The organism is Mesorhizobium sp. WSM2240, from assembly GCF_040438645.1.
Classification (GTDB): Bacteria; Pseudomonadota; Alphaproteobacteria; order Rhizobiales; family Rhizobiaceae; genus Allomesorhizobium.
Genome location: NZ_CP159253.1, coordinates 5,107,956 through 5,164,327 on the forward strand (window position 1 = coordinate 5,107,956; position 56,372 = coordinate 5,164,327).

The 56,372-nt window shown below is 64.5% G+C and carries 52 protein-coding genes and 2 pseudogenes (2 of these 54 cut by a window edge); 37 read left to right on the forward strand and 17 right to left on the reverse strand.

Annotated elements, in window-relative coordinates; translation table 11 throughout:
* From tsaE to trxA, 5 genes are all read left to right on the forward strand, one after another.
* Positions 1-471, forward strand: the 3' end of a protein-coding gene (tsaE, locus tag ABVK50_RS25430; RefSeq protein ID WP_353643936.1) for a tRNA (adenosine(37)-N6)-threonylcarbamoyltransferase complex ATPase subunit type 1 TsaE. It extends 1,038 nt beyond the left edge of the window; 471 of the gene's 1,509 nt are visible here — the last part of the coding sequence; its start codon lies off the left edge, out of view; the stop codon is at positions 469-471.
* Positions 468-1,196, forward strand: coding sequence for a nucleotidyltransferase family protein (locus ABVK50_RS25435; protein ID WP_353643935.1), 729 nt, complete (start codon positions 468-470; stop codon positions 1,194-1,196). The genes tsaE and ABVK50_RS25435 overlap by 4 nt, the downstream gene beginning before the upstream one ends.
* Positions 1,193-4,327: a double-strand break repair protein AddB gene (gene addB, locus ABVK50_RS25440; protein WP_353643934.1), complete on the forward strand. Its 3,135-nt coding sequence runs from the start codon at positions 1,193-1,195 to the stop codon at positions 4,325-4,327. The genes ABVK50_RS25435 and addB overlap by 4 nt, the downstream gene beginning before the upstream one ends.
* Positions 4,324-7,842 carry a double-strand break repair helicase AddA gene (gene addA, locus ABVK50_RS25445; RefSeq protein ID WP_353643933.1) on the forward strand — a complete coding sequence of 1,173 codons (3,519 nt, stop codon included), beginning with the start codon at positions 4,324-4,326 and terminating at the stop codon, positions 7,840-7,842. Before addB ends, addA begins: the two co-directional genes overlap by 4 nt.
* Before the next feature lie 74 nt (positions 7,843-7,916).
* On the forward strand, positions 7,917-8,240 hold the full coding sequence (trxA, locus tag ABVK50_RS25450; protein WP_353643932.1) for a thioredoxin: 324 nt from the start codon (positions 7,917-7,919) through the stop codon (positions 8,238-8,240).
* Between the two features lie 55 nt (positions 8,241-8,295).
* Here the strand turns inward: trxA and ABVK50_RS25455 are convergent, their stop codons facing one another.
* The 6 genes and pseudogenes from ABVK50_RS25455 to ABVK50_RS25480 form a co-directional block, all read right to left on the reverse strand.
* Complete coding sequence (locus ABVK50_RS25455; RefSeq protein WP_353643931.1) at positions 8,296-9,627, reverse strand: folylpolyglutamate synthase/dihydrofolate synthase family protein; 1,332 nt, start codon at positions 9,625-9,627, stop codon at positions 8,296-8,298.
* Between the two features lie 63 nt (positions 9,628-9,690).
* Positions 9,691-10,614, reverse strand: a complete 924-nt coding sequence (gene accD / locus ABVK50_RS25460; protein ID WP_353643930.1) for an acetyl-CoA carboxylase, carboxyltransferase subunit beta — start codon at positions 10,612-10,614, stop codon at positions 9,691-9,693.
* A gap of 36 nt (positions 10,615-10,650) precedes the next feature.
* A complete protein-coding gene (gene trpA, locus ABVK50_RS25465) occupies positions 10,651-11,490 on the reverse strand; it encodes a tryptophan synthase subunit alpha (RefSeq protein WP_353643929.1) in 840 nt (279 codons plus the stop codon).
* A 2-nt stretch (positions 11,491-11,492) separates the two neighbouring features.
* Complete coding sequence (gene trpB / locus ABVK50_RS25470) at positions 11,493-12,743, reverse strand: tryptophan synthase subunit beta (RefSeq protein ID WP_353643928.1); 1,251 nt, start codon at positions 12,741-12,743, stop codon at positions 11,493-11,495.
* Positions 12,744-12,851: 108 nt separating this feature from the next.
* Positions 12,852-13,511, reverse strand: coding sequence for a phosphoribosylanthranilate isomerase (locus ABVK50_RS25475; RefSeq protein WP_353645816.1), 660 nt, complete (start codon positions 13,509-13,511; stop codon positions 12,852-12,854).
* Positions 13,512-13,592: 81 nt separating this feature from the next.
* Positions 13,593-14,023: pseudogene (locus ABVK50_RS25480) on the reverse strand (type II toxin-antitoxin system VapC family toxin).
* 119 nt (positions 14,024-14,142) lie between these two features.
* Between ABVK50_RS25480 and ABVK50_RS25485 the strand changes: the two are divergent.
* Positions 14,143-14,310, forward strand: a complete 168-nt coding sequence (locus tag ABVK50_RS25485) for a hypothetical protein (protein ID WP_353646979.1) — start codon at positions 14,143-14,145, stop codon at positions 14,308-14,310.
* A gap of 388 nt (positions 14,311-14,698) precedes the next feature.
* On the opposite strand, the gene ABVK50_RS25490 is transcribed toward ABVK50_RS25485, so the two are convergent.
* From ABVK50_RS25490 to ABVK50_RS25500, 3 genes are all read right to left on the reverse strand, one after another.
* The gene (locus ABVK50_RS25490) at positions 14,699-15,457 is read right to left on the reverse strand and encodes a M48 family metallopeptidase (RefSeq protein WP_353643926.1); all 759 of its coding nucleotides are present in this window, start codon (positions 15,455-15,457) and stop codon (positions 14,699-14,701) included.
* Positions 15,458-15,630: 173 nt separating this feature from the next.
* Positions 15,631-16,098: a DUF2852 domain-containing protein gene (locus ABVK50_RS25495; protein ID WP_353643925.1), complete on the reverse strand. Its 468-nt coding sequence runs from the start codon at positions 16,096-16,098 to the stop codon at positions 15,631-15,633.
* A 147-nt stretch (positions 16,099-16,245) separates the two neighbouring features.
* A complete protein-coding gene (locus ABVK50_RS25500) occupies positions 16,246-17,259 on the reverse strand; it encodes a 1-aminocyclopropane-1-carboxylate deaminase (protein WP_353643924.1) in 1,014 nt (337 codons plus the stop codon).
* Positions 17,260-17,375: 116 nt separating this feature from the next.
* Between ABVK50_RS25500 and ABVK50_RS25505 the strand changes: the two genes are divergently transcribed.
* Positions 17,376-17,882, forward strand: coding sequence for an Lrp/AsnC ligand binding domain-containing protein (locus ABVK50_RS25505; protein ID WP_353643923.1), 507 nt, complete (start codon positions 17,376-17,378; stop codon positions 17,880-17,882).
* Between the two features lie 14 nt (positions 17,883-17,896).
* Here ABVK50_RS25505 and ABVK50_RS25510 read toward each other — a convergent pair whose 3' ends face one another.
* A complete protein-coding gene (locus ABVK50_RS25510; RefSeq protein WP_353643922.1) occupies positions 17,897-18,670 on the reverse strand; it encodes an alpha/beta hydrolase in 774 nt (257 codons plus the stop codon).
* A 207-nt stretch (positions 18,671-18,877) separates the two neighbouring features.
* Here ABVK50_RS25510 and infC point away from each other — a divergent pair, with 207 nt between their 5' ends.
* The 9 genes and pseudogenes from infC to ABVK50_RS25555 all read left to right on the forward strand — a co-directional run bounded on the left by infC (position 18,878) and on the right by ABVK50_RS25555 (position 26,638).
* Positions 18,878-19,414 (forward strand): translation initiation factor IF-3, encoded by a 537-nt coding sequence (gene infC / locus ABVK50_RS25515; protein WP_353645815.1) that lies wholly within the window; start codon positions 18,878-18,880, stop codon positions 19,412-19,414.
* Positions 19,415-19,545: 131 nt separating this feature from the next.
* Positions 19,546-20,166, forward strand: coding sequence for an isoprenylcysteine carboxylmethyltransferase family protein (locus ABVK50_RS25520; protein WP_353643921.1), 621 nt, complete (start codon positions 19,546-19,548; stop codon positions 20,164-20,166).
* Between the two features lie 172 nt (positions 20,167-20,338).
* Positions 20,339-20,542 carry a 50S ribosomal protein L35 gene (gene rpmI / locus ABVK50_RS25525; protein ID WP_091915627.1) on the forward strand — a complete coding sequence of 68 codons (204 nt, stop codon included), beginning with the start codon at positions 20,339-20,341 and terminating at the stop codon, positions 20,540-20,542.
* A 32-nt stretch (positions 20,543-20,574) separates the two neighbouring features.
* A complete protein-coding gene (gene rplT, locus ABVK50_RS25530) occupies positions 20,575-20,976 on the forward strand; it encodes a 50S ribosomal protein L20 (protein WP_353643920.1) in 402 nt (133 codons plus the stop codon).
* A gap of 177 nt (positions 20,977-21,153) precedes the next feature.
* Positions 21,154-22,206 carry a phenylalanine--tRNA ligase subunit alpha gene (pheS, locus tag ABVK50_RS25535; protein ID WP_353645814.1) on the forward strand — a complete coding sequence of 351 codons (1,053 nt, stop codon included), beginning with the start codon at positions 21,154-21,156 and terminating at the stop codon, positions 22,204-22,206.
* Complete coding sequence (locus tag ABVK50_RS25540) at positions 22,203-22,625, forward strand: GFA family protein (RefSeq protein WP_353643919.1); 423 nt, start codon at positions 22,203-22,205, stop codon at positions 22,623-22,625. Before pheS ends, ABVK50_RS25540 begins: the two co-directional genes overlap by 4 nt.
* Complete coding sequence (pheT, locus tag ABVK50_RS25545) at positions 22,622-25,039, forward strand: phenylalanine--tRNA ligase subunit beta (RefSeq protein ID WP_353643918.1); 2,418 nt, start codon at positions 22,622-22,624, stop codon at positions 25,037-25,039. Before ABVK50_RS25540 ends, pheT begins: the two co-directional genes overlap by 4 nt.
* Before the next feature lie 78 nt (positions 25,040-25,117).
* Entirely contained in the window at positions 25,118-25,720 is a 603-nt protein-coding gene (locus ABVK50_RS25550; protein WP_353643917.1) for a nucleotidyltransferase family protein, read from the forward strand.
* A gap of 73 nt (positions 25,721-25,793) precedes the next feature.
* Positions 25,794-26,638: pseudogene (locus ABVK50_RS25555) on the forward strand (aldo/keto reductase).
* Between the two features lie 66 nt (positions 26,639-26,704).
* Here ABVK50_RS25555 and ABVK50_RS25560 read toward each other — a convergent pair.
* The gene (locus ABVK50_RS25560; protein ID WP_353643916.1) at positions 26,705-27,700 is read right to left on the reverse strand and encodes an aldo/keto reductase; all 996 of its coding nucleotides are present in this window, start codon (positions 27,698-27,700) and stop codon (positions 26,705-26,707) included.
* An 88-nt stretch (positions 27,701-27,788) separates the two neighbouring features.
* Here ABVK50_RS25560 and ABVK50_RS25565 point away from each other — a divergent pair, with 88 nt between their 5' ends.
* The 12 genes from ABVK50_RS25565 (at position 27,789) to ABVK50_RS25620 (ending at position 38,897) form a co-directional block, all read left to right on the forward strand.
* The gene (locus tag ABVK50_RS25565) at positions 27,789-28,775 is read left to right on the forward strand and encodes a Gfo/Idh/MocA family oxidoreductase (RefSeq protein ID WP_353643915.1); all 987 of its coding nucleotides are present in this window, start codon (positions 27,789-27,791) and stop codon (positions 28,773-28,775) included.
* 205 nt (positions 28,776-28,980) lie between these two features.
* A complete protein-coding gene (locus tag ABVK50_RS25570; protein WP_353643914.1) occupies positions 28,981-29,466 on the forward strand; it encodes a MarR family transcriptional regulator in 486 nt (161 codons plus the stop codon).
* Entirely contained in the window at positions 29,463-30,143 is a 681-nt protein-coding gene (locus tag ABVK50_RS25575; RefSeq protein ID WP_353643913.1) for a GNAT family N-acetyltransferase, read from the forward strand. The genes ABVK50_RS25570 and ABVK50_RS25575 overlap by 4 nt, the downstream gene beginning before the upstream one ends.
* Before the next feature lie 230 nt (positions 30,144-30,373).
* Positions 30,374-32,290 (forward strand): molecular chaperone DnaK, encoded by a 1,917-nt coding sequence (gene dnaK, locus ABVK50_RS25580; protein ID WP_353643912.1) that lies wholly within the window; start codon positions 30,374-30,376, stop codon positions 32,288-32,290.
* A 199-nt stretch (positions 32,291-32,489) separates the two neighbouring features.
* On the forward strand, positions 32,490-33,617 hold the full coding sequence (dnaJ, locus tag ABVK50_RS25585; protein ID WP_353643911.1) for a molecular chaperone DnaJ: 1,128 nt from the start codon (positions 32,490-32,492) through the stop codon (positions 33,615-33,617).
* Between the two features lie 97 nt (positions 33,618-33,714).
* A complete protein-coding gene (gene pmtA / locus ABVK50_RS25590; RefSeq protein ID WP_353643910.1) occupies positions 33,715-34,323 on the forward strand; it encodes a phospholipid N-methyltransferase PmtA in 609 nt (202 codons plus the stop codon).
* A gap of 103 nt (positions 34,324-34,426) precedes the next feature.
* Positions 34,427-35,017: an NAD(P)H-dependent oxidoreductase gene (locus ABVK50_RS25595; RefSeq protein ID WP_353643909.1), complete on the forward strand. Its 591-nt coding sequence runs from the start codon at positions 34,427-34,429 to the stop codon at positions 35,015-35,017.
* Positions 35,014-35,604 (forward strand): histidine phosphatase family protein, encoded by a 591-nt coding sequence (locus tag ABVK50_RS25600; RefSeq protein ID WP_353643908.1) that lies wholly within the window; start codon positions 35,014-35,016, stop codon positions 35,602-35,604. The genes ABVK50_RS25595 and ABVK50_RS25600 overlap by 4 nt, the downstream gene beginning before the upstream one ends.
* Positions 35,601-36,320, forward strand: a complete 720-nt coding sequence (pyrF, locus tag ABVK50_RS25605) for an orotidine-5'-phosphate decarboxylase (RefSeq protein ID WP_353643907.1) — start codon at positions 35,601-35,603, stop codon at positions 36,318-36,320. Before ABVK50_RS25600 ends, pyrF begins: the two co-directional genes overlap by 4 nt.
* A gap of 18 nt (positions 36,321-36,338) precedes the next feature.
* Positions 36,339-36,626, forward strand: coding sequence for a DUF1330 domain-containing protein (locus ABVK50_RS25610; RefSeq protein ID WP_353643905.1), 288 nt, complete (start codon positions 36,339-36,341; stop codon positions 36,624-36,626).
* 215 nt (positions 36,627-36,841) lie between these two features.
* Positions 36,842-38,119 carry a polyhydroxyalkanoate depolymerase gene (locus tag ABVK50_RS25615; RefSeq protein WP_353643904.1) on the forward strand — a complete coding sequence of 426 codons (1,278 nt, stop codon included), beginning with the start codon at positions 36,842-36,844 and terminating at the stop codon, positions 38,117-38,119.
* Positions 38,120-38,276: 157 nt separating this feature from the next.
* Positions 38,277-38,897 carry a transglutaminase-like cysteine peptidase gene (locus ABVK50_RS25620; RefSeq protein ID WP_353643903.1) on the forward strand — a complete coding sequence of 207 codons (621 nt, stop codon included), beginning with the start codon at positions 38,277-38,279 and terminating at the stop codon, positions 38,895-38,897.
* Positions 38,898-39,277: 380 nt separating this feature from the next.
* Here ABVK50_RS25620 and ABVK50_RS25625 read toward each other — a convergent pair whose 3' ends face one another.
* Together ABVK50_RS25625 and gshB are read right to left on the reverse strand one after the other, a co-directional pair.
* Entirely contained in the window at positions 39,278-40,810 is a 1,533-nt protein-coding gene (locus tag ABVK50_RS25625) for a YifB family Mg chelatase-like AAA ATPase (protein WP_353643902.1), read from the reverse strand.
* A gap of 231 nt (positions 40,811-41,041) precedes the next feature.
* Entirely contained in the window at positions 41,042-41,983 is a 942-nt protein-coding gene (gene gshB / locus ABVK50_RS25630; protein ID WP_353643901.1) for a glutathione synthase, read from the reverse strand.
* Between the two features lie 241 nt (positions 41,984-42,224).
* Here gshB and ABVK50_RS25635 point away from each other — a divergent pair, with 241 nt between their 5' ends.
* From ABVK50_RS25635 to ABVK50_RS25675, 9 genes are all read left to right on the forward strand, one after another.
* A complete protein-coding gene (locus tag ABVK50_RS25635; RefSeq protein ID WP_353643900.1) occupies positions 42,225-43,454 on the forward strand; it encodes a glycosyltransferase family 2 protein in 1,230 nt (409 codons plus the stop codon).
* On the forward strand, positions 43,451-43,858 hold the full coding sequence (locus tag ABVK50_RS25640) for a GtrA family protein (RefSeq protein WP_353643899.1): 408 nt from the start codon (positions 43,451-43,453) through the stop codon (positions 43,856-43,858). Before ABVK50_RS25635 ends, ABVK50_RS25640 begins: the two co-directional genes overlap by 4 nt.
* An 83-nt stretch (positions 43,859-43,941) precedes the next feature.
* On the forward strand, positions 43,942-45,744 hold the full coding sequence (locus ABVK50_RS25645) for a GtrA family protein (protein WP_353643898.1): 1,803 nt from the start codon (positions 43,942-43,944) through the stop codon (positions 45,742-45,744).
* 122 nt (positions 45,745-45,866) lie between these two features.
* On the forward strand, positions 45,867-47,213 hold the full coding sequence (locus ABVK50_RS25650) for an EAL domain-containing protein (protein WP_353643897.1): 1,347 nt from the start codon (positions 45,867-45,869) through the stop codon (positions 47,211-47,213).
* 83 nt (positions 47,214-47,296) lie between these two features.
* Complete coding sequence (locus tag ABVK50_RS25655) at positions 47,297-48,064, forward strand: SDR family oxidoreductase (protein ID WP_353643896.1); 768 nt, start codon at positions 47,297-47,299, stop codon at positions 48,062-48,064.
* Entirely contained in the window at positions 48,061-49,002 is a 942-nt protein-coding gene (locus ABVK50_RS25660) for a 2-dehydro-3-deoxygalactonokinase (RefSeq protein ID WP_353643895.1), read from the forward strand. Before ABVK50_RS25655 ends, ABVK50_RS25660 begins: the two co-directional genes overlap by 4 nt.
* The gene (locus tag ABVK50_RS25665; RefSeq protein ID WP_353643894.1) at positions 48,999-49,646 is read left to right on the forward strand and encodes a 2-dehydro-3-deoxy-6-phosphogalactonate aldolase; all 648 of its coding nucleotides are present in this window, start codon (positions 48,999-49,001) and stop codon (positions 49,644-49,646) included. The genes ABVK50_RS25660 and ABVK50_RS25665 overlap by 4 nt, the downstream gene beginning before the upstream one ends.
* The gene (locus ABVK50_RS25670; protein WP_353643893.1) at positions 49,639-50,517 is read left to right on the forward strand and encodes an SMP-30/gluconolactonase/LRE family protein; all 879 of its coding nucleotides are present in this window, start codon (positions 49,639-49,641) and stop codon (positions 50,515-50,517) included. Before ABVK50_RS25665 ends, ABVK50_RS25670 begins: the two co-directional genes overlap by 8 nt.
* A 5-nt stretch (positions 50,518-50,522) precedes the next feature.
* Positions 50,523-51,575, forward strand: coding sequence for a D-alanine:D-lactate ligase-like protein (locus ABVK50_RS25675; protein ID WP_353643892.1), 1,053 nt, complete (start codon positions 50,523-50,525; stop codon positions 51,573-51,575).
* Positions 51,576-51,838: 263 nt separating this feature from the next.
* On the opposite strand, the gene ABVK50_RS25680 is transcribed toward ABVK50_RS25675, so the two are convergent.
* From ABVK50_RS25680 to mutS, 4 genes are all read right to left on the reverse strand, one after another.
* Positions 51,839-52,198: a septal ring lytic transglycosylase RlpA family protein gene (locus tag ABVK50_RS25680; protein ID WP_353643891.1), complete on the reverse strand. Its 360-nt coding sequence runs from the start codon at positions 52,196-52,198 to the stop codon at positions 51,839-51,841.
* Between the two features lie 247 nt (positions 52,199-52,445).
* Positions 52,446-52,892 (reverse strand): GNAT family N-acetyltransferase, encoded by a 447-nt coding sequence (locus ABVK50_RS25685; RefSeq protein ID WP_353643890.1) that lies wholly within the window; start codon positions 52,890-52,892, stop codon positions 52,446-52,448.
* A 92-nt stretch (positions 52,893-52,984) separates the two neighbouring features.
* Positions 52,985-53,698, reverse strand: a complete 714-nt coding sequence (locus ABVK50_RS25690) for a DNA helicase (protein ID WP_353643889.1) — start codon at positions 53,696-53,698, stop codon at positions 52,985-52,987.
* Between the two features lie 234 nt (positions 53,699-53,932).
* On the reverse strand, positions 53,933-56,372 hold the 3' portion of the coding sequence (mutS, locus tag ABVK50_RS25695; protein ID WP_353645813.1) for a DNA mismatch repair protein MutS. Its footprint extends 209 nt past the window's final position; 2,440 of the gene's 2,649 nt are visible here — the last part of the coding sequence; the start codon falls outside the window, past its right edge; its stop codon occupies positions 53,933-53,935.

Below are 56,372 nucleotides of genomic sequence, written 5' to 3' on the forward strand. Positions count from 1 at the left end.
GATCGACTCGACGATGCGGAAAAGACGCTGATGCTGCGCGATTTCCATTCACCGAACCTGATATGGCGCGGCGAACGCCAGGGCCACGACCGCATCGGCGTGCTCGATTTCCAGGATGCGCTAATCGGGCCGTCGGCCTATGATCTCGCATCGCTGACCATGGATGCGCGCGTGACCGTTTCGCCTGAAATCGAGCGTTCGACCTACGACGCCTATGTCGCCGCGCGCCGGTCGGCGGGCCCGTTCGACGAGGCCCGCTTTAGCGAAGCCTATGCGGCCATGGCCGCGCAGCGCAATTCGAAGATCCTCGGCATTTTCGTTCGCCTCAACGAGCGCGACGGCAAGCCGGACTATCTACGCCATCTGCCGCGCATCCGCGCCTATCTTGGCCGGGCTCTGGCGCATCCGGCGCTTGCCGGGCTTGAGGATTTCTACCGGCGAAACGGCCTGCTTGGAGATACCGCAAAATGAACGGCGCGCCTGACACCGCAATGGTCCTCGCCGCCGGCCTCGGCATCCGCATGCGGCCGATCACCGCCACCAAGCCGAAGCCGCTGATCGAGGTCGCCGGCAAACCGCTGCTCGATTGGGGCCTGGACAGCCTTGCCGAAGTCGGCGTCGCCAAGGCGGTCGTCAACGTCCACTATTTGCCCGAACAGATCGTCGCTTATGTGAGCCGGCGGCAAAAGCCGCGGATAATCATTTCCGACGAAAGCGCAGGTCTGCTCGATTCGGCCGGCGGCATCGTCAAGGCGCTGCCGGAACTCGGCTCAAAACCGTTCTATGTCATCAACGCGGATACATTCTGGGTCGACGAGGCGGAACCGAATCTCGGCAGGTTGGCCGCTGCGTGGGACGAGTCGAAAATGGATATGCTGCTGATGCTGGCCGACCTAGGATCGGCCACCGGCCACAGCGGCGGCACGGATTTCCTGGTAGCACCCGACGGCCGCCTGGCCCGCGCCGGCAGCGACCCATCCGGCCTGATCTATGCCGGGGCAACGATCGTGCACCCGCGAATCTTTGCCGGCGCAGCAATCACGAAGCAGTCGCTCAATCTCTATTTCGACCGCGCAATCGCGGCGGGCCGGCTGTTCGGCCTGCGCATGAACGGCAGCTGGATCACGGTCGGCACCCCGGGCGCGATCGCACCGGCCGAGGCGGCTGTCGCGCGGGCTCAGGCCGTCGGCGCATGACTGGCGGCGGAAAGCCGCCGCGGGTCTTTTCCATCCCGCCCGGCGTCGCCTTCCTGCCCACCTTGGCCGAGGCGCTGAATGGCGGCCGGCTTGTGCCCGGCTTCCGCTTCGACGGCGATCCGCTGGCGCTGGCCGACGTGACTATCTACGTGCCGACCCGTCGCGCCGCGCGCGAGTTGCGGGGCGTCTTCGTCGACATGGCAGGCGGGCGCTCGGCGATCCTGCCGGTCATCCGGCCGCTCGGTGAATTCGACGAGGACGAGTCGCTCTTCGCTCCCGGCGGCGCCGGCGCGATCGACCTCTTGCCGCCGATCGCGGCCGCCGACCGGCTGCTGCTGCTCGCGCCGATGGTGCGCACCTGGAAGCGCCGGCTGCCCGCTCATGTCGCGGCCCTGTTCGAGGAAGACATCGTCGTGCCGGCATCGACTGCCGACGCCATCTGGCTGGCTCGCGATCTCGCTGCGCTGATGGACGAGATCGAGACCGAAGGTTCAGACTGGAAAAAGCTCGGCGAACTGGTTTCCGGCGATCTCGCAAATTGGTGGCAGGTGACGCTCGATTTCCTCGAGATTGTCACCTCGGCCTGGCCGGCGCTGCTCGCCGAGCGCGGCCAGTCGAACCCGGCAGCACACCGGAGCGCGCTGATCCGGCTCGAGGCCGAGCGGCTGCGGCAAAATCCGCCGGCCGGTCCGGTGATCGCCGCGGGCTCCACCGGCTCCATTCCCGCCACCGCCGAGCTGCTGTCGGCGATCGCGCGGCTGCCGAACGGCGCAGTGGTGCTGCCGGGGCTGGACAAGACACTCGACGAGCGGTCCTGGTCGGTCATCTCGGACCTCGCGCCGCAGGCTTCCGTTCTCGGTCATCCGCAATATGGCCTGGCAAAGCTCCTGCAGAAGATCGGCATTCTGCGCACCGATGTCGAAGAGATCGGCTCGCCCATAAAGGCGATGTCGGACCGAGCCGCTCTGGTCGGTGAGGCGCTCAGGCCGGCCGAAACCACTGACGACTGGGCCAGGCGGCGCATCGGCATGAATTCCGGCGAACTCGCCGACGCTCTCTCCGGTGTGACGCTCCTGGAAGCCGCCAATGAAAGGGACGAGGCGGCGGCCATCGCGGTGGCGCTGAAGACCGCCGTCGAGGTACCGGGTCGCACCGCCGCCCTAGTCACCGGAGACAGGAATCTGGCGCGGCGCGTCTCCGCCGAACTGCTGCGCTTTGGCGTTCGCGCCGATGATTCCGGCGGCGCCCCGCTCGCCAACACCGCGCCCGGAGCGCTTCTGCGACTGCTGGTCAAGGCGGCGTTCAGCCCGGGCGATCCCCTGTCGCTGCTGTCGCTGCTCAAGCATCCGCTGATTTCGCTCTGGCTGGAGCGGAGCTCTGTCCGGGCGGCGGTGGAAACGATCGAGCTCGTGGCCCTGCGCGGCGGAACGGGCAGGCCGGACATTCATGAGCTGGTCGATTTGTTCGACGCGCGGCTTGCCGGCCTGGCCGGCCAGAACAGGCAGCCGGCCTGGTTCGGTCGCCTGAGCGAAAGGCGTATCAACGCCGCGCGTTCCGTGCTGGCGCGGATCGCAGATGCCATCGCGCCGCTCGCACCGTTCCGGGAGGCCGGCGAGGTCGAACTGTCGGCGATCTTGCGCGCCACGGTGCTGGCGCTCGAAAATTTCGCGCGTGGTCCCGAAGGCGGCAATGACGCGCTCTATGCCGGCGATGCCGGCGAGAAGCTCGCCGAATTGCTGCGTGGGCTGGTCGCCTCGACGGCGTCGCTCTCTTTCGACGCGGCGGAATGGCCGGACGTGCTTGAGGCGCTGCTGGCGCCCGAAACCGTCAAGCCGGCTCACGGAACCGATAGCCGGATTTCGATCTGGGGCGCTCTCGAAGCGCGTCTGCAGACTGTCGACACGCTGGTTGTCGGCGGGCTGAACGAGGGCGTCTGGCCGCGCAAGCCGCAGGCCGACCGCTTCATGTCGCGCGTCATGAAGACCGGCATCGATCTCGAGCCGCCGGAGCGCCGCATCGGACAGTCGGCGCATGATTTCCAGATGGCGATGGGAACGGAAGACATCATACTGTCGCGCTCGGCCCGTTCCGGCGACGCGCCCGCCGTCCCCTCGCGCTGGCTGCAGCGCCTGCTGGCTTTCGCCGGACCCGACCTGGCCGAGGTCATGCGCGCTCGGGGCTCTGCGCTGCTCGACTGGGCGCGTGCGCTCGACGCCGGCGCGCCGGTGAAATTCGCCAAACGGCCCGAGCCGAAGCCGCCCCTCGATGTCCGTCCGCGCCATTTTTCCGTGACCGAGATCGAGACGCTGCGGCGCGATCCCTACGCGGTCTATGCGCGCAAGATACTCAGCCTTGCGCCGATCGATCCGCTGGTGCGCGACCCCGGCGCGGCCGAACGCGGCACGCTGTTCCACAAGATACTTCACCGCTTTTCCGAGACGGTTGCCGATCCGCGCAACGAAGAAGCATACGAGCTGCTCATCGCGGCCGGCCGCGAGAGCTTTGCCGAGTGCGCCCTACCGGAAGATGTCGAGGCCATATGGTGGCCGCGCTTCATGAAAATGGCGGCGGAATTCATCGGCTGGGAACGCACCCGCGCCGCAAACGTGGTCAGCCGCCATCCGGAGGCGCGCGCAGAGGCGATGCAGGTCGGCGGCTCGGGCGTGACGCTGTCGGGCTACGCCGACCGCATAGACCTGCTGCCGGCCGGCATGGCCGACATAATCGACTACAAGACCGGCTCCTCGCCTTCGAAAATGCAGGCGCACACGCTGCTAGCGCCGCAACTGGCGCTGGAGGGCGCGCTGCTGCAGCGCGGCGCGTTCCGCGAACTTGGCACGCGCACCCCGGCGGAACTCGCATTCGTGCGGCTCAAGGCCAACGGTCTGGTGCTGGAGGAATCGATCCTGCGCGTGAACGGGACGCCCAAGTCCGGCCCGGCGCTTGCGCAGGAGGCCTGGGAGCGGCTGGAAGCGCTGCTGGAGCACTACAACAATCCGGAAGCCGGCTATCTTTCGCGGGCGCTGCCGTTCCGGGAAGGCGAGACCGACGGCGACTACGATCATCTTGCCCGGGTCCTGGAATGGTCGGCCGGGGGCGACGGGCCGGACGACGTGGACACCGGCGAATGAAGAAGAAGTTCACCGTCCCCTTCGAAACCGCAGAGCGGCAGGCCAAGGCGTCCGATCCGCAGCATTCCGTGTGGGTGTCGGCCAATGCCGGCTCGGGCAAGACGCATGTTCTGGCGCAGCGCGTGATAAGGCTGCTGCTGGAAGGCACGGACCCGTCGAGGATATTGTGCCTGACCTACACGCGCGCCGCCGCCGCCAACATGTCGAACCGCGTCTTTTCCAGCCTGTCGTTCTGGACGATGCTCGGCGATGACGAACTGGCGAAAGCGATCGAAGAGCTCGACGGCCGGAAACCCGACGCGGAAAAAATGCGGCGGGCGCGCCGGCTGTTCGCGCAGGCGCTGGAAACGCCCGGCGGGCTGAAGATCCAGACCATCCACGCATTCTGCGAATCGGTGCTGCACCAGTTTCCGCTGGAAGCCAATATCGCCGCGCATTTCGAAATGCTCGATCCGGCGATGGAGCAGACGCTGTTTGCGATCGCGCGGCGCGAGATGATCACGGGTGCTGCGGCCGGCAATCCCGAACTGGCCGAGGCTTTCGCGGCGGTGCTGGAACGCGGAGGCGAATGGGGCCTCGACATGCTGCTGCAGGAGATCGTGCAGAAGCGCGACAGCCTGCGCATATTGATCGACGCGGCAGGCGGCGACCCCTTACCTTATGAGGCGTTGTTTTCGGAGTTCGATTTCACGCCGGAGGACAGCGCCGGGGGCATCGCTTCGATGGCCTGGCCGCTTCCCGGATTCCCGCTGGAGTTTTTCGAGCGGTTCGCGGCCGACGCGGAGGAGGTCAGCGCACGTTCGGTGCTCAAGGACATCCTGCCCGATGCGGTTCTCGCCTTTGCGGAAACCGATCCAGTAAGACGCCTGCAATTGCTTGCGCGCGGTTTTCTCAAGGGCGATGGCGAGCCCTATGCTGCCGGCAGATTGTTCACTAAGAAGCTGCTCGACCGTCTGCCGGACCTGCCGCAGCACTATGCGCAAGCCACTGACGCAATCATGGCCGCCTGCGATCGGCTGGCGCTGTACCGCATGCTTGAAGGCACACGCGCCGCACTTACCATCGCCGACTGGCTGATCGCCCGCTACGAGCAGTTGAAGGCCGGACGCGGCTTCCTCGACTTCAACGACTTGATCACCCGTACCGTGCGGCTGCTGGCGCGCCAGGATGCCGGGCCATGGGTGCAGTACAAGCTCGACAAGGGCATCGACCACATATTGCTGGACGAGGCGCAGGACACCAGCCCGGACCAGTGGAACGTGGTCAAGCGGCTGGCCGAGGAGTTCTTTGCCGGCCTGGGCGCGCGCGACAATGTCCACCGCACGGTGTTCGCGGTCGGCGACGAAAAGCAGTCGATCTATTCCTTCCAGGGTGCGGCGCCCGAATCCTTCGCAGAGACAGGCCATGAATTCTCGCAAAGAATCCGTGGGGCCAACGGTAGCTTTGAGAGGGTCGGCCTGACCTGGTCGTTCCGCTCGACCAGCGACGTACTGGCCGCGGTCGACCTTGTCTTTGCCAGCGAGCAGGCCCGCCGCGGCCTGTCGCATGATCCTGACCCGCCGGGGCACAAGGCGATACGCGACAACGAGCCCGGCTATGTCGAGGTCTGGCCGTCGATCGGCGCCGCCGCGATCGAGGAGCCGGAGGACTGGCGGGAGGCCATCGACCATGCGCAGGCTCCGGCGGTGCGGGTCGCCGAGCAGGTGGCCGCCACCATCCAGGACTGGATCCGGTCCGGCGAGATCATAGAGGGAACCGGCAAAAGACTGAGCGCCGGCGATGTCATGGTGCTGGTGCGCAAGCGCGACCGCTTCGTCCACGCGCTGGCGCGCAGCCTGAAAAACCGGCAGATCCCGGTGGCGGGCGCCGACCGGCTGAGCCTGCCAGGCCATATCGCGGTCAAGGACATGATCGCGCTCGGACGCTTCCTGATCCAGCCCGAGGACGACCTGTCGCTCGCTGCGATGCTCAGGAGCCCGGTCTTTTCCCTGAGTGAGGACGATCTGTTCGCTCTCGCCGCAGGCCGCGGCAAGGGCATGTCGCTTGCTGCTTCGCTGCGCAAGCACGGCGAGACCGACATCAGGCTGGGTATCGTCGCCGAGAAGCTCGATTCCTGGGCCGGCGAGGCTGCTTTCAAGCCGGTCTTCGAGTTCTACTCCGGCGTGCTCGGCCGCGACGGCGTGCGCCGCCGCATGATCGCAAGGCTCGGCCAGGAAGCCGGCGACATTCTCGACGAGTTCCTGAATTTCTGCCTCGCCGAGGAGCGCGCCGGCCTGCCGGGGCTGGAAGCCTTTCTGGCGACGCTCGAAAGCGCCGGGCCCGACATCAAGCGCGAGATGGACCAGACGCGCGACGAGGTGCGCATCATGACCGTGCACGCCGCCAAGGGCCTTGAAGCGCCGGTGGTGTTCCTGGTCGACGGCGGGGCGGCGCCCTTCAGCGAGCAGCATCTGCCGCGCCTGGTGCCGTTCGAGCCGCGCGGCGAGCTTCGCCACGTCAAGGCCTATCTGTGGCGTTCGTCCGCCGACATTGCCAACGGCGTTTCGCGGGAGGCGGCGCTTCGCATCAGGGAGCGCGCCGACGACGAATACAGGCGGCTGCTCTATGTCGGCATGACCCGCGCCGAGGACCGGCTGATCGTCTGCGGCTATCACGGCAAGCGCGGCCAGAACGACACAACCTGGCACGCCATCGTCAGCCGCGCGCTGGCGGCCTCCGAGCATAGCGAAGAGCGGCCGCATCCGGCCGGCGGCGACCCTGTCCGCCGCTTCCGGGTCAGCACGGGCCCGGCGGCCGGTCTCGCGGCGGAGGCCGTTGCCGAAAAACAGCGGGCTGGCATGGAAATCCCGCCAAGGCTGTTCGAGAATCTGCCGCCCTCGGAGGCGCTGCCGAAGCCGCTTTCGCCGTCCGGCGCGTCGGTGCTGATCGACGAGACGAGGGAGCCGGTGATTTCCGGCCGCTCGCCGGTGCTTGATGCGGATGTGGAGCCCGGTTTCGCCATTGCCCGCGGCATTGCGCTGCACAAGCTTTTGCAGATGCTGCCTGCCCTGCCCGCGGCCGAGCGCAACGCCGCCGGCTGGCGCTATCTCGAGCGCGCCGGCGCGGGCTGGCCGGAAGGGGAGCGCGAAGCCGCGCTGGTCTCGGTCGAAGCGATCCTCGCCTCGCCCCGGTTTTCGCCGCTGTTTGCCGAAGGGTCGCGCGCCGAGGTCTCGGTCATGGGCAAGCTGCAGGTCAGGGGCAAGGAGCGCGCGGTTTCCGGCACGATCGACCGGCTCGCGATCACCGCCGGCGAAGTGCAGATCGTCGACTATAAGAGCAACCGCCCCGCGCCGCAGACGCTGGAGGCCGTGCCGCCCGCCTATATCGTGCAGCTCGCGCTCTACCGCGCCCTGCTTGCGCCCCTCTACCCGGGCAAGGCCGTCACGGCTGCGCTTCTGTTCACCGAGGAGCCGCGGCTGATCGAGCTTCCCGCGGCGGTGATGGACGAGGCTCTTGTCCGACTCACGCAGGCGTGACACAAACCCTGCTTGAAGCCATCCGCCTCATGCACCACATGTGGTGCGATCTCGAACCCCGAAAGGATTTCACTATGGCCACTGTGAAGGTCGACAAGAACAGCTTCAAGGCGGACGTGCTCGACGCCGCCGGTCCGGTCGTCGTTGATTTCTGGGCCGAATGGTGCGGTCCCTGCAAGATGATCGGTCCGTCGCTTGAGGAAATCTCGACCGAAATGGCCGGCAAGGTGAAGATCACCAAGGTCAATATCGACGAAAATCCGGAGATCGCGGCGCAGTTCGGCGTCCGCTCGATCCCGACCCTGATGATCTTCAAGGGCGGCGAAGTCGCCGACATGAAGGTAGGCGCGCTGCCCAAGACGGCGCTGTCGCACTGGATCAGCGGCAACGTCGCCTGATTTCAGCCAAAGAGTTTCACGGAAAGCCCGGCCTTCGCGCCGGGCTTTTTGTTGCTCAAGTAGGCGGTGTGCCGTTCTCGGCCAGCACCGCGCCGACCAGATAGAGCGACCCGCCTATCAGGATCCGCGGCGGCGTCTCGCTCTCGTCCCAGGTGTCCCGCAGCAGCATCAGCGCATTGGCCACCGAATTGACCGGTTCGGCCGAAAGCCCGGCCTCGATGGCGCGGGCGGCGAGTTCCGCATTGGGCACGCCGGCCTCGCTCATGCTAACCGGCACCGTATAGACGTGGCGCGCCATGCCTTCGAAGGCGCGGAAATAGCCGGTCTGGTCCTTGGTGTTGATCATGCCGCAGATCAGGAACAGCGGCCGGCTGAACTTTTCCTCCTGCTCGACCAGCGCTTCTGCGATGACCATGCCGGCGCCGGGATTATGGCCGCCGTCGATCCAGACTTCTGCCCCCTCCGGCGCCAGCTCGGACAGCCGGCCCTGCGGCAGGCGCTGCATGCGACCCGGCCAGGCGACGCTTGCCATGGCGTGGTCGGCGGCGCGCTGGCCGATCTCGAAACCGGCAGCCTTTACAGCCGCGATCGCTGCCGCCGCGTTGGCGAACTGGTGTCGGCCGGGCAGGCGCGGCGGTGTCAGATCCATCAGGCCGGACTGGTCCTGGTAGATCATGCGGCCGTTCTCTTCATAAGCGAGGAAGTCCTGGCCGTAGACCGAGACCGGGCAGCCCAGACGTTCCGCCGCCTCGATGACCACCTCCTGCGCGGTCCCGCTTTCCTGCGCGCCGATCACCACCGGACAGCCCGGCTTGATGATGCCGGCCTTTTCCGAAGCGATCAATTCGACACGGTCGCCGAGGAATGACTGATGGTCCAGCGAGATCGGCATGATCAGGCTGGCGGCCGACCGCGAAATCACATTGGTGGCGTCAAAGCGGCCGCCAAGTCCGACTTCAATGATAGCTGCATCCGCCGGGTGCTCGGAAAACAGCATGAAAGTGACGGCGGTCAGTATCTCGAAAACGGTTATCGTCTCGCCACGATTGACCTCGGCGGCGCGCGAGATCGCCTCTGCCAGCACGGCGTCGTCGACCAGCCTGCCGCCGCCTTTCGCCGCCATCCGGTAGCGCTCGTGCCAGTTCACCAGATGCGGCGAGGTGTGGACATGCACGCGCAGGCCTTCAGCCTCGAGCAGCGCCCGTGCAAAGGCGGCGGCCGAACCCTTGCCGTTGGTGCCGGCGATGTGGATCACCGGCGGCAGCCTGTCCTGCGGGTTGCCGAGCTTGTCGAGCAGACGCGTGATCCGCTCCAGCGAAAGATCGAAGCCTTTCGGGTGAAGCGCCAGCAGGCGGTCGATTTCGCGTTCGGCCAGAAGCATCGTCATGAGGAAAGTCCTAGGCAAGCGCGGGCTTGCGCACAATGTCAGGCCGCGGCGTTAAATGTCGCTTCAGGCCTGCGGCCGGGTTTCGGCCGGAACCGTGGCCGGCGGCAGGATTTCCGGCTCCAGCCCGTTCGCCTCCTCCGGCATCTTCGTCAGGATCTTCAACAACCGCGCGATCGTCGACTTGAGCTCGAGGCGCGACACCACCATGTCGACCATGCCGTGATCCATCAGATATTCGGCGCGCTGGAAGCCGTCGGGCAGCTTTTCGCGGATGGTCTGCTCGATCACCCGCGGGCCGGCAAAGCCGATCAGCGCACCCGGTTCGGCGATATGGACGTCGCCCAGCATAGCGTAGGAGGCGGTTACGCCGCCTGTCGTCGGATTGGTCAGCACGACGATATAGGGCAGCCCCGCTTCCTTCAGCCGGTCGACGGCAACCGTCGTGCGCGGCAATTGCATCAGCGACAGAATGCCTTCCTGCATGCGCGCGCCGCCGGAAGCGGCAAACAGGATCATAGGCCGCCGCTTTTCCACCGCGACCTCGAAAGCGCGGATGATTGCGTCGCCGGCCGCCATGCCGAGCGAGCCGCCCATGAAAGCGAAATCCTGGACCGTGGCGACGATTGGCAGGCCCTCGATCGTGCCCAGCGCATTGAGGATGGCGTCTTCCATGCCGGTCTTGGCGCGGGCGTCCTTGAGCCGGTCGACATAGCGCCTCTCGTCACGGAACTTCAGCGGGTCTACCGCAACCTTCGGGTTCTCGATGACCTCGAAGCGGCCGTCATCGAAGAAGAACTTCAACCGTTCCCGGGCCGATATCTTCATGTGGTGGCCGGAGGACGGGATGACGAACTGGTTCGACTCCAGATCTTTGTGGAAGACCATCTCGCCGCTCTCTGGATCTTTGATCCAGAGGTTTTCGGGCATTTCGCGCCGGCCCAGCATCGAGTTGATCTTGGGGCGGACGTAGTTCGTGATCCAATTCATGATCGCTTTTCCCGTGATCGGGCTAAAATGGGAAAACTATTCGGCGGTAGCAAGGCGGGCTGAGCGCACGCCCTGCGAAAGGCCGTTTACCAGCGTCGCGACGGCCTCGGCCGGGTCGGCGGTTTTCTCGCCCTTCGGACCGAGCACGTTGGCCACCGCATTGACGATGGCCGTGCCGACCACGACGCCGTCGGCCGACGCTCCGATCACCCGCGCCTGCTCGGCCGTCTTGACGCCGAAGCCGACGCAGACCGGCAGGCCGGTGTGGCTCTTGATGCGGGTCACGGCGGCGGCGACCTTGGCGGTGTCGGCCAAGGCCGAGCCGGTGATGCCGGTCATCGAGACGTAGTAGACGAAGCCCGACGTGTTCTCGAGCACCTTGGGCAGGCGCCGGTCATCGGTCGTCGGCGTCGCCAGCCGGATGAAATTGATCCCCGCCTTCACCGCCGGGATGCAGAGCTCCTCGTCCATTTCGGGCGGCAGGTCGACCACGATCAGCCCGTCAATGCCGGAAGCTTTCGCATCGGCGAGGAAGCGGTCGACGCCGTGGATGTAGATCGGATTGTAGTAGCCCATCAGCACGATCGGCGTCTCGTCGTCGCCGGCCCGAAATTCGCGCGCCATACGAAGCGTCTTTTCGAGCGTCTGCCCGCCTTTCAATGCGCGCAGGCCGGCCGCCTGGATCGCCGGCCCGTCGGCCATCGGATCGGAAAACGGCATGCCGAGCTCGATGATGTCGCTGCCGGCCTTGGGCAGCGCCTTCATGATCGACAGCGAGGTTTCGTAATCCGGGTCGCCGCCCATGAAATAGGTCACGAGCGCCGGACGGTCCTCGGCCTTCAGCTTCGCCATGCGGCGGTCAATGCGGGTGGTCATGATCAAATCTCCATGCCGAGCATGCCGGCGACGGTGTGCACGTCCTTGTCGCCGCGGCCGGAGAGATTGACGATCACGATCTGGTCCTTGTCCATGGTCGGCGCGAGCTTCATCGCATGGGCGATGGCATGCGCCGATTCCAGCGCCGGGATGATGCCTTCGACGCGGGTGGTGAGCTGGAATGCCTCCAGCGCCTCGTCGTCGAGGATCGGCACGTATTCGACGCGGCCCGTGTCGCGCAGCCAGGAATGCTCCGGCCCGACGCCGGGATAGTCGAGCCCGGCCGAGATCGAATGGCCGTCGAGGATCTGCCCGTCTTCGTTCTGCAGCAGATAGGTGCGGTTGCCGTGCAGCACGCCCGGCTTGCCGGCATTCATCGAAGCGCAATGCTCGACGCCGTCGAGCCCGCGCCCGCCGGCCTCGATGCCGATGATTTTCACCGCGCGGTCGTCGAGAAACGGGTGGAAGAGGCCGATGGCGTTGGAGCCGCCGCCGACGGCGGCAATGATCGCGTCGGGCAGCCGGCCTTCCTGCTCCAATATCTGGGCGCGCGCCTCGGTCCCGATCACCGACTGGAAGTCGCGCACCAGTTCGGGATAGGGATGCGGACCGGCGGCCGTGCCGATCAGGTAATAGGTGTCCTCGACATTGGTGACCCAGTCGCGCAGCGCCTCATTCATTGCGTCCTTCAGTGTGCCGTGGCCGGCGCTGACGGGCCGCACCTCCGCGCCGAGCAGCTTCATGCGGAAGACGTTCGGCTTCTGCCGCTCGACGTCGGTCGCGCCCATATAGACGACGCAAGGGTAGCCGAAGCGCGCCGCGACCGTCGCCGAGGCGACGCCGTGCTGGCCGGCTCCGGTCTCGGCGATGATGCGCTTCTTGCCCATGCGCTTGGCCAGCAGGATCTGGCCGAGGCAGTTGTTGATCTTATGCGAGCCGGTGTGGTTCAGATCCTCGCGCTTGAAATAGATCTTGGCGCCGCCGCTCAGGCCTTTCGCCGAGGACACCTCGCGCAGATGCCGCGTCAGCCCTTCGGCGAAATAAAGTTTTGAGGGCCGCCCGGCATAGAAGGTCGAGAGCGCCGAGAGTTCCGCCCTGAATTCGGGGTCGTCCTTGGCCTCGTTCCAGTGCCGCTCGAGTTCGAGGATCAGCGGCATCAGCGTCTCGGCGACGAAACGGCCGCCGAAAATGCCGAACATGCCCTGTTCGTCGGGACCTGTGCGGAAGGAATTGGGCTCTGCCGGCTTGTTCATGATTTTTGCCGCTTGTGCTCTGGGACGGTTTGCGCTCTTGCCCCTGGCGGAGCATCCGGCAGGCTTAAGCCTTTCCGGGGCAAAAAGTAAACTGTCCCCGGCGACTCATCACGCCACGCTTCTCGCCTGCGCCGTTCGCACCGCGCGGAAGAAGCCTTCGATCAGCGCCGGGTCCTTTACGCCGGGCGCGCTTTCCACGCCTGATGAGATGTCGAGGCCGGGCGGATTGGTCAGCCGCAGCGCCTCGCCTATATTGGCGGCGTTGAGGCCGCCCGAAAGCATGTAGTCCAGGCCGGATTCGAGCCCGGCGAGCAGCCGCCAGTCGAATGGAATGCCATTGCCGCCCGGCAGTTCGGAGCCGGCGGGGGGCTTGGCGTCGAGGAGAAAACGGTCAGCCACGCCGCGATAACGCGCGATCGCCTGGAGATCGCTGGCCTCGCGAACGGAAAGCGCCTTCATCACCGGCAGGCCGTAGCGCGCCTTCACCTCGGCGACGCGCTCCGGCGTTTCCTTGCCGTGAAGTTGCAGCATGTCGGGCGACATAGCCTCGACGATCGCGTTAAGCATCGCGTCATCCGCGTCGACGGTGACTGCGACGGCCTTGGCGCGGCCGCGCGCGTCTTCGCGAAGCCGGCCGGCTTCTACGGGATCGATATTGCGCGGGCTCTTCGGAAAGAAAATAAACCCGACATGGCTGGCCCCGCCGGAAAGCGCGGCCGTAATCGCCTCCGGAGTTTTCAAGCCACAAATCTTGACATCGAGGACCATGGCGGGGAAGTCGCACGAAATGGCAAAAGAGTCGAGAAAATTGCCGTGATGGAAACGGTCGGTTCCGTCCGCCATCTTCCATTAACCCGTCGCTTCAGCCCAGGGATCGAGAAGGCGGACGCCAGCCGGCTCGAAATCGGCCACGTTCCGCGTGACAACCGTCATGCCGTGCACAAGTGCGGTCGCCGCGATATACGCGTCCCGGTCGGGACGCGTGTCTGGTACGCGAAGCCGGGCGCACCGCAACGCCACAGCCGTATCGACCGGTAGCGTCCGCTCGGAAAACTTCGGCAGTACATGGCTGTCGACCAGGTGCGCAGCCTTGCCCCCTGAACAGGATCGCGCCGCTCGATCCGGAGAATGCCCAGTTCGAGCTCCATAAGGGTGATGGCAGAGACGTAGAACTGCGCAGCATCTTCGCGCTACAGCCACGCGGTGACATTGGTGTCGGCCTTACCGTCCCCAGCCTTGCGCAGCTCTGAAATGACATTGGTGTCGAGCAGGAACATCATTCGAAGTCCGCCGGCCGAGGCAACTCTCGCGAGCGCGGGAACTCGACTTCGATGTCCGAGAGCCCCGGGATCGGCGGTTGTGGATCACTGGCCACGATAGACCGGAGGCCTATGCGCTGATGCTGCCTGAGGTAGGCTCGATGCTGCGATGGACCGCAACCGCATCGCTCGACATCGCCGGCCAGGGCATCGCCTGGGACCGCTCGGACCGGCAGATGATCTGGGGGGTCGCCCGTGGTGCGAAGGGCGGGAACCGGGTTACGGCGAGCCGGGTGACGTTGCCTTAGATCGCAGCAGCCGTCCGCTTTCTCGGGCGCGCGTCTGCGGTCATGCAGGCGGATCTACGATTTGCGCTTCTCCGATCAATCTGTTTTCCCGTAGGTAGAACTTTGCGCTCTTCGAGAGCGCTGCCGCAGCCTCTTGTCCCAACAGAAAGATGAATCCGACCGTCCTGGTTTGGCCTGGATACAACGGCTCGTCACCGAGTTGCGGGCAGCCGTCCCACCCGCTTGCGACAGACTTGTCCGCGCAGCAGAGACAGCTCAAACCTGGAGGGAAGGGGCTTTTGCGTCCTCCCGCCTCCGTTGGATAGAGGGTGAGATGGACGACGAGATCGGGCGACGTGGCCTTCAGTTTGTCGGCGCGACTTTCCAGGCTCACTTGTTTCCTCCGCCCTCACTCAAACGCGATCGCCTGCAGCGCGCCGCCGTTGCGCTTCAGCCAGGCCTTGCAGCGATCAGTGTCCGGGCAAAGCTCCGCGCACAGCTTCCAGAATTTCGGGCCGTGGTTCATCTCCTTGAGATGCGCCACCTCATGCGCGACGAGATAATTTATCACCGGCGGCGGCGCCATCATGATACGCCAGGAAAAGGACAGCGTGCCGTCGGAGGTGCAGGAGCCCCAGCGGCTGGTCGTGTCGCGAAAGCGGATGGCCTTGGCTCGCCGGCCGACCTTGATGCAGTGCTTTTCGACCAGCGCCTCGATCTCACGCTTGGCTTCGCGTTTCAAAAAATCGGCGATGCGGCGCGGCAGATGCAGGCGGTCGCCATGGACGGTGAGCGAGGGCCCGCTTTCGCCCATCGCCGCCGACACGGTGCCGCGCTTGCCCGGCTCGTGGATGATGGTGTGCGGCACCCCGCGCAGCGGGATCTTTATGCCCGGCCTGACCTGCGGGCGGTCCGGCACCTTTGCCAGGCGTTGCTCCAGCCATCCTTGGTGGCGGTCGAGAAAGCGTTCGACCTCGCGCGCCGAAATGCCGGGCGGCACGGTGATGCGCAGGCCGCGCCCGCCGGCATCGATCCTGAGCGTCAGCCGACGCGCGCGATCGTTCTCGACGATCCGAAGCGGCAGCGTACGGCCGGCGACGGCGTGCTCGCGCTCACGGACCGGAGCGGGTCTGGCCTTTGCGAGATTGCGGAAGAAGCCGAAGGACATTTTTGGGAAGATACGTGATTCGCTGCCGGGGACAGTTTACTTTCTTGCCCGCGAAAAGCTCCGGGCCGCATGGGCGTGCGCGAGGGGCAAAAAGTAAACTGTCCCCCCTGCGCCTAACGGAAAACGGCGCCGCTTTTCAGCGACGCCGCTTGATCGTCAAATGCGACAGGCGCTTACGCCTCGTCGAGCAGACCGGTGGACGAACCCTTGCCGCGGCCCTTGGTGGTGGTTGGCGCGGTCGACTTGTTGCGGTTGGCCATGAAGCGGTCGAACTCTTCCTGGTCCTTGGCGCGGCGCAATTCGCGGGCGTATTCGTCGAATTCGTCGCGCATCTCGTCGAGCTTGCGGCTCTCTTCGTTCAGACGCTCGAGTTCCTTCTCACGCCAGTCGTCGAAGGCGACGTTGCCGGTGCGGGCCGAACCGTGGCCCCAGCGATGCGCCTTGTCGGAAGCGCGGCGGCAGCCGGCGAAGATACCGTCGGTCGCGCGGTTCGCGTCTCGTTTGAAGCCTTCAAGCCGGTCGCCCCAGATGATGTAGGCGAGCATGGCGAGCCCCAGCGGCCAGAACACCATGAAGCCGATCACCATCAGCGCGATGGTTGCCGGCGTCCAGGCCGGGCGGATCAATGCGGTCGTGTTCATTTCTCCCGTTCCTTCGGTTGGAGGCAGCCAAACCCGGCTGCTTCGATTCGAGATGGCCATTGTGAACAAATTGTTCAAGGCAATAGCCCCTGAAACCGGACAAGCGGTTGAAATCACAACCTTAAATCGAACCGAACAAGCTTCGCATCAGCCGTTTCGGTAGATGTAGCTGTAGCCGTTGATCGCCGGCACGCCGCCGAGATGCGCGTAGAGCACCTTCGACCCCCCCGGAAAGAACCCCTTGCGGACAAGGTCGATCAGCCCCTGCATGGATTTCCCCTCATAGACAGGGTCGGTCATCATGCCTTCCAGGCGCGCGGCGAGCCGGATCGCTTCGTTGGTCTCGGCTGACGGCACGCCGTAGACCGGATAGGCGTAGTCCTCCTTGAGCACGACGTCTTCGTCCTCGATGTCGCGGCCGAGCTCCACCAGCTCGGCGGTCCTCCGGGCGATGTCGAGCACCTGCGCCCTGGTCTTGGCCGGCGTGAACGAAGCATCGATGCCGATGACGCTGCGCTGGCGGCCGTCCTTCGCGAAGCCCACAACCATGCCGGCATGGGTTGAGCCGGTGACCGTGCAGACGACGATGAAATCGAAGCGGAAGCCGAGTTCCCTTTCCTGCGCCCGCACCTCCTCGGCAAAGCCGACATAGCCGAGGCCGCCCAGCGGATGCACCGAGGCGCCGGCGGGGATCGCGTATGGTTTGCCGCCCTTGGCCTTGACGTCGGCAAGCGCGCGCTCCCAGCTCTCGCGGATGCCGATATCGAAGCCTTCATTGACGAGCTCGATCTCGGCGCCCATGACGCGGCTCAGCAATATGTTGCCGACGCGGTCGTAAACCGCGTCCTCGAACGGCACCCAGCTCTCCTGCACCAAGCGGCACTTCATGCCGATCTTCGCTGCCGTCGCGGCGACCTGGCGTGTATGGTTCGACTGAACGCCGCCGATCGAAACAAGCGTGTCGGCGCCTGAGGCTATGGCGTCGGGAACGATGTATTCGAGCTTTCGCAGCTTGTTGCCGCCGAACGCCAGGCCGGAATTGCAGTCGTCGCGCTTGGCGAAGATCTCCATGCCGCCGCCCAGATGGGCGGAGAGCCGGCTGAGCTTCTCGATCGGCGTCGGACCGAAGGTCAGCGGATATCGAGGGAACTTTTCAAGCATCGTTTTGGCTCCGGCAGTGATTTCGTGGCCATGAGGCTAGCGCAAAGCCGATGAAAGGTGCTCTCATTGTGCCGGGAGCAATGCTGCCTAACGCACTGACAACGAGAACAAGCCGAATGAACCGCCTTGGAAATCCGAGAAAATCGGAAGAATCTTCCACCGGGCAGAAGCTCGACCGGATCGACATGAAGATCCTGCGGCTGCTGCAGCAGGACGGCCGGCTGAGCAACGCGGAACTTGCCCTGCGCGCCAATGTCAGCGCGGCTACCTGCCACCGCCGAACGCAGCGGCTGTTCCAGGAAGGTTTTGTCCGGGCGGTGCGGGCCGAGGTCGATCCGCAGCGCGTCGGCCGCGGCGCGCTGGTTATGGTGGGCGTGGTGCTCGACCGCTCGACCAGGGAGAGCTTCGCCGCCTTCGAATTGGCCGCGAAGAAGCTGTCATTCGTGCTCGACTGCCATCTGGTCGCCGGGGACTTCGACTATTTCCTCAAGATCAGGCTGCGCGACATGTCGGAATTCAGCCGGCTTCACGGCGAGGCGCTGCTCGGCCTGCCGGGCGTGCGGCAGACGCGGACCTTCTTCGTCATCAAGGAAGTGGTCGACAACGCGCCGCTGGATTTTTAGGGGCCGAAGACCCGTCAGCCGGCCTGCCGGACCATTTCTTCGACCGCACGGATCAGCAGCGCCAGATCCTGCGGCCGCGACAGGCGGTGGTCGCCGTCGCGCACCAGCGACAGGGTCACGTCGTCGGACGGCATGCAGCTTACGAGCTTCAGCGCATGGGTGTGCGGCACGTCCTTGTCCTTCATCCCCTGCAGCACATGCACCGGGCAATGCGTGTTGATCGGCCCGGTCATCACGCGGTTTGCGCGGCCGTCCTCGAACAGCGCCCGCGTATAGACATAGGGTTCGTCGGAATAGTTCGATCGCACTTCGAAGAAACCTTTTTTATCGAGGTCGCGCTGCTGCGTCTTCTTCAGCTTCGGCTCCATGAGCTCGACCGTGAAATCGGGCGCCGGGGCAAGCAGCACCAGCCCGGCGATGCGCTCGCCCTCGCCGCTCTTGCGCAATTCCTCGATCATCCGAAGCGCAATCCACGCGCCCATCGACGAGCCGACCAGGATTTGGCGGCCGGTGCTGAACCGGCGGAACACGGCGAGGCTTTCGCCGAGCCACTTCGAGATGGTGCCGTCGGCGAAGTCGCCGCCGGATTCGCCGTGCCCTGAATAATCGTGGCGCAGGAAGGCGCGGCCGTTGGCCGACGCCCACTCGTGCAGTGCCTCGGCCTTGGTGCCCAGCATGTCGGAGCGGTAGCCGCCAAGCCAGACAATGCCGGGTTCGCGGCCGGCGAGGCGCCGGACGGCGATCGTCGCGCCATCCACCTCCTGGAAATCCGGACTGCCTGTCGCCATATGATGCTCCTTCGGACGCAAGCCTTGTGGCACAGCTCGATTCCCGCGAAAAGACCGGACCCATGCCGTCGATGCGAGAGTCTACGCGGCCTTTTGGTTTCTGATGATTTTTTGGAATCGCTGTGCTATTGACTCGGCCCGCATAGCGCCGACATAGGCGCGACCGACTTGAATCAAGATCGTAAACGGCTCGAGGAGACCACGACCATTCGCAGACCTTTTAAAGCAGCGGCGCCTACCAAGGAAGGCCCGCGCTCCAACCGAGACATCCGGGTTCCCCGGGTTCAGCTAATCGATGCAGACGGACAGAACCACGGCGAGGTGTCGATTAACGATGCCCTCCTGGCCGCCGAAGAGGCGGGTCTCGACCTTGTTGAAATCTCCCCCAACGCAACGCCGCCGGTCGTCAAGATCCTCGACCTCGGCAAGCTGAAATACGCCAACCAGAAGAAGGCCGCCGAGGCGCGCAAGCACCAGAAGGTCATCGAGATCAAGGAGATCAAGATGCGGCCGAACATCGACACCCACGATTACGAGGTGAAGATGCGGGCGGTGCGGCGGTTTTTCGAGGAAGGCGACAAGGTCAAGCTGACGCTTCGCTTCCGCGGCCGCGAGATGGCCCATATGGAACTCGGCATGCAGCTTCTCAACAAGGTCCGCGAAGAGGTCGCCCCGATCGCCAAGGTAGAGGCGGAGCCGAAGCTCGAAGGCCGCCAGATGATGATGGTTCTGGCGCCGCGCTGAGCGCAACCTGACGGTGACCCGATTTGTCTCGGGTCGCCGCCACGATTTCACCGCACGTGCAGAGAAAGAGTGCGCGTCCACCTGGCGTGAAGGCTATTTGAATGCGCTCCTCTGCTCTCTTGAATGCGTCCATGACGCCGGCCGATGAACTGGGCCGTTTCCAAAAACGCCGGCGCATCGCGCTTGCGGTCCTCACCTGCGTCATACTCGCGGGATTGCTGTTCGTGCGCTCCGCCCTCGGGACCGGTGATACCGTGCACGAATATGTCGAGGCTGCAGGCGGCGCCCTGGTCCTGGCGGCCATACTCGGCCGGACCTGGTGCACGCTTTACATTGGCGGGCGCAAAAGCGCCGAGATCGTCACGGGCGGACCCTACTCGGTCACGCGCAATCCGCTTTATGTCTTCAGCGCCATTGGAGCCGCAGGCATCGGCGCGATGACGGGAAGCATGATCGTTGCGGCCGGCTTTGCGGTTCTTACCTATGTCGCATTTCACTACGTCATTCTCGTCGAGGAAGAATACCTCGAACGCACCTTTGGCGAACCCTATCGGCAGTACATGCGAGCGGTGCCCCGCTTCTTTCCACGCGTGAGCCTGTTCAGGGAGAGCGAGATGCTGTCCGTCCGTCCGCGCCTTCTGTATCGCACCTTCCGGGACGGTCTGCTGTTCCTGGCTGCCTATCCGTTTTTCGAGTTCGTCGAATATTTGCAGGATGCCGGCGTTCTGCCCGTGCTCCTGCACCTCTATTGAAGGCAGGTATTCCGTCTGTGATTCCCGGTTGCGCTTTCAAAGGCGCATCGCTATAAGGCCGCGTCCAAGAACCGTCCGGCAGGGCATGCCGTGGCGGTTTCTGATGCTTTTCGGGCGATTGGTCTGCCCGAAGCACAAAAGCGCAATCAAGCGCACCCATACGGAGAGCAAAATGCCCAAAATGAAGACCAAATCCGCTGCAAAGAAGCGGTTCAAGATAACCGCAACCGGAAAAGTGCTGTCGGCTGCCGCCGGCAAGCGCCACGGCATGATCAAGCGTTCAAACAAGTTCATTCGCGATGCCCGCGGCACCATGGTTCTCGCCGAACCCGACGCCAAGAAGGTCATCAAGAATTTTCTGCCGAACGGCCTCTGAGCCCGGCCACGACGTTTTAAGGAGATCATGACATGGCACGCGTAAAAAGGGGCGTTACCGCCCACGCCAAGCACAAGAAGGTTTTGAAGGCCGCCAAGGGTTTCTACGGCCGCCGCAAGAACACCATCCGCATCGCCAAGCAGGCGGTCGAGAAGTCGCTGCAATACGCCTATCGCGACCGCAAGAACCGCAAGCGCAACTTCCGCGCTTTGTGGGTCCAGCGCATCAACGCCGCGACCCGCGAGCACGGCCTGACCTACGGCCGCTTCATCGACGGTCTGAACAAGGCCGGCATCGAGATCGACCGCAAGGTCCTGTCGGACATGGCCATTCATGAGCCGCAGGCCTTCGCCGCGCTGGTGGCCAAGGCCAAGACTGCGCTGGAATATCTGAAGAACACCACGCCGAACGCTTTTGAAAGCGCTGTTGCCTAACCAGCGCCTTCCCAAGCTTTTCGACACTTGATTTGGGAAACCCGCGCTGGCAGGGCTGGCGCGGGTTTTTTTATGCGAAAACAGGACCAGTAACCGGCGGCCGACTGCCGTCGAACCAAGCGGATCAAAATCGTGAACGAGACCATAAGCAATCTCGATACGCTCGAAGCCTCGCTGATGGCAGAGATAGCGTCGGCGGCCGACGAGCAGACCATCGAGGCGGTGCGCGTTTCCGCCCTTGGCAAAAAGGGCTCCGTGTCCGACATGCTGAAGACGCTGGGCTCGATGAGCCCGGAAGAGCGGCAGCTGAAAGGCCCGGCGATCAACGGGCTGAAGAACAGGGTCACCGAGGCGCTCGCCGCGCGCAAGGCCGAACTCAAGGACGCCGCGATCTCGGCCAGGTTAATCGCCGAAAAGGTCGACGTGACGCTGCCAGTGCGTCAGTCGCCGGCCGAGCGCGGCCGCATCCATCCGATCAGCCAGGTCATCGACGAGATCGCGGCGATTTTCGGCGATCTCGGCTTCGCCATCGCCGAAGGGCCGGACATCGAGACCGACCACTACAATTTCACTGCGCTGAATTTTCCGGAAGGCCATCCGGCGCGCGAAATGCACGACACCTTCTTCTTCAATCCCGACGAGAAGGGCGAGCGCAAGCTCCTGCGCACGCATACCTCGCCGGTGCAGATCCGCACCATGGAGGCGCAGAAGCCGCCGATCCGCATCGTCATTCCGGGCAAGACCTACCGGCAGGATTCCGACGCCACCCATTCGCCGATGTTCCACCAGGTCGAAGGGCTGGTCATCGACAAGACGGCCAACGTCGCCAACATGAAATGGGTGCTGGAGGAGTTCTGCAAGGCGTTCTTCGAGGTGCCGAGCGTGAAGATGCGGTTCCGGCCGAGCTTCTTCCCGTTCACCGAACCGAGCCTCGAGGTCGACATCCAGTGCGACCGCTCGCGGCCGGGCGAGGTGCGCTTCGGCGAAGGCTCCGATTGGCTGGAGATCCTGGGCTGCGGCATGGTGCATCCGAACGTGCTGCGCTTCGGCGGACTCGATCCCGACGAGTATCAGGGCTTCGCCTGGGGCATGGGCATCGACCGCATCGCCATGCTGAAATACGGCATGCCGGACCTGCGCGCCTTCTTCGACGCTGACGTGCGCTGGCTGGCGCATTACGGCTTCAGGCCACTCGACCTGCCGACGCTGTTCGGGGGGTTGAGTCAGTGATGAGGGGCCACACCGGCGGATGCCGCTGCGGCGCCGTGCGCTTCGAGGTGTCGGCCGAACCGCACCACGTCAGCTATTGCCATTGCGGCGATTGCCGGCGGGCGAGCGGCGCGCCGGTGTCGGCGTTCGTCGGCTTCATGGCCGACGAGGTGAAGCTTGCCGGCGACGCGCTGAAGACCTTCGAGAACGGGCCGGTGACGCGCAGCTTCTGCGGCGTCTGCGGCTCGCCGATAGCCTACGCCGACAAGCGGCTCGCCGGACGCGTCTATTTCATGCTGGGTGCGATGGATATGCCCGCCTATTTCAAGCCGACGCTGCACGCCTATGTGCGCGAGCAGCTTCCCTTCGTGCATATGCCTGACGGGCTGCCGCGCAATCTGACGACCAGCGTCCCGAGATCCGACGGAACAAAGACATGAAATTCACCCTCTCCTGGCTGAAAGACCATCTCGAAACCGATGCCACCCTCGACGAAATCGTCGAACGGTTGACCTCGATCGGGCTGGAAGTCGAATCCGTCGACGACAAGGCGGCGCTGAAGCCCTTCGTCATTGCCAAAGTGCTGACCGCGCAAAAACATCCGGACGCCGACAAGCTGCAGGTGCTGACCGTCGATACCGGCGACGGCAAGCCGCCGGTGCAGGTGGTGTGCGGCGCGCCCAATGCGAGGGCCGGGCTGGTCGGCGCCTTCGCGGCGCCCGGCGCCTACATTCCGGGCATCGACACGACGCTGGCGGTCGGAAAGATCCGTGGCGTCGAAAGCCACGGCATGATGTGCTCCGAGCGGGAATTGCAGCTGTCGGACGAGCACATGGGCATCATCGACCTGCCGGCGGACGCGCCTGTCGGCACGTCATTTGCGGCTTATGCCAAGCTCGACGATCCGGTCATCGAAATCGGCCTGACGCCCAACCGGCCGGACGCGACCAGCGTCCACGGCATTGCGCGCGATCTGGCGGCATCCGGGCTCGGCCGGCTGACCGGCGGCGCGATCATGCCGCATGCCGGCAACGGCATGTGCCCGGTGAAGGTGAGGCTCGATTTCGGCATCACGCCGCCGCTTTGCCACGGCTTCGCGCTGCGCCTCGTCCGGGGCGTGAAGAACGGGTCGTCGCCGAAATGGATGCAGCAGCGCCTGATCGCCATCGGCCTGCGCCCCATCAACGCGCTGGTCGACATCACCAACTACATCACCTTCGATCGCGGCCGGCCGCTGCATGTCTTCGACGCCGCCAAGGTCAAGGGCGATCTCACCGTGCGCAGGGCGGTGGCCGGTGAAAAGGTGCTCGCGCTCGACGGCTGGGAGTATGAGCTGACGCCGGAAATGTGCGTCATTGCCGACGAGGACGGCATCGAATCCATCGCCGGCATCATGGGCGGCGAGCATTCCGGCTGCGACGAGAACACCACCGACGTGCTGATCGAATCGGCGCTCTGGGAGCCGCTCAACATCGCCCGCACCGGCCGCGAGCTCGGCATCATCACCGATGCGCGCTATCGCTTCGAGCGCGGCGTCGATCCGGAATTCATGGTTCCGGGGCTGGAACTCGCGACCAAGATGGTGCTGGAATTCTGCGGCGGCGAGCCGACCGAAGAGGAAGTCGTCGGCTATGCCGGCCATACGCCGAAGGTAATCTCGTTCCCGGTCTCGGAGGTGAAGCGGCTGACCGGCCTCGACGTTCCGAAGGCAGAAAGCCTCGACATATTGAAGCGCCTCGGCTTCGTGCCGCAGGGCGATGCCGAAATCGTCGACGTGACCGTCCCGTCCTGGCGGCCGGATATCGACGGCAAGGCCGATCTGGTCGAGGAGATCATGCGCATCCACGGCGTCGACAATATCTCGCCGCAGCCGCTCGTCAGCCATGACGCGGTCAACGGCAAGATTCTCACCACACTGCAGATCCGCACCCGCGCCGCGCGCCGCGCGCTTGCCGTGCGCGGCATGATGGAGGCCGTCACCTGGTCGTTCATTCCGGCCAGGCACGCCGAGGCGTTCGGCGGCGGTCGCCCGGAGCTGAAGCTCGCAAATCCGATCGCGGCCGACATGTCCGACATGCGGCCCTCGCTGCTGCCGGGCCTGATCGCCGCCGCGCAACGCAATGTCGACCGGGGCTTGAGCGACGTCGCTTTGTTCGAAGTGTCGGGAACCTATGAAGGCGCCGGACCCGAAGGCCAGCGCCGGGTCGCAGCCGGCATCCGCCGAGGCACCGCAGAGCTCGAAGGTTCGGGCCGCCATTGGGCCGGTAATGCCGGCGCCGTCGGCGTCTTCGACGCCAAGGCCGACGCGATCGCGGCGCTGGAGGCCTGCGGCGCGCCGGTCGACAAGCTGCAGATCGAGGCGGGCGGACCGGCCTGGTATCATCCCGGCCGTTCCGGCACGATCAAGCTCGGCCCGAAGACGGTGCTCGGCTATTTCGGCGAATTCAATCCGAAGACGCTTGAGGTGCTCGACGTTTCAGGCCCGCTCTGCGGCTTCGAGGTGTTCGTCGACGCGGTGCCCGAACCGAAGGCAAAGCCGACCCGGACCAAGCCCCGGCTGGACCTGTCGCCATTCCAGGCGGTGAAGCGCGACTTTGCCTTCGTGGTGGACAAGGCCGTCGAGGCGGGCACGCTGATCCGCGCCGCCGCGGCTGCCGACAGGAAGCTGATCGCCGGTGTGTCTGTGTTCGACATCTTCGAAGGCGCATTGCTCGGCGCGGACAAGAAATCCGTGGCTATCGAAGTCTCGATCCAGCCGGTCGAAAAGACGCTGACCGATGAGGATTTCGAGGCGCTGGCCGGCCGTATCGTCGAGAATGTGAAGAAGCAGACCGGAGGCGTGCTGAGGGGCTAGCACGACCGCGTCGGCAGCAAATCCGTGCCGGTCGCGGCGGATGTTGCTGTCGCCGCGCGAATCGCTTTCAAAAGAGCGATGGATCATCTGCGGTTTTCCGGGCTGGATTTCGAGGAGCAGCGCGCGATCCTGATCGACATTCTAAAAGCCGACAGCTTGACCCGGTCGGCGCTCCAGCGCGCTCGCGATTTCGACCTGGCCGACTGGATGATCGCATCGGGCGCCATCTACAACACGGTATGGAACAGCCTTACCGGAAAGCCGTCCGGTTATGGCATCAAGGACGTCGATCTGTTCTATTTCGATGCTTCCGACCTTTCCTGGGAGGCGGAGGACGTCGTCATCAAGGCCGGCGAGACGCACTTTGCCGAGCTGCCGTTGGCAGTCGAAATTCGCAACCAGGCGCGCGTGCATCTCTGGTATCCGGAGCGCTTCGGCCGGCAATGCCCAGCCTATCGATCCTCGGGTCATTCACTGAGCTATTTCGCATCCAAAACACATGCAGTAGGCGTTCGCCTGGCAGGCGCCGGCGAGTTCGAGGTAACGGCGCCATTTGGACTTGACGACATCTTTTCCTTTCGGATCGCGCCGAACCGGGTGATGGACAACCAGGCAACTCATGAGGAAAAGGCCGCGCGGGCGAAACAGCAATGGCCGGAAATCAGCGTGGTACCCTGGTAGGCCCATTGCCCCCAACTCGGTACACCGTCCATGCTGACTGGACGCGCTGCCCAACTCGGTGAAGGGAACATCCATGGCTTCTCCCGTCCGCACGACCACATTGCCCGATGGTGCGAAAGTCCCGGCGCTCGGCCAGGGCACCTGGAAGATGGGCGAGGATCGTAGGCGCCGCGCCGATGAGGTCGCGGCGCTCAGGCTCGGCATCGATCTCGCATGACGCTGATCGATACGGCCGAAATGTATGCCGACGGCGGGGCGGAGGAAGTGGTGCGCGAAGCGATAGACGGCCGCCGCGACGAGCTGTTCCTGGTCAGTAAGGTCCTGCCCTCCAACGCCTCGCGAGCCGGCGTCATCCGGGCCTGCGAGCAAAGCCTGAAGCGGCTCGGCGCCGATCATATCGAGCTCTATCTGCTGCACTGGCGCGGCGGCGTGCCGCTTGCAGAAACGGTTGCCGCCTTCGAAGCGCTGAAGAGCCAGGGCAAGATACTCGGCTGGGGCGTCAGCAATTTCGACATGGAGGACATGGAGGAGTTGGCCTCCGTGTCGGGTGGAAAGTTCGTGCAGACGAATCAGGTTCTCTACAATCTCGCCAGCCGCGGCATCGACTACGAGCTGCTGCCGCAATCCGCGAAAGACGGCGTCCCTGTCATGGCCTATTCACCTGTCGGGCAGGGCGACCTGGCCCGCGACAGGCGGCTCGCGGCAATCGGCGAGCGGCATGGCGCGACCGCGGCGCAGATCGCGCTTGCCTGGGTTATGCGGCATCCGCACATCATCGCCATTCCGAAGGCGAGTTCGCTCGATCATGTGCGCGATAACCGCGCCGCCGCCGACATCGTTCTTTCCGCCGCCGACATTGCCGAACTCGACAGGCTGTTTCCTCCGCCCGGCCGGAGGCAGCCGCTCGACATGATCTGATGCTGGCCGGCCGCATCATAGAGAATGTGAAGAAGCCGGCCGGCCGTGTGCTGCAGACTTGAGCCGCTACCTGTTCGCGTCCCGCAGCATCGTCTCGGGATAGCGCTGGCCAGCGATCTGCTCGGGCGAAACGAGACTGCCGATTTCGGCCAAATCGGAGGCGGTCAGGCGGATCGCGGTCGCTGCGATATTCTGTTCGAGATTGGCAATTTTGCGCGATCCTGGAATGGGAACGATGAAATCGCCCTGGTGCAGAATCCAGGCCAGCGCAATCTGGGCGGCGGACACGCCCTTCCCGGCCGCGTAGGTTTCCAGCCGCTCGACGGCGGCAAGGTTTCGCTTCAGGTTCTCCTCCTCGAAGCGGGGCAGCTTGCGGCGGAAATCCGTCTCGCCGAACTGGTCGGTCGACTTGATGGCTCCGGTGAGAAAGCCCCTGCCCAGTGGGCTGAAGGGAACGAAGCCGATGCCAAGCTCGCGGCAGGCCGGCAGAACTTCCACCTCCGGATCGCGCGTCCATAGCGAATACTCGCTCTGGACCGCGGCGATGGGATGGACGGCATGCGCCCTCCGGATCGTTGATGCACTCGCCTCCGACAGGCCGAGCGCGCGCACCTTGCCTTCGCGTACGAGGTCGGCCATGGCGCCGACCGTATCCTCGATCGGCACGTTGGGATCGACACGGTGCTGGTAGAACAGGTCGATTCTGTCGGTGCCCAGACGCTTCAGCGAAGCATCTGCGACCGAACGCACATGCTCAGGCCGACTGTTCACACCGGGCTGCTGCTCCGGCCCGTTTGGCGTGTCGACAACATTGAAGCCGAACTTCGTTGCGATACACACCCTGTCCCGGAACGGCCGCAGCGCCTTTCCCACCAAAACCTCGTTGGTGTAGGGGCCATAGACCTCCGCCGTGTCAAATAGAGTCACGCCTAGATCGACGGCACGATGAAGCGTGGCAATGGCCTCCTGCTCGTCCTGCCCGCCATAGGCGTGGCTCATGCCCATACAGCCGAGACCGACGGGAAAAACCTTGAGGTCGTTGCCTAGCTTGCGCTGATTCATGGGATGTCCTCTTACGGTTAGATCACAACTTGGCACGGCTCGCGGTTTCGGGCAAAGGTCTGGGCGCAGCAAAAAGGAGGAGATCGTCATGTTTCGCTGGGGTGTCCTGTCGACGGCCAAGATCGCGCGCGAGCAGCTTTTGCCGGCAATGGCCGATGCCGAAAACGGCGTGGTCTCTGCGATCGCCAGCCGCGATTTGACCAAGGCCCGCGCGCTTGCCGACCGCTTCGGCGCGCCGCACGCCTTCGGCTCATATGAGGAACTGCTGGCATCCGACACGGTCGACGGCGTCTATATTCCGCTGCCGACCTCCCAGCATGTCGAATGGACGCTGAAGGCCGCCGAGGCCGGAAAGCACGTGCTTTGCGAAAAGCCGATCGCGTTGAACGCCAGGGAGATCGACCAGCTGATCGAGGTGCGCGATCGGAAGAAGGTGCTGATCTGCGAAGCCTTCATGGTGTTCTACCACCCGCAATGGGCGAAGGTGCGCGAGCTGGTCGCCGAGGGCGCGATCGGCCGGCTGCGCCATGTGCAGGGCGCGTTCGCCTATTTCAACGTCGACCCCGCCAATATGCGCAACCAGCTTTCGCTCGGCGGCGGCGCGCTGCCCGACATCGGCGTCTATCCCACTATCGCCACCCGCTTCGTCACCGGCAAGGAACCGGTGCGCATCCAGGCGACGGTCGAGCGCGACGAGAAATTCGGTACCGACATCTATTCCAGCACCAAGGCCGATTTCGGCGATTTCCACCTGACCTTCTACTGCTCGACGCAGATGGCGCTGCGACAGTTCATGGTGTTTCACGGCGAAAAGGGTTTCATCGAGGTGCATGGGCCGTTCAACGCCGGCGACTACGAGCACCACCGCGTCGAGCTTCATAACCAGACCCACACCCAGGCGAGCGTTTTCCGCTTTCCCGGAACGCGGCAGTACCGGCTCGAGGTCGAGGCTTTCGCGCGGGCGGCGCTTGGCGGCAAGGATCCCGTGTTCACGCTCGAGAATTCAGTCCTCAACCAGAAGGCCATCGACGCCATCTTCCGAGCTGGCGAGCATGAGGGCTGGGAATATGTCTAGCGGATTGGCCTCCGCAGGATAGATGGCCTGAAGCAATCGGCAAACAGCGAACAAAGCCCTTCGATAGGACGTGACGGCTTCGACAGCGGAACGGCATCCGTTGCAGGCCTCCAGGATAGTCGGGACTCACGCGCTCTCGATGCCGCAATCTTATCGACAAATTTCATGCTTAGTTATATAATATGTAATGTAAATGGAGACGCCAATGGTCGAGGATGTGGTACGTTCGTTTGGATTCCTGACGCTGGGCACACGCATGAAGCGCGTCGGCGAGAAGCTGCAGGCCGATACGCAGAGGATCATGGACGAACTCGGCACGCCGCTTCAGGCGAGCCAGTATCCTTTTCTCGCGGCGATCGACAGGCTCGGTCCCCTGACGGTTGGAGAGCTTGCCGAGGCGACCGGCATCACCCAGCCGGGCGCCACGCGAACGGTCGCGCTGCTTGTCGAGCTGGGCATGCTGGATACCGAACAGGCCGCCGATGACCAGCGGCGAAGGATCGTTTCGCTTTCCAAGGAAGGGAAGCGGCTGGTCGCGACCGCCAAGCGCGAGGTGTGGCCGCGTATAGGGGAGGCCGTCGCCGACCTCTGCGGCGATCTCGACGGCCCACTGCTCGACCAACTCGCCGCAATCGAGGACGGCCTCGCCGCCGCTCCGCTCAATCGCCGCGCCGCAAAGGTGAAGTCATGAATCATATACTCGACCGTCCGGTCTGGAACGCGCTGAACACGAGGCATGCCGCACTGGCGCTGGGCAACGGCCTGGCGAAGCGTTACGTCCCGTCGATCCACCCCTTCGCGAGCAGCCGCGACGAGAGCCCGGAAAGCCTGCGGGTTCTCGCCGAGATCGCCACCCCCGGTGAAATGCTGATCCTGCTCCAGGCGGACGAATTCGTGTCGCCTCCGGGCTTTGCCGTCACCACGACCGCCTTCGGCGTGCAGATGGTCGCGGAGCGGCATATCCCTTGCGTGGAGGACGACCGGATCGTCCCGCTCGGCGAGGCCGACGCAGCCGCCATGATGGAATTGGCGACGCTCACCAAGCCTGGGCCTTTCACGCCGAAGGCGCTCAGCCTCGGCGACTTCTGGGGCATTAAGGAGAATGGCAGGCTTCTAGCGATGGCCGGCGAGAGGCTGAAGCAGGATGGTTTCACCGAGTTAAGCGGCGTCGCGACGCACCCGGATGTCCGCGGCCGAGGGCTGGGTAGGCTGCTGTCGCTCTATGTGGCAGGAAAAATCTTCGCTAAGGGCGACCAGCCCTTCCTTCACGCCTACGCTGCCAACACGACCGCGATCAGTCTGTATGAGTCGATTGGCTTCAAGCTGAGAACGCGCATGAATGTTGCGGTGATCGAGCGGCAGGCGTAGCGCGATCGCTTGACCGGCGGACCGCCCGTAAGCCCCGGCTCCAGCGAGACTTCTCTTCGCCGCAGTTTTCGGCAGGACGCTTGCGCCTAGGCAAGCCTGTTCTTATATACGCGCCACATTCGTTCGGCTCGCCGCAAACACGGTCGGCCGGACGAAAAGTCTTGTGAACAGGGGCTGTCGCGGGAACGCCTTTAACGGGTCCTGACGGCCTGCTTAGCGGAGAGAAAGAAATGGCTAAAGTAATCGGTATCGATCTGGGAACGACCAATTCCTGCGTTGCCGTCATGGACGGCAAGGATGCAAAGGTCATCGAAAACGCCGAAGGCGCCCGCACCACGCCGTCCATCGTCGCCTTTACCGACAGCGACGAACGCCTCGTCGGCCAGCCGGCCAAGCGCCAGGCGGTTACCAATCCCGAAAACACCATTTTTGCGGTCAAGCGCCTTATCGGCCGCCGCTATGACGATCCGGTGACTGAGAAGGACAAGAAGCTCGTCCCGTACAAGATCGTCAAGGGTGACAACGGCGACGCCTGGGTAGAGGCCGGCGCCAAGAAGCAGTCGCCCTCGCAGATTTCGGCCATGATCCTGCAGAAGATGAAGGAAACCGCCGAGGCCTATCTCGGCGAGAAGGTCAGCCAGGCCGTCATCACCGTTCCCGCCTACTTCAACGACGCCCAGCGCCAGGCGACCAAGGATGCCGGCAAGATCGCCGGTCTCGAAGTGCTGCGCATCATCAACGAGCCGACCGCGGCCGCGCTTGCCTATGGCCTTGACAAGAAGGAAGGCAAGACCATCGCCGTCTATGACCTTGGCGGCGGCACCTTCGATATTTCCGTGCTCGAGATCGGCGACGGCGTCTTCGAGGTGAAGTCGACCAATGGCGATACCTTCCTCGGCGGCGAGGACTTCGACATGCGCCTCGTCGAGTACCTGGCGGCCGAGTTCAAGAAGGAACAGGGCATCGACCTTAAGAACGACAAGCTCGCCCTGCAGCGCCTGAAAGAGGCCGCTGAAAAGGCCAAGATCGAGCTGTCTTCGTCCTCGCAGACCGAAATCAACCTGCCTTTCATCACGGCCGACCAGTCGGGTCCGAAGCACCTGACCATGAAACTGACCCGCGCCAAGTTCGAGTCGCTGGTGGATGACCTTATCCAGCGCACGGTCGAGCCCTGCAAGGCGGCGCTGAAGGATGCCGGCCTCAAGGCGGGCGAGATCGACGAGGTGGTTCTGGTCGGCGGCATGACCCGCATGCCGAAGGTCCAGGAAGTGGTGAAGCAGTTCTTCGGCAAGGAGCCGCACAAGGGTGTCAACCCCGACGAGGTGGTGGCGCTCGGCGCGGCGATCCAGGCCGGCGTGCTGCAGGGCGACGTCAAGGACGTGCTGCTGCTCGACGTGACGCCGCTTTCGCTCGGCATCGAGACGCTGGGCGGCGTGTTCACGCGCCTCATCGAACGCAACACCACCATCCCGACCAAGAAGAGCCAGGTCTTCTCGACCGCCGAGGATTCACAGTCGGCCGTCACGATCCGGGTCTTCCAGGGCGAGCGTGAAATGGCCGCCGACAACAAGGCGCTCGGCCAGTTCGACCTCGTCGGCATTCCGCCGGCGCCGCGCGGCGTGCCGCAGATCGAGGTCACCTTCGACATCGACGCCAACGGCATCGTCAACGTGTCGGCCAAGGACAAGGGCACCGGCAAGGAGCACCAGATCCGCATCCAGGCCTCTGGCGGCCTGTCGGACGCCGACATCGAGAAGATGGTCAAGGACGCCGAAGCCAATGCCGAGAGCGACAAGCAGCGCCGTGCGCTGGTCGAGGCCCGCAACCAGGCCGAAGCACTGGTGCATTCGTCCGAGAAATCGCTCAAGGAATATGGCGACAAGGTCTCGGAAGCCGACCGCACCGCGATCTCCGACGCGATCGCCGCGTTGAGGACGGCCGCCGAAGGCGAGGACGTTTCCGACATCGAGGCCAAGAGCCAGAGCCTCGCCGAAGTTTCGATGAAACTCGGCCAGGCCATGTATGAGGCCTCGCAGAAGGAAGCCGCCGAGGCTGACGCTGCAGCCGACGCTGCCAAGGACAGCGACGTGGTCGACGCGGACTTCGAGGAGATCAACGAGGACGACGACAAGAAGAAGTCGGCGTGAATGCGTTGAAATGAGCTGACGGAAAAGGCCTGGCGCAGACGCCGGGCCTTTTTCGGATCAACTCAAAAAAACATGGACAAGGCCGGGGAAACTCTGGAATCGGTGGTCCCGGCTTACTAAATCGGAAGCCACCTGCCGAACCGAACCGAAGCGGGCCAGCGATGCGATTTGACATCGATCATCCGGACAGCGGGAAAAAATGAAGGCTGATTTCTACGAGACCCTCGGGGTCCAGAGGGGCGCAGACGAGAAGGAGCTGAAGGCTGCCTTCCGCAAGCTCGCAATGCAGTTCCATCCCGATCGCAACCCCGGCGACAAGGCTTGCGAGCACAGGTTCAAGGAAATCGGCGAGGCCTACGAGACGCTGAAGGATCCGCAGAAGCGAGCGGCTTATGACCGGTTCGGCCATGCGGCGTTCGAGAATGGCGGTATGGGCAACGGCCATGGCTTCGGCGGCGGCGGGTTCTCCGACATTTTCGAGGATATTTTCGGCGAGATGATGGGCGGCCGCCAGCGCCGCTCGTCCTCCGGCCGCGAGCGCGGCGCCGATCTGCGCTACAATATGGAAATCCTGCTTGAGGAGGCCTACACCGGCAAGACCGCGCAAATCCGCGTGCCGGCCTCGATTGCCTGCGCCGAATGTTCCGGCACCGGCGCCAAGCCCGGCACCCAGCCCGTGACCTGCACCATGTGCGCCGGCCACGGCAAGGTGCGCGCCAGCCAGGGCTTCTTCTCGATCGAGCGCACCTGCCCGCAATGCCAGGGCCGGGGCCAGACGATCAAGGATCCCTGCCCGAAATGCGCCGGCCAGGGCCGCGTCACCGAGGAGCGGTCGCTTTCGGTCAACATTCCGGCCGGCATCGAGGACGGCACGCGCATCAGGCTCGCCAATGAGGGCGAGGCAGGGCTGCGTGGCGGACCTCCCGGCGACCTCTACATTTTCCTTTCGGTCAAGCCGCACGAATTCTTCCAGCGCGACGGCGCCGATCTCTACTGCAAGGTTCCGATCTCGATGACCACCGCCGCTCTCGGCGGGTCCTTCGAGGTGGCGACGCTCGACGGCACCCAGACCCGCGTCAAGGTGCCGGAAGGAACCCAGAGCGGCCGCCAGTTCCGCCTCAAGGGCAAGGGCATGCCGGTGCTGCGTCAGCCCAATATTGGCGACCTCTACATCCAGACTGTGGTCGAAACGCCGCAAAGCCTGACCAAGCGCCAGCGCGAATTGCTGGAGGAGTTCGAGCAGCTTTCCTCGAAGGAGAATTCTCCTCAGTCGAGCGGCTTCTTCGCCCGAATGAAGGACTTTTTCGAATCCTTCGGGGAGAGCTGACCGCCTACGGCGGATTGGATTATACGCCAGGCGCAGCCTTGCTTTGGACCAGTTTGCTGCTAAGTATCCCGCGACGTCAGGTTGGAGGAAAAACGCCATGCGACGCGGGTCTGAAATACGCAAGACGCTGGCGGAGAAGTTCGACGACGAGCTTCGCTTCTTCAAGGGCTGGATCGACAAGCCGAAGGCCGTCGGCTCGATCGTGCCGACCAGTTCGGTCACCGCCAGGCGCATGGCCTCGGTCATCGATATTTCGTCGGGCCTGCCGGTGCTTGAGGTCGGTCCCGGCACAGGCGTCATCACCCGCGCCATCCTCGCGCGCGGCGTAAGGCCGGAAAACCTCTACGCGGTCGAATATTCAGCCGATTTCGTCAGTCATTTGCGGCGCAACTATCCCGGAGTGAACGTCATCGAGGGCGACGCCTTCAATCTCGACGCGACGCTCGGCGCGATGCGCGGCCAGAAATTCGATTCGGTGATCTCCGGCGTGCCGCTGCTCAACTTCCCCGTACCCCGGCGCGTCGCCTATCTGAACGATCTGCTCGACCGCATCCCCGAAGGAAGACCGGTCATCCAGTTGACCTACGGGCCGAAATCGCCGGTGCCGCCGGGCCTGGGCAACTACAGCGTCGAGCATTTCGACTTCGTGATCCGCAACATCCCGCCGACGCAGCTCTGGGTTTACCGCCGCGGCAAGCGCAACTGAGCTTTGCCCGGGCTTCAGAACCCGCGCACCTGGCATCAAAAAACGTGTTATTCATTGATTCCGGCGGCGCTTCGCCTATACCCGTGGGGGCAGGAGCGCGTTCATGAATCCCAAAATTCTCGTCTTCGCCGGCTCGATCCGCACCGGCGCCTACAGCGTCAAGACCGCAGATGCGGCGACCAAGGAACTTGCGCTGCAGGGCGCGGAAGTCACCCGCATTTCACTTGCCGACTATCCCCTGCCGATCATGGACCAGGATCTCGAAGTCGAGAAAGGGATTCCCGAGAATGCGTTCAAGCTGGCGCGTCACATCGCTTCCAATGACGGACTGCTGATCGCCAGCCCCGAATACAATTCCTCCATCCCGCCTTTGCTCAAGAACACAATCGACTGGGTCAGCCGGATCCACAAGGATGGCGGGCGCCCGTTCAAGCCCTATGCCGGCAAGGTCGCGGCGCTGTGCTCGTCTTCCGACGGCAATTTCGCCGGGGCGCGCGGTCTCTACCATTTGCGTTCGGTGCTGATGAATTGCGGCGTCGAGATCATCACGCCGCAATGCTCGGTTCCGCGCGCGCAGGACGCCTTCGACGAGGACGGCCAGTTCAAGGATGAGCAGTTGCGTCGCCGGATGGAGACCGTCGTGCGGACGCTGATGGAACGGGCGAAGATGATGTCGCTCAGGGCCGGCGGGTGATCGGCGTCTATCTCACCCATCCGCAGGTTCTGGTCGATGCGTCGATTCCCGTCCCGGAATGGGGACTGTCGGAGACCGGCCGCACCCGCCTTATCGCAATCCGGCAGCGGCCTTGGGTGCGCTCGCTCGCCGGAGTAGTTTCGAGCGCCGAGCGCAAGGCGAAGGAAGCGGCGGCAATACTCGCCGGGGCCGCCGGCATCGAATTCCGGACCGTTGCGGAAATGGGTGAAAACGACCGCTCGGCGACCGGCTACTTGCCGCCGCCCGAATTCGAGAAGGCCGCCGATTGGTTCTTCGCCAATCCGCAACAAAGTTTTCGCGGCTGGGAACGCGCGGTCGACGCCCAGGTCCGCATCGTTGCGGCCTTTAAAGCGGCAATGGAAGGATGGCCGCCGGATCGGCCCGTCGCCTTTGTCGGGCATGGCGCGGTCGGAACGTTGCTGAAGTGCCATCTCGCCGGCGCTCCGATTGCGCGCTCGACTGACCAGCCGGCCGGCGGCGGCAACGTCTTTGCGTTTCGTCTTTCCGACCGCCGCCTTCTGTGCGATTGGACGCCGGTCGAGACCTTCACGGGAGAATTCGGATGACGGGGAACCAAATGCGGGACCGCCTGATCGTCGGCCTCGATGTGCCGACCGTAGCCGAGGCGCGCAAGGTGGTGGAGGAACTCGACGGCGTCGTCTCCTTCTACAAGATCGGCTATCAGCTTGCTTTCGCCGGCGGGCTCGACTTCGCCCGCGAGCTGGCGGCCGGCGGCACGAAGGTGTTCCTCGACATGAAGCTCCTGGACATCGACAATACCGTCGCCAAGGGTGTCGAGAACGTCGCCCGGATGGGCGTCACCATGCTGACGCTGCACGCCTATCCCAAAGCAATGCGCGCGGCCGTCGAGGCGGCCAGGGGAAGCGGCCTCTGCCTGCTCGGGGTCACCGTGCTGACCTCGATGGACGAACAGGACATGATCGAGGCGGGCTACGAATACGACCCGCACACTCTGGTGCTCCGTCGCGCCGAACAGGCGCTGGCCGTCGGCATGGGCGGCGTCGTCTGCTCGGCCGGCGAGGCGGCGGCGGTTCGCAAGATCGTCGGCCCGGAGCTTGCGGTGGTCACGCCCGGCATCCGCCCGGCCGGCAGCGACCATGGCGACCAGAAGCGCGTGGTCACGCCGCGTGACGCCATTCGCGCCGGCGCGAGCCACCTCGTCGTCGGCAGGCCGATCGTCGCCTCGGTTGACAGGCGCGCCGCTGCGCGGGCTATTCTCGACGAAATGGACCGGGCTGAGCCGGAGCGCCTGGCCACATGAACTGACTGGGAGGACAAAATGCCGAAAGGATATTGGATTGCGCGCGTGGATGTCCGCGATCCCGAGGGCTACAAGGGATATGTCGCGGCCGCGAAACCGGCTTTCGAGCGCTTCGGCGCGGTTTTCCTGGTGCGAGGCGGCGCTCATGAGGCGGCGGAAGGGACGGCTCGGGCGCGCAATGTGGTCATCGAGTTTCCGTCTCTGGCCGCCGCGCGCGACTGCTACAACTCGCCGGAATACCAGGCGGCCAAGGCGATCAGGCAGCAATTCGCCGATGGCGAGATCGTGCTGGTTGAGGGCGCCTGAAGCCATCTTCAGGCCCGCCATTTTGCATTGCAAAACGCACCGGCCGCGCGCGAATCGCAATATCGGCGGTTTTCAACAGCTTAGACGAAAGGATGAGAATAAATAACGCGGCGTGACGTATTGCGCCGCAACAAAAGGTTGTTAACTTCGTTGCCTAATGATCAGAGCCGGTCTCAAGGCCGGCCGATTCGGAAATCGACGGCGACGGGGTATTGATGTTCTACCAGCTGTACGAGATGAATCACGCCGCCGTGCAGCCTTTCAGGGCCTATGCCGACGCCGTAAAACTCTTCTACACCAACCCGCTCAATCCTCTTGCGCACACGCATTGGGGCCGGTCGGTGGCCGCGACCGCCGAGCTCTTCGAGCGCACCACGCGCCGCTATGGCAAGCCGAGCTTCGGTCTTGCCGAGACTGTTGTCGATTGGAAGACCGTTCCGGTAACGGAAAGGGTCGTCTGGTCGCGGCCCTTCTGCAATCTGATCCATTTCGAGCGCGCGGTGCCGGCGCGCCGGCTGCCGGATCCGAAGCTTTTGATCGTCGCGCCGATGTCCGGCCACTATGCGACGCTGCTGCGCGGCACGGTCGAGGCGATGATGCCGCATGCCGATGTCTACATTACCGACTGGACCGATGCGCGCATGGTGCCGGTGTCGGAAGGCCGCTTCGATCTCGACGATTATATCGACTACGTCATCGAGATGCTGCATGCGCTCGGCCCGGACACCCATGTCATGGCTGTTTGCCAGCCTTCCGTGCCGGTGCTCGCCGCGGCAGCGATCATGGAAGCGCGCGGCGATCGATTCGCGCCCTCGACGATGACGCTGATGGGAGGTCCGGTCGACACGCGCCGCAACCCGACCTCCGTCAACATCCTCGCCGAGGAAAAGGGCGTCGACTGGTTCCGCGAAAACGCCATCATGCAGGTGCCGTGGCCGGTCCCGGGCTTCACCCGCGAGGTCTATCCCGGCTTTCTGCAACTCTCCGGCTTCATGAGCATGAACCTTGACCGCCACATCACGGCGCACAAGGACTTCTTCATGCACCTCGTCAAGAACGATGGCGACAGCGCCGAGAAGCACCGCGACTTCTATGACGAATATCTCGCGGTTATGGATTTGACAGCGGAATTCTACCTGCAGACGGTCGACACCGTGTTCGTCCGCCATGCCTTGCCCAAGGGCCAAATGACGCATCGCGGCGTCCCGGTCGATCCGGCCGCGATCCGCAATGTGGCGCTGCTGACCATCGAGGGTGAGAACGACGACATATCGGGCATCGGCCAGACCAAGGCCGCGCACGACCTGTGCGTCAACATACCGGCGGACATGCGCGCCCATTACATGCAGCCGGCGGTCGGGCATTACGGCGTCTTCAACGGTTCGCGTTTCCGCGCCGAGATCGTTCCGCGAATCGCCGACTTCATAACCAGCTACGGCCGCGCGAATCGGGCGCCTGCGCGGCCGCGCCTCGTGCGGGCGGCCAAGGCCTAAGCCCCGCCGGGTGTGAATCGGCAGGTTCCTTCTGTTGCAAATTCGTCGCGCTCGCCGCGCAACGGTAACCATCCGGATGATCAGCCGGCTGCGTGAATTGACATATCCCGCAAATCACCTTTAACCTTTCATTAATAAAAAAGCGGGGCAAACGGGCATGGACTCCAGTGCGAAGGCGCGGTGCGCAAGGCTGCGCGCCGGAATATTCTCTGTGGCGGCAATGATCGCCTGCTCCGCAAGCCAAGCGGTTGCCGCGGCGCCCATGTTGACCGGCGGCCTGACCTCGCAGCCGATCGGCCACTACGAATTCTGTAAGGTGCAACCGGCCGAATGCGCCATCCGGACGCGCGATCTTGGCCCGGAAGCGATGACCGGCGCTCTCTGGAAAATCCTGCTGGACGTCAATGAGGCGGTTAATCGCGCCATTCGCCCGATGAACGATTTCGACATCTACGGCAAGGACGAGGTCTGGGCCTATCCGAACGGCGTCGGCGACTGCGAGGACTATGTGCTCGAGAAGCGCCGTACCCTGAGCGCCCGGGGGCTCTCGCTTTCGAACCTGCTCATCACCGTCGTGCGCAAATCCGACGGCGAAGGCCATGCCATCTTGACCGTACGCACCGACAAGGGCGATTTCATCCTCGACAACCTCTCCAATGTCGTGCGCCAGTGGGACAATACCGGCTACCGCTTCCTGAAGCGGCAGGCGAGCGACCACACCGGGCGCTGGGTCAGCATCCGCGAAGGCCAGGCTCCGCTGGTCGGTTCGGTGCAGTAGCGCCTCAACTCCGAAAACTTGCTATTGGCCAATCGTACGGCAGTCGTTCTGCCGAGCGATTTTTGGTGGAGGACCGCAGCCTTGGCGCGGAGCTATCCCGGTTCGCGAATCTGCCCGAGAACATGAATCCCTAAAGTCGCCGGCTTCCGACAAGACCGCCATCGATCGCCCGACGGGCATCTCATTCCGGCTCCGTAGGACGGATCGGCTCTGAGATTTGATCCGGCCATTAGCCTTCGAACCAAAAGCTGGTCTCTGGAGCATGCTCTGGCGGGCTCGTCGCGGCGACTCTCCGGCTGCGCCGCTGACGTCCCACACGCCAGCCGCCTTGCCGAACCCCTCCACGAGACGGTCCCAACCGTTCGCGGCCTTTCATAGCCTTACGCGGCCTGAGCCAGCCTTTCGCCCGCGATCCGATAAGAAATCGCCTCCGCCAGATGGATACGGCCGACGGTCTCACTGGCGTCGAGGTCGGCGAGCGTCCGCGCAACCTTCAGCACCCGGTGATAGGCTCGAGCGGAAAAGCCTAGCTTCTCGCTGGCGTCCCGCAGCAGCGCCAGGCCATGCGCGTCGGGCGCCGCGATCTCCTCGATCGTGGCGGTGGCGCAATGGGCGTTGGTGGTCGGCGCCTGCGGCCCGAGCCGCGCAAATCGTTCCTGCTGGATGGCGCGGGCCATAGCCACGCGCGCCGCGACGGCTTCGCTCGCCTCGGCCCTTCCCGGCCGGATCAGATCGGATGCCGACACGGCCGGCACCTCGATGCGCAGATCGATGCGATCGAGCAGCGGGCCGGATATGCGCGCCTGGTAGTCGGACTGGCAGCGCGGCCCGCGCGCGCAGCGATAGCCCGGCTCGCCGGCCATGCCGCAGCGGCACGGGTTCATCGCCGCGATCAGCTGGATGCGCGCCGGATAGGTGATGCGGTGATTGGCGCGCGCGATCATGCATTCGCCGGCTTCGATCGGCTGGCGCAGCGAATCCAGCACCTGCGGGGAGAACTCGGGAAACTCGTCGAGGAACAGCACGCCATTATGCGCCAGCGAGACCTCGCCGGGCCGGACGCGCAGGCCGCCGCCGACCATAGCCGCCATCGAGGCGGAATGGTGCGGCCCGCGGAACGGCCGCCGGTCGGTGAGCTTGCCGCCGCTGAGTTCCCCGGCGATTGAGGCGATCATCGACACTTCCAGGAGTTCGCGCGGGCTGAGCGGCGGCAGGATCGACGGCAGGCGCTGCGCCAGCATCGACTTGCCGGAGCCGGGCGGGCCGACCATCAAGAGATTGTGGCCCCCGGCCGCCGCGACCTCAAGCGCCCGCTTGGCGGTTTCCTGGCCCTTTATGTCGGCGAGGTCCGGCAGGTCGCGGGCCGACGCATGCACGCTCGCCACCGGCCGCGTCAGCACCTGCGTGCCCCGGAAATGATTGGCGATGGCGATCAGGCTGCGCGGCGCCAGAATATCGATCTCGGCGCCGGCCCAGGCGGCTTCCGGCCCGGACGCGGCCGGGCAGATCAGCCCCTTGCCGTCGGCATTGGCGCCGATCGCCGCCGGCAGCGCTCCCGACACCGCGGTGATCGTCCCGTCCAGCGACAATTCGCCGAGCACCACATAGCCGGCCAGCGCGTCGCCCGGTATCGCGCCCAGCGCCGCCATCAGGCCGAGCGCGATCGGCAGGTCGTAATGGCTGCCCTCCTTGGGCAGGTCGGCCGGCGCCAGATTGACGGTCACCTTCTTCGACGGCATCGAGAGGCCGGACGCATGCAGCGCCGCCTGCACCCGCTCACGGCTCTCGGCCACCGCTTTGTCCGGCAGCCCGACAATGTGCATATTGACCTTGCCCGGGGCGATCATCACCTGGACGTCGACCGGAACGGCCTCGATGCCCTGAAACGCGACCGTGCGTACGCGCGAAACCATGCCGTCCCCCGAGCCTTGCCGCGCGCCCCAAGCAGGGTCCCGAAAGTTGCAGACTGTTCGGACCTGCGGCTCTCAGTTGCCTGGGCACAACTGACCTTGCGTCAGACAAGCACAGATTTCAGCCCAAATCAAGAACAGGACAAGAACAAAATGAACGCACCGGCTGCAATCCGATTGCAGCCGGTTGTGCCGCGCGAACATGGGCTGAGGTCATGGTGATCGAAATGGCGCCTAGCGCCGCTTGTCCTCGACCACGTCCCAGAACAGCGCCGCTATGTCGGCGCCGCCGAACCGCTTCACCTCGCGTATTCCGGTAGGCGAGGTGACGTTGATCTCGGTCATGTAGCCGCCGATCACGTCGATGCCGACGAGGATGAAACCGCGCTCCTTGAGCGAAGGCCCGATGCGGGCGCAGATCTCACGCTCGCGCTCGGTCAGCTCGGTTTTTTCGGCGCGTCCGCCGACATGCATGTTGGAGCGCGAATCGTGTTCAGCCGGCACGCGGTTGATCGCGCCCACCGGCTCGCCGTCGATCAGGATGATGCGCTTGTCGCCGGCGCGCACCTCCTTCAGATAGCGCTGCACGATGAACGGCTCGCGAAACATCTGCGCGAACATTTCGAGCAGCGAAGCGAGATTGCGGTCGGCCTCGTGCAGATGGAAGATGCCTGCGCCGCCATTGCCGTAGAGCGGCTTGACGATGATGTCGCCATTCACCTTGCGAAAGTCGTCCACCTCGCGCGGATCCTTGGTGATCAGCGTCGCCGGCATCAGGTCGGGAAATTCGGTGACGAAGATCTTTTCCGGGCTGTTGCGCACCCAGGCCGGGTCGTTGACCACCAGCGTCTTCGGATGGATGCGCTCCAGAATATGCGTCGTCGTGATGTAGTTCATGTCGAAGGGCGGATCCTGGCGCAGCAGGATGACGTTCATTTCCGAAAGGTCTGTGCGCACCGGCTCGCCGAGCGTGAAGTGATTGCCCTTCTCGTCGCGGACCTGAAGCTCCTCGATGCGGGCGAACACCCGGTCGCCGGCCATCGACAGGCGGTCGGGCGTGTAGTGGAACAGCCGGTGGCCGCGCCGCTGCGCTTCCAGCGCCAGCGCAAAGCTTGTGTCCCCCGCGATCGAAACGGTCGAGATGTGATCCATCTGCAGGGCGATATCGAGCGGCATGAACTGTCTCCGGCGGGGTTGGCGCGATGAAGGCATTTACAGGCTTGGCCGCAGCCTGCCAATCGAGACATTTTGATCGTAGCATCAATGGCTGTGTGAAGGGGAGGCCGCCATGGCCCTGGCTGAACTTCGGCGCCGTCCCCTGCGTTAACGCGGAAAACATCATTGTTGGCTATGCGTGATGACGGTTTTGCGAAATTCTGGCGCAGGCACGCGCCGCACAACATGGGATGAGGCCGCGATGAACGCCGTCGCCGCGATAGACGCCAGCAAGGCGGACGAGTTGGAACTGACCATCCTGATGCCGTGCCTGAACGAGGCCGAGACGATCGCCGTTTGCATAGGCAAGGCGCAGGGCTTTCTGCGCAAGGCAGGTATTTCAGGCGAGGTGCTGATCGCCGACAACGGCAGCACGGATGGATCGCAGCAGATCGCGAATGAACTAGGGGCCCGGGTCGTGCCGGTCCCGCAGAAGGGCTATGGCGCAGCCCTGCTCGGCGGCATCGCCGCAGCCCGCGGACGCTATGTCGTTATGGGCGACGCCGACGACAGTTATGATTTCGGTGAGCTCGACGCCTTCCTGTCGCGGCTGCGCGGCGGTGCCGAACTGGTCATGGGCAATCGCTTCAAGGGCGGCATCGAAACTGGAGCCATGCCTGTGCTGCACAGATACCTCGGCAATCCGGTTCTGAGCTATCTCGGCCGGCTGTTCTTCAGGATCGACCTCGGCGATTTCCATTGCGGCCTGCGCGGCTTCAACACTGCGAGCATCAGAGGCCTGAACCTGCGCACCACGGGCATGGAATTCGCCAGCGAGATGGTGGTTCGAAGCGCGCTTGCCGGCCTGCGCACAGAAGAGGTTCCGACCACCCTGAAGCCGGACGGCCGCAGCCGTCCGCCGCATCTGAAGACCTGGCGCGACGGCTGGCGGCATCTGAAATTTCTGCTGATGTACAATCCGCGCTGGCTGTTCGTGATCCCGGGTCTGTCGCTTTGCGGGCTGGGCGTGCTGCTATCCATGCTGCTCTTCTTCGGCCCGCTCCATCTCGCCGACAACCTGTCGCTCGATCTCAACACCTTCGTGGCGGCTTGCTTCATGATCGTGACGGGCGTCCAGCTTGTCACTTTCGGCATCCTTTCGCGCTACTATGCCGAGATCACCGGCATCCTGCCCAGCAACACGCGGTCGGACTGGCTTATGCGCCATATCAGCACCGACCGGCTCGCGGCCAAGGCCGGCATCCTGCTCCTGGCGGGGGCGATGTTCTTCGGGTACGCCATATTTTCCTGGGCCAGCTTCGGTTTCGGCCCTCTGCCCGATCCGGAGATTCCTCGCGTGGTTGTGCTCGGCCTGACGCTGATCGTGATCGCGCTGCAGGTGTTCTTCTCGGCCTTCCTGCTCGGGGTGCTGGAAATTCCGGTAAAGCGCAGAAGCGAGAACGGCGCCGACAAGATACTGGATGCTCCATGAGCTTCCGTCTCCGGGCCGCGCTCGGCGCGCAGCCTGTCCGCTTCGCGGTTGTCGGCATAGGAGCGGCAGCGCTCATGGTCGTGCTGTCTTACCTGCTCGTGACAATAGGAATGCCGCCCTTTGCGGGCAGCGTCCTGGCCTATTCGGCCGCATTCACCGTCGCTTACACCGCGCAGAGGGTCTGGACGTTCGGCGCACGCCATAGGCATGGCCACGCCCTCCCGCGCTACTTCGTCATTCAGGTCGGCTGCGCGCTGATGTCAGGCGTGCTGGCCCATGTCCTCGTGACCGGTTTTGGGTTCGCGCCGTTTGCCATGTCTCTCGTGATCACCACGGCCTCGAGCATCGCAAGCTATCTCCTGTCGTCGCGATGGGCGTTCGCCGCGCCGGCTCAACGCCGGTAGCCGAGGCCCAGATCGTCGGATTTACCATTTGTTGAAGCCGTTGCCGTAGGTTCGGTCGACCAAGCGGCCGGATTCCCGATCGAATGACAGCAGAGATACGCCCGGCGGCGACCGGCCTGAAAACCGAAATCGGCCTGTCCGTGATCGCGACCGTTGCGGTGCTTGTGTTGCACGCGATCCGCGGATTCGAGACGCTGACCGACTTTGGCGGCGACAATGACAGCCTGATGCGCCTCGTCCAGGTTCGCGACCTGATCGGCGGACAGGGCTGGTTCGACCTCAATCAATACCGCATGGGCCCGGAAGGCGGCTTTGTCATGCACTGGTCGCGGCTGGTCGATGCGCCGATTGCGGCCATCATACTTGCCGCGTCTCCTTTGGCCGGCGGCATGGCGGCGGCCGAAACGGTCGCGCAGATCCTTTGGCCGGCGCTGCTGTTCTGCCTCACCCTGTTCTTCCTCGTCCGGATCGCGCGCCTTTTCGGCGGGGAACCGGCGGTTCTGCCCTCGGTGGTCATCGGCGCCGCTGCCTTGCACTTCATCGGCGTCTTTGCGCCCGGCGCGCTCGATCACCACAATATCCAGCTCATGCTGACCGCGGCCAGCCTGTGCCTGCTGGTCGAAGCGCCCGGAGCACGGCTGGCGGCCACGGTTTCCGGCGCCTGCGCCGCGCTGATGCTGGCGGTCGGCATGGAAGCCGCGCCGTACGTCGCCGTGATAGGTCTTTGCATGGCCGGGCTGTTCCTCTTCGGCGACAAAGGCGATGCGACAATCGCCAGAGACTTCGGATTTGGTTTCGCCGGCATTGCCGCGCTGGCGTTCTTCGTCACGGTCCCACCCTCCGGCTGGGCCGTCGCGCAATGCGACGCGTTCTCCGTCGTTCAGTTTGCGGTCGCGGCGCTGGCGGGCATCGGCCTCGCCGGCATCGCATCGATCGGTGCCGCGAGCCGGACGCGCAATCGGCGTCTGATCGGGCTGGGGCTGCTCGGCCTCGCTGTCGGTGCCGCCGTGCTGCTGCTCTTCCCGCAATGCCTTGCCGACCCATATTCGATGGTTGATGAAAGGCTGCGTAAGGATTGGCTCGACCACGTGTCGGAAGCGAAGCCGCTGCTTGCGCTTATTTCTTCCGAACCCGGCTCGGTGGTCGCACGCTACGTCACGCCTCTAATGGGCCTGATCTGGATTGCGGGTTCATTGCGCGGCGGAAGCTGGCGCAGGCAGGACGTGCTGGTCGGCGCGGTTCTCGCCATGGCCTTCGCCGTGAGCGTCTGGCAAGTGCGCGGCTCAAACTTCTCTATCGCATTCGCCATCATCCCGCTTTCGGCCTGGATAGGAAGCTGGCGCCTTCGGGCGGAAGCAGGCCGGTCGGGCTGGGTCTCAGCGAAGATGGTCGCGGTTTGGGTCCTCTCGCTGAACGCAAGCTGGACGGCTGCCGCGGCTGCCACTGTCGTGGCGCTCGAAAGCGACAGCACCGCCGATCCGGAGGCTCGTTCCGCCTCGGAGTGCGAGCGGAAGAAGGATTTTACGACGCTTGCAGCGATGCCTGCCGCTACGGTGCTTTCGATCTCCAATCTCGGCTCTGCCATCCTTGCCTTTAGCGATCATCATGCCGTGTCCGGGCCCTATCACCGCAACCTGGAGGGGAATCGTTTGGCGCTCGACGTGAGCATGGGATTGCCCGAGGATGCCAGAGCGCTCATGGAACGTCACGGCGTCGAACTTCTCGCGGTATGCCCGGCCAATCCGGAAAGCGCTCTCCTGGCCAAGAAGGCCCCGGGCGGGCTTCTCGCCGCGATCATGAACGGAGCCGTGCCAGTATGGCTAGAGCCGGTGGAGGCCAGCGAAAATGAGCCGCTCAAGCTGTACAGGATGCATCCCCGCAGCTGATTTGTGATCCGATCCAGCGTCAACGCAAATCGGCATTTGCCGGTAAACGTGATTGCCTGCGATACGTTTCCTAAACGGTTTGCTGCCATGGTCTCGGCGCATTGTTGAATCCAGGAATACAGATGAAGCCGCCGTTCGGCCTCGGCCAGACCAGAGACAGTTCCGATCTCGCTTTCACCGATCCGCTGACCGGTCTCGGCAATGATCGCCGATTCTTCGATAAGGTCGACCGTCTGATCAGCGACCGCGCCGAGGATCCCGCACCTTTCACCATCGGCATTCTCGACCTCGACGGCTTCAAGCCGATCAATGATCTTTTCGGCCGCAAGGCCGGCGACGACATTCTCGTCCAGGTCGCCATGCGCCTGCGCGCGTCGATGGACGGCCACTCCGCCGTGACCCGGATCGGGGCCGACGAATTCGCCTTCCTCTATCCGATGGTGTTTTCGGAAGACGCCGCCGCCGAGAAGGCAAAAATGCTGATCGAGATATTGTCGGCACCTTACGATGTCGGCGAGCGCACCGCCAGGCTCTCCGCATCGGTCGGCTGCTCGCTGTTTTCTTCCGGCGAAGAGACGACGGAGGTCTTGGTCAACAAGGCCGAGACCGCGCTTTACCACGCCAAGCGCTCGGGCCGCGGCCGCGTCGTCGTCTATACCCGCGAGATGGAGGAAGCGGCCAAGCGCGTGACGCGCATCGAGCAGGCGCTGCGCCGCGCCGTCTCGGCCGGCGAGGTGGAACCGCATTTCCAGCCGATCGTCGATTTGAAAGACCGCCGCACTATCGGCTTCGAGACGCTGGCCCGTTGGACCGACCGCGACCTCGGCTTCGTTTCCCCGGCGGTGTTCATTCCCATTGCCGAGGAGCGCGGTATTATCGGGCCGCTGTCGCAGCTCGTGCTGCGCAAGGCGACGGAAGCCGCCCGCAACTGGCCGCCCGACCTTTTCCTGTCGTTCAATCTGTCGCCGTCGCAGCTCGTCGACCAGAACACCGGCCTCCACATATTGGCGATCCTCGACCGGACCGGCTTCGACCCGCGCCGCCTCGAGATCGAGATCACCGAAACCGGCCTGATGACCGACCCGGCCTCGGCCGAGAAGATCGTCGACGACCTCCGCCGCTGCGGCATTCGGGTGTCGCTCGACGATTTCGGCACCGGGCAGTCCTCGCTCGGGCGCCTGCGTGAGTTCCATTTCGACAAGCTCAAGATCGACCGCGCCTTCGTCTCGTCCATCCTCGACGACCGGCCTTCCGAGCACATCATCCGCGCCATCCTCGCCATGTGCGAGGGGCTTGGCATGGAAGTGGTCGCCGAGGGCATCGAGGAGGAGGCCCAGGCCGACAGGCTGGTCGAATTCGGCTGCGGCGGCGGGCAGGGCTACTTCTTCGGCAAGCCGGTCGACGCCGACGCGACGCTCGGCTACCTCCGCGACTCCTTCCGCGGCGCGCTCCGCGCCAAGGCGATCTAGCTCCCTGGCATAGACGGCATCGCCGCCTTGAACGTGCTTGCGTTTCTGCTAAACCAGCGGCGCAGCGCACGGAGCAGATCGCCATGATGCCATCGGCCAGATTTCCCGACCTCGAGGGTGCATCGGTCCTCATCACCGGCGGCGGATCGGGCATCGGTGCGGCGCTCACCGAAGGTTTCGCGCTGCAGGGCTGCAAGGTCGCCTTCATCGATATCGCCGAAGCGGCAAGCGAGGCGCTGTGCGATGCGGTCGAGAAAAAAATCGGCGCACGGCCGCTGTTCCTGAAATGCGATTTGCGCGACGTCGAGGCGCTACGCGCCGCCGTGGCCCGCGCGGCAGCCGCGCATGGCCCGGCAACCGTGCTGATCAACAATGCCGCCTTTGACCAGCGCCATGCCATCGAGGACGTCACCGTCGATTATTGGGACGAGAACCAGTCCATCAATCTGCGCCCGCATTTCTTTACTGCGCAGGCAGTTGCGCCGGGCATGAAGGAGGCTGGCCGTGGCTCCATCATCAACTTCACCTCGACCTCCTTCCTTATCAACCACCCCGACATGCCGTCCTATACGGCCGCCAAGGCTGGCATTATCGGACTGACCAAGGGCCTTGCCGGAAAGCTCGGCCCGGACGGCATCCGCGTCAATGCGATCGCGCCGGGCTGGGTGATCACCGAACGCCAGCGCGCCCTCTGGGTGACCGACGAGGCGCTTTCGGCGCATGTCGCCAAGCAGTGCATCCGCGAGGTGATGAAGCCCGAGGACATGGTCGGCCCGTGCCTGTTCCTGGCCTCCGACGCATCGCTCATGCTGACAGCACAGACGCTTATCGTCGACGGGGGCTACCTGTGAGCGCCAGCATCGCTGCGGTCGACTGGGGGACGTCGCGCCTGCGCATTTGGCTGCTCGACCAGGCCGGCAGCGTGCTGGCAGAGCGCCGCAGCGAAGAGGGCATGCTGGCCGCGCGGCCGGACGGTTTTGCGCGCATCCTCGAGGGGCACCTCGCCGCCATGGGCGCGCCGGCCGAACTGCCGGCGATCATCTGCGGCATGGCGGGCTCGCGGCAGGGCTGGATCGAGGCGCCCTATGTCGCCGTTCCCGCCTCGATGCAGGGCATATTCGCCGGCGCAAAGCCCATTCCCGGTTCGCGGCGCGATATCCGTATCCTTCCGGGTGTCGCCCAGCGCGATCCGGCGTCCCCCGACGTGATGCGCGGCGAGGAAACCCAGCTTGCCGGCATCGCCAGCCTGCTCGGCTCCGACAGCCATATTGTCTGCATGCCGGGCACGCATTCCAAATGGGTCGATATCGCCGGTGGCTCCATCGCCGGCTTCGCCACCTACATGACCGGCGAACTGTTCTCGGTGCTGGCCGGCCATTCGATCCTCAGCCATTCGCTCGGCGCGGAATCGCATGCAGTCTCCGCAACGGACCCGCTCTTCCGGAGCTGGTGCCAGGACAGCCTGTCCGATCCCGGCGATGTGAGCGCCCGCCTGTTCCGGATACGCGCCTCGACCCTGCTGCTCGACCTTCAGCCCGACCAGGCCGCGGCCGCCTTGTCCGGCCTGCTGATCGGCGCCGAGATCGCGTCGGCCGCCCGCCGCTTCGCGCGTTCTGGAACTCCGGTCGTCCTGGTCGCGTCAGGGGCTCTGCGCCCGCTCTACGAGGCAGCACTTGGCCTTGCCGGCCTCGAGTTCCATCCCGTCGAGGCTGACGAGGCGGTCCGCGCCGGCCTGTTCGCCGCGGCGCGCCATCTCGGCATAATCATGCCGGCAGGAGTGACGGCATGACCGCATGCGCGCCCTTCCCGAAGCTCGCCCACGGCCTGGTGGCGATCCTGCGTGGCCTGCGCCCCGAGGAGGCGGTCGACATGGCCTCGGCCGTGTTCGAGGCTGGCATAGAGGCGATCGAGGTCCCGCTCAACTCGCCCGACCCGTTCACCTCGATCGAGCGCATCGTTTCGGCGCTGCCGCCTTCGGCGCTGCTCGGGGCCGGCACTGTGCTGACGGCCGATCACGTGGACAGGCTTGCCGACACGGGCGGGCGGCTGCTGGTCAGTCCCAACATCGACGCCGGAGTGATGCACCGCGCCGCCCATCACGGGCTGGTCACGATGCCGGGCGTGTTCACCCCCAGCGAAGCTTTCCAGGCGCTGCGCCTCGGCGCATCGGCGCTGAAATTCTTCCCCGCCAGCGTGTTAGGGCCGAAGGGCATCGCCGCCATCATGGCGGTGCTGCCGGCCGATGCGGTGGTGGGTGCTGTCGGCGGCGTCTCGGACAAGAATTTCGCCGATTATGCGAAGATCGGCGTGCGCACATTCGGTCTCGGCTCCAGCCTGTTTGCGCCCGGCATGAGCGTAGCGGCGGTGCGCGAGCGCGCCGAAGCCGCGGTCAGTGCCTGGCGCGCCGCCTTCGGACCATCCGCCCATGGCTGAGCCCGCCGTCTCGGTCTTCTCCGATGTCGCCTGCGAACTCGGCGAGGGGCCGTCCTACGATCCCGGCAGCGGCAAGCTGTTCTGGTTCGACATTGTCGGCCGCAAGCTCCTGGAAAAGCGGTTTCCGGACGGCGCTACCACCGTGCACGATCTGCCCTTCATGGCGAGCGCCATCGCGATCATTGATGCGGACCGGCAATTGCTGGTCGCCGAGAACGGGCTTTACCTGCGCGACGCACGCACCGGCGCACTGACGCTCCACACGCCGCTCGAAGCCGACAATCCGCTGACGCGCTCCAACGATTCGCGGGTGCATCCTTCCGGCGCCATGTGGATCGGCACAATGCCCAAGGACGAGGGTCCCAAGGACGGCGCCATCTATTGGTTCCGCGCCGGCGAAATCCGCCTGCTCTATCCCGATATTGCTATCCCCAATTCTATCTGCTTCTCGCCGGACGGGGCGACCGCTTATTTCACCGACACACCGTCCGGTCTGCTCCTCAGGGTCGCCTGCGATCCGCTGACCGGCATGCCGGCGGGCGAGCCGGCCATCTTCCTCGACTGGCGCGGCCAGGAAGGCTGGATCGACGGCTCGGTGGTCGATGCCGACGGCGTTTTGTGGAATGCGCGCTGGGGCGCAGGTTCCGTCGACGCCTGGTCGCCCGAGGGCAGGCGTTTGCGGTCGATCCCGATTCCGGCCAGCCAGTCCTCCTGCCCGGCTTTCGCCGGTCCCGATGCGGCGCGCCTGGTGGTGACCTCGGCGTGGAAGGGCTTGGATGCCGAGGCCCGCCGCGCCGACCCGCAAGCCGGCAAGACTTTCCTCATCGACTTGCCCGTGCGCGGCCGCTTCGAACCGAAAGTGTCGATCTGAACGATATGGCCCGGCCGCGACTGGTGCTGATCTACGAACCCGAAGCCGCCTGCCGCACGCGGCTGGCGGTCCAGGGCTTCGCCGAACGGCAGGCGCTGGAGATTTCATCCTATCTGGCGCAGTGCACCGATCTCGCGCTGGAGTTCGGCGAGATCGAGCGAGCCTGCGCCGCGCGCGGCCTCGACTTTGCGCCGGTGGAGCTCGACGAAGCGGCGGCGACGCTGCCGCGCTGCGATCGGGAGCGCACCCTGGTCTGGACGCTGAGCGACGGCGTCGCCTATTTCCGCGGCAGCGCCGGGCCGGCTCTGGCGCGCCTCAACGGCCTGCCGACGATCGGCTCCGACGATTCCCTGTTTGCGCTATGCCAGGACAAGTTCCGTTCCGGCGCGGTGCTGCATTCGCTCGGCCTGCCGGTGCCGCAGAGCGGCCTTGCGCGAAACGGCCTCTGGCTGGCGGAGCCGCCGGCGTCGGCTGGCGGCTGGTTCGTCAAGCCGAACCGGCTCGGGGCCAAGATCGGCATCTGGCCGGATTCGCACTGCAAGGGTCTGGATCAGGCGCTGGAACTCAGCCGCCGTGTCTTCGCCGCCTACCGTGATGACGTCGTCGTGCAGCCCTATGTGCGGGGCCGCAATGTCAGGGCGAGCTTTCTCAGACTGACGCCGCAGACCCGTATTGAAGCGCTGGGCGTCGCCTTCGTCGATTCCGGCGGCGACTTCCAGACCATGGAAGACAGTCTCGTGCTTTATGGCGAGACCGGCGCAAGCGCCGAGGCGCAGGGCTCCTATGCGGAGCCGGATCTGGCGCCCGTGGCCGGCAGCCAGCCGCTGGCTGACGAAAGGGTTCGGGGCATCGCTGCCCGGCTCATGCAGGCGCTCGGCCTGCGCGACGTGTTCTCGCTCGATTTCCGCGTCGAGCACGACGATACCGTCCACCTCATCGAATTCGAAGTGTGCCCGGGTCTGCCCTGCTTCGACTTCCGCGCCTATTGCCGCTCGCAATGGCGGCTCGGCCTGGCCGACGCGATGGCCGAAACCGCCGCCAACAGGTTTTTGCGCTAGCCTTTTACCAGTCGTGCCGCCCCTCACCCTTACCCTCTCCCCGTAGAGACGGGGAGAGGGGGGCGTCATCGCCGATGCCAGTCTCCGACGCAGGCGTTTTGCATCAGCAGTGACGCCAGTCTCAGGTGCTGGCGATCGGCCGCAACGCCGACGTCCCCCTCTCCCCGTTTTTCACGGGGAGAGGGTAAGGGTGAGGGGCAGCGCCGGCCGCAAAAACTGAGAGAGGATGAGGATCGAGGACGGCCTTGCGCCCTGGCAGCGTCTTAGCTCTTCCAATCCAAGCAGATCGCCGTATGCCCTGAACTGATGAAGCCGAGCTTCTGCGCCGCGCCTTTGGAAACGTCGATCACCCTGCCCTTGATGAAGGGACCGCGGTCGTTGATGCGGACGACAACGCTTTTGCCGTTCTTCTTGTTGGTGACCTTGACCTTGGTGCCGAAAGGCAGGCTGCGGTGGGCAGCGGTCATGGCGGACGGATTCATGCGCTCGCCCGACGCGGTCTTGGAGTGCAGTGCGTACCAGGATGCGCGGCCGCACTGCGCCGATGCCGAACCCGTGGAAGCGGCGAGCATCAGCCCGGCCGCCAGCGTTGCCGCGGCGGTCGCGGCCTTTGTCGTAATCATTATGTCGGTTTGCCTCGTTTAGTAGATGATCAACAAGCTATAAGGACAAATGGGGCGGCAAATGCGGCAGGTTCCTGTTGGTTCCATGACAAAGGAACACGTTTGGAGTCGAAGCGAAACAATAGGTCAGAGATGATCCGGGGCGCGCGGATTGCCGGTCGGCCGACATAGCCTCAGCTTTGTTGCTGGTTTTCCTGCTGCGGTTCCAGCCCCTCTTCATATACTTCAGACAAGGAACGGCCCCCGGTCAAAGTTCTTTGCTCATCTGGACGCAGTCTTTCATCAGGCCGACCAGCTCGCTTTTGTCCCAGCTGGCGCGCCGACAACCCATTTTCTTGTAGTATCCCAGAGCTTCCGGAGCGGCGTTGACCCGCAAAGTCTTGACACCCCGTCGCTTGGCCTCGGCCTCGACCAGAGTGTCCAGTTTCCTTCCGTGGCCTTTGCCCTGCTCTTCTTCGGCGACCGCAACCAGCCGGACGATGGCTGTTTCTCCGCGCAGATCGAGACGGATCACACCGATCGGCCGAGTATCGAGAAGGAGCAGGAGGGGCAGGTTCCCGTCTGCGCGGTCGTCAGGATGGTTTTCATCGTAGCCGACGGAGTGCCGCCCGGGCCCGAAGAGAACTGTGCGTCTGATGTGGTGCAAGTGACGCCAGTCTTCCGGCGAATGGACCGGTTTCAATTCGTAAGGCATGTCGCTCGTCCTCGCTGGACAAGAAAGTCTTTTACGCCAACCCATTTGCGGGCGACCGATACGCCCGCAAATGGGATTGGATAGATTGGACGTTAGTTCGCCGCCTGGAACCGCATTTCACCATTGTTCAGGAAGCACGTCTTGTCGAAGAGCGACAAATCCAGCGGGTTCGGCAACCGCACGTCGCTGATGTCGGGACACGGCTTCTCCGACGGATCGTATGACCGATCGATCTGAGAGATAAAGACGAGGATAAGGCCCCTATCCCGGGCAAACGACTTCAGCTGGCTGACCTGAGCCGTCAGTTCCGGGTTTTCACGCTTCTGATCGAGCAACTGCAGATAGTCTATGACCACCAGCGTGCCGCGAGGCGCTGAATCCAGCGCCTCTACGATGTATGCGGCGCTTATGGCGTCGGAATTGTCGAACTCGAACAACCCGCCGAAATGCGCCAGTTCCGTCCCGATTGAGTGGGAACGATTCAGGATGTCCTTCTCGGTGTATTCGAGCGTGAAGAAAACGCCCCGATTGCCGGATTTCATTGCCTCGACGGCCAGTGCCAGGCTCATCAAGGTTTTGCCTTGGCCCGGCCGCGCGCCGACCAGCACCAGATCTCCGGGACTTAGCCTCGCAAACAGTTCCTTGACGGGCGCGGTAGCGGACAGCTTGGCCGCAAGCAAACTCCAGCTGCTGAATCCTTCCTTGGCGGCAATTCGGTCGAGTGCTTCGTGAAGTCGAATGTTTTCGTCACGGGATAAAAGTTTGGCTTTGCGTTTCAAATGATAAACAGGCGCAGACAGCTTCATCGAAAACCTCCTGGTGCGAGCAATTTTCGCAACCCCTCCTTATGCCTGGTGCTCGAACAGTCGGTTCGACAAATCGGGTGGCCCCGCATGAATTGTGCTTTCCCGACGGAGGGGGGAGGCGTGGGCTGCGCCGAATCAAAGCATAGCCCAATTCTTGGCGGTGAAAAATTGGCTGCGGTCCAGCTTCGGTGGAGAGTTGCGCTACCTGGCGAGCAACACCGAACCGATTAGCGGCTACTTCCCCGCCATTTCCTTCAGCCGGTATAAAGCCTCCAGCGCCTCGCGCGGCGTTAGCTCGTCGGGGTTGATCGCAGAGAGCGCAGCGCCCAAAGAGTCCGTCTTTGCCGGCTTCGGCTCCTCGCGCTTCACCACCGCCGAAAACAGCGGCAGATCGTCGACCAGACGGTCGGCCTTGCCGGAGGTCTCGCCAGCCTCGAGCTGGTGCAGAACCGCGCGGGCGCGCTCCACAACGGCGGCCGGCAAGCCGGCGAGCCGCGCCACCTGCACGCCATAGGACCGGTCGGCCGCGCCCTTGGCCACCTCATGCAGGAAGACCACGTCGCCTTCCCATTCCTTGACGCGCATGGTGACGTTGTGGAGCCGTTCGAGTTTGCCGGCGAGCGCCGTCATTTCGTGGAAATGCGTGGCGAAGATCGCCCGGCAGCAATTCTTCTCGTGCAGATATTCGACTGCGGCCCAGGCGATCGACAGGCCGTCGAAGGTCGCGGTGCCGCGGCCGATCTCGTCCAGGATGACCAGCGCCCGCTCGCCCGCCTGGTTCAGGATCGCGGCGGTCTCGACCATCTCGACCATGAAGGTCGAGCGCCCGCGCGCCAGATCGTCCGACGCGCCGACACGGGAAAACAGCCGGTCGACCACGCCGATGCGCGCCGATTTCGCCGGCACGAAGGAGCCGGTCTGGGCAAGGATGGCGATCAGCGCGTTCTGGCGCAGGAAGGTCGATTTGCCGCCCATATTCGGCCCGGTCAGAAGCCAGATCGCGCCGTGCCTGCCGCCCTGTTCAGGCGACAGGTCGCAATCATTCGCAACGAACGGCGCGCCGGCCGTGCGCCGCAGCGCCTGCTCGACCACCGGATGGCGGCCGCCGGAAATCTCGAAGGCGAGGCTGTCGTCGACGATGGGCCGCCGCCACGCCTCGGCGCTGGCCAACACCGCGAGTGCTGCCGAAACGTCGAGCACCGCAAGCGCGGCCGCGCCGGCCCGGATGGCGTCGGCATGGCCGACCGCCTCGGCGGTCAGCGCATCGAATACGCCAAGTTCGATCGCCAGCGCGCGGTCGGCGGCGTTGGCGATCTTGGTCTCCATCTCCGCCAGCTCGGTGGTGGTGAAGCGCATGGCGTTCGCCATGGTCTGGCGATGGATGAATTTTCCGCGCGCAGCAATCGTCCCCATCATCGTGTCCTGATGGTTGGCGGTCACTTCGATGTAATAGCCGAGCACATTGTTGTGCCGGATCTTCAGCGAGCGGATGCCGGTTTCGTCGATCAGCTCGCGCTCCATCGCCGCGATCACCTTGCGCGCCTCGTCGCGCAGCGCCCGCATCTCGTCGAGCTCGGCGTTGTAGCCAGTAGCGACGAAGCCGCCGTCGCGCTTGATCAGCGGCAGCTCGTCGGCGAGTGCGGCGCCGAGATGGTCGGCGAAGCGTATCGGCAGCGCCGAGATCGCGTCCAGCGCCGCCTTCAGTTCCGCCGGCAGCTCGGCGTCGGCAAACAGCGTCCGGAGCGCGAGCGCCGCCTCGAAGCCGGAGCGCAGCGCGCCGAGATCGCGCGGTCCGCCGCGGTTGAGCGCCAGCCGGGTCAGCGCCCGCGGCATGTCGGCGGCCTCCTTCAGAGCCGCGCGGAGGCCTTGGCATAATCTTGATTCGGAGGCGAAGAACGCCACCGAATCCAGTCGCGCATTGATCGCCTTGGGATCGGTCAGCGGCGACATCAGCCGATCGGCCAGAAGCCGCGCGCCGGCCCCGGTAACCGTCCGATCGACGGCCTTGATCAGCGAACCGTCGCGCCCGCCCGACATTGTCCGCAAGAGTTCCAGATTGGCCCGCGTCGCCGGATCGATGAACAGCGTCGAGCCGGCCTGCTCGCGCTCCGGCCGGCTGAGCGGCGGCCGCTCCGCCTTCTGCGTCTTCTCGACATAGGCGACGATGCCCGAGATCGCCGACAGCTCGGCGCGGGAAAACGTGCCGAAACTGTCCGGCGTGGCGACGCCGTAGAAACGGGCGATGCGCCCGGGAGCCGAGGCCGAATCGAACAGGCTCGGCGGCTGCGGGCTGGCGACACGGCCGATCATGTCGAAGAGCGGCTTCAGCTCCTCGTCGTAGAACACCGGCTCGGCCACGATGAGTTCGCGCGGATCGACCCGGAAAATGTCGGCCGCGAGCGCCTCGGCATTGGTCTCTGCGACGCGGAACACGCCGGTCGACAGCTCGATCCACGCCAGCGCATAGGAGTTTTCCGCGCCTCCCTTCACCCGCCCCAGCGCCATCAAAAAGTTCGATTCCGAGGTGCTGAGCAGCTTGTCTTCGGTGATCGTGCCGGGCGTGACCAGCCGGATCACGTCGCGCTTCACCACCGATTTCGAGCCGCGTTTCTTCGCCTCGGCCGGATCCTCGATCTGCTCGCAGACCGCCACGCGGTGGCCGAGCCCGATCAGC

Bases quoted from the DNA above. Each gene is read 5' to 3' on its own strand.
- ABVK50_RS25435 (WP_353643935.1), top strand. From the start codon at position 468: ATGAACGGCGCGCCTGACACCGCAATGGTCCTCGCCGCCGGCCTCGGC.
- addB (WP_353643934.1), top strand. From the start codon at position 1,193: ATGACTGGCGGCGGAAAGCCGCCGCGGGTCTTTTCCATCCCGCCCGGC.
- addA (WP_353643933.1), top strand. From the start codon at position 4,324: ATGAAGAAGAAGTTCACCGTCCCCTTCGAAACCGCAGAGCGGCAGGCC.
- trxA (WP_353643932.1), top strand. From the start codon at position 7,917: ATGGCCACTGTGAAGGTCGACAAGAACAGCTTCAAGGCGGACGTGCTC.
- ABVK50_RS25455 (WP_353643931.1), bottom strand. From the start codon at position 9,627: ATGACGATGCTTCTGGCCGAACGCGAAATCGACCGCCTGCTGGCGCTT.
- accD (WP_353643930.1), bottom strand. From the start codon at position 10,614: ATGAATTGGATCACGAACTACGTCCGCCCCAAGATCAACTCGATGCTG.
- trpA (WP_353643929.1), bottom strand. From the start codon at position 11,490: ATGACCACCCGCATTGACCGCCGCATGGCGAAGCTGAAGGCCGAGGAC.
- trpB (WP_353643928.1), bottom strand. From the start codon at position 12,743: ATGAACAAGCCGGCAGAGCCCAATTCCTTCCGCACAGGTCCCGACGAA.
- ABVK50_RS25475 (WP_353645816.1), bottom strand. From the start codon at position 13,511: ATGGTCCTCGATGTCAAGATTTGTGGCTTGAAAACTCCGGAGGCGATT.
- ABVK50_RS25485 (WP_353646979.1), top strand. From the start codon at position 14,143: ATGCTGCCTGAGGTAGGCTCGATGCTGCGATGGACCGCAACCGCATCG.
- ABVK50_RS25490 (WP_353643926.1), bottom strand. From the start codon at position 15,457: ATGTCCTTCGGCTTCTTCCGCAATCTCGCAAAGGCCAGACCCGCTCCG.
- ABVK50_RS25495 (WP_353643925.1), bottom strand. From the start codon at position 16,098: ATGAACACGACCGCATTGATCCGCCCGGCCTGGACGCCGGCAACCATC.
- ABVK50_RS25500 (WP_353643924.1), bottom strand. From the start codon at position 17,259: ATGCTTGAAAAGTTCCCTCGATATCCGCTGACCTTCGGTCCGACGCCG.
- ABVK50_RS25505 (WP_353643923.1), top strand. From the start codon at position 17,376: ATGAACCGCCTTGGAAATCCGAGAAAATCGGAAGAATCTTCCACCGGG.
- ABVK50_RS25510 (WP_353643922.1), bottom strand. From the start codon at position 18,670: ATGGCGACAGGCAGTCCGGATTTCCAGGAGGTGGATGGCGCGACGATC.
- ABVK50_RS25520 (WP_353643921.1), top strand. From the start codon at position 19,546: ATGACGCCGGCCGATGAACTGGGCCGTTTCCAAAAACGCCGGCGCATC.
- rpmI (WP_091915627.1), top strand. From the start codon at position 20,339: ATGCCCAAAATGAAGACCAAATCCGCTGCAAAGAAGCGGTTCAAGATA.
- rplT (WP_353643920.1), top strand. From the start codon at position 20,575: ATGGCACGCGTAAAAAGGGGCGTTACCGCCCACGCCAAGCACAAGAAG.
- pheS (WP_353645814.1), top strand. From the start codon at position 21,154: ATGGCAGAGATAGCGTCGGCGGCCGACGAGCAGACCATCGAGGCGGTG.
- pheT (WP_353643918.1), top strand. From the start codon at position 22,622: ATGAAATTCACCCTCTCCTGGCTGAAAGACCATCTCGAAACCGATGCC.
- ABVK50_RS25550 (WP_353643917.1), top strand. From the start codon at position 25,118: ATGGATCATCTGCGGTTTTCCGGGCTGGATTTCGAGGAGCAGCGCGCG.
- ABVK50_RS25560 (WP_353643916.1), bottom strand. From the start codon at position 27,700: ATGAATCAGCGCAAGCTAGGCAACGACCTCAAGGTTTTTCCCGTCGGT.
- ABVK50_RS25565 (WP_353643915.1), top strand. From the start codon at position 27,789: ATGTTTCGCTGGGGTGTCCTGTCGACGGCCAAGATCGCGCGCGAGCAG.
- ABVK50_RS25570 (WP_353643914.1), top strand. From the start codon at position 28,981: ATGGTCGAGGATGTGGTACGTTCGTTTGGATTCCTGACGCTGGGCACA.
- ABVK50_RS25575 (WP_353643913.1), top strand. From the start codon at position 29,463: ATGAATCATATACTCGACCGTCCGGTCTGGAACGCGCTGAACACGAGG.
- dnaK (WP_353643912.1), top strand. From the start codon at position 30,374: ATGGCTAAAGTAATCGGTATCGATCTGGGAACGACCAATTCCTGCGTT.
- dnaJ (WP_353643911.1), top strand. From the start codon at position 32,490: ATGAAGGCTGATTTCTACGAGACCCTCGGGGTCCAGAGGGGCGCAGAC.
- pmtA (WP_353643910.1), top strand. From the start codon at position 33,715: ATGCGACGCGGGTCTGAAATACGCAAGACGCTGGCGGAGAAGTTCGAC.
- ABVK50_RS25595 (WP_353643909.1), top strand. From the start codon at position 34,427: ATGAATCCCAAAATTCTCGTCTTCGCCGGCTCGATCCGCACCGGCGCC.
- pyrF (WP_353643907.1), top strand. From the start codon at position 35,601: ATGACGGGGAACCAAATGCGGGACCGCCTGATCGTCGGCCTCGATGTG.
- ABVK50_RS25610 (WP_353643905.1), top strand. From the start codon at position 36,339: ATGCCGAAAGGATATTGGATTGCGCGCGTGGATGTCCGCGATCCCGAG.
- ABVK50_RS25615 (WP_353643904.1), top strand. From the start codon at position 36,842: ATGTTCTACCAGCTGTACGAGATGAATCACGCCGCCGTGCAGCCTTTC.
- ABVK50_RS25620 (WP_353643903.1), top strand. From the start codon at position 38,277: ATGGACTCCAGTGCGAAGGCGCGGTGCGCAAGGCTGCGCGCCGGAATA.
- ABVK50_RS25625 (WP_353643902.1), bottom strand. From the start codon at position 40,810: ATGGTTTCGCGCGTACGCACGGTCGCGTTTCAGGGCATCGAGGCCGTT.
- gshB (WP_353643901.1), bottom strand. From the start codon at position 41,983: ATGCCGCTCGATATCGCCCTGCAGATGGATCACATCTCGACCGTTTCG.
- ABVK50_RS25635 (WP_353643900.1), top strand. From the start codon at position 42,225: ATGAACGCCGTCGCCGCGATAGACGCCAGCAAGGCGGACGAGTTGGAA.
- ABVK50_RS25640 (WP_353643899.1), top strand. From the start codon at position 43,451: ATGAGCTTCCGTCTCCGGGCCGCGCTCGGCGCGCAGCCTGTCCGCTTC.
- ABVK50_RS25645 (WP_353643898.1), top strand. From the start codon at position 43,942: ATGACAGCAGAGATACGCCCGGCGGCGACCGGCCTGAAAACCGAAATC.
- ABVK50_RS25650 (WP_353643897.1), top strand. From the start codon at position 45,867: ATGAAGCCGCCGTTCGGCCTCGGCCAGACCAGAGACAGTTCCGATCTC.
- ABVK50_RS25655 (WP_353643896.1), top strand. From the start codon at position 47,297: ATGATGCCATCGGCCAGATTTCCCGACCTCGAGGGTGCATCGGTCCTC.
- ABVK50_RS25665 (WP_353643894.1), top strand. From the start codon at position 48,999: ATGACCGCATGCGCGCCCTTCCCGAAGCTCGCCCACGGCCTGGTGGCG.
- ABVK50_RS25670 (WP_353643893.1), top strand. From the start codon at position 49,639: ATGGCTGAGCCCGCCGTCTCGGTCTTCTCCGATGTCGCCTGCGAACTC.
- ABVK50_RS25675 (WP_353643892.1), top strand. From the start codon at position 50,523: ATGGCCCGGCCGCGACTGGTGCTGATCTACGAACCCGAAGCCGCCTGC.
- ABVK50_RS25680 (WP_353643891.1), bottom strand. From the start codon at position 52,198: ATGATTACGACAAAGGCCGCGACCGCCGCGGCAACGCTGGCGGCCGGG.
- ABVK50_RS25685 (WP_353643890.1), bottom strand. From the start codon at position 52,892: ATGCCTTACGAATTGAAACCGGTCCATTCGCCGGAAGACTGGCGTCAC.
- ABVK50_RS25690 (WP_353643889.1), bottom strand. From the start codon at position 53,698: ATGAAGCTGTCTGCGCCTGTTTATCATTTGAAACGCAAAGCCAAACTT.